Raw genomic sequence first — 57,671 nt, 5'->3', positions numbered from 1 at the left:
TATCTCGCGGTTGGACAACCCCTGTGCGGCCAGCTCGGCGATCTGGGTCTCCTGCGGCGAGAGCAGCTCACGCGGATTCGAGGTCGGCTGCCACCCGCGTTCGCCCGTGGCACGGAGTTCCTGGTCAGCCCGCTGCGCCCAGGTGCGGGCGCCGACGGAGTCGAAAGTGGCCCTGGCCGCCCGCAGCGGCTCGCGGGACTCCACGACGCGTCGTTGCCGGCGCAACCACGAGCCGTACGCCAGTTCGGCACGGGCTCGATGCCAGGGCAGCTGGCGGCTCGCGCCGTCCATGGCGGCCTGGAAGAGCGACTCGGCCGACGCGCGGTCTGCCAACACCGCTCTGGAGTACTCCAGAGCAATGATCGACCCCGTCGAGGGGGAAGCACCCGCGATCTGTTCCATCGAGGTCAACATGGTCCTCGCCTCCCCGCGGCGCCCGGTGCGGACGGCGGCGTCGGCCAGGTAGCCGAGGGTCCACAGCTGCTGCATCCGTTGGAAGGCTGGATCGGCGGGTAGGAACACGCGTCGGAGCTCCCCGTACGCCAGCTCGTGACGGTTCGCCCCCAACTCGGCGATGCCACGGGCGAGCTGTACGCCGGCGAGCAGAGACGACGCGGCGTTCGGGGTCCGCAGCGCCACACGTTCGGCCTCCGAGAGCAGGTCGTGGCGTGTGTCCCAGCCCCCGCGCACCGCGTCGATCAGGGCCACGGCGATGCGTGCGGTGGCGGCCCACAGGGACTGCCCCGTCTCGTCGGCGAGCCGCATGGCCTCGTCGGCCGAGCTCGCCACGTCGAAGACCCCCAGGTAGATCTCGGCCCACGCCCGGATCGCCAGCGCCTCGGCAAGCAGGCTCATCCGGCCCTGTGCGCGGAGCTCCTGGACGGGCGTGGACAGGAAGGCGACGGCGTGGCGGAAGTCGCCGGTGCAGAACGCCGCGATGCCCAACAGTCCCGCCAGGTCCGGCCGCCCATCCGCGTCCGCGGGCCACCGCGCGAGCTGCTCGATGACGACCGGCCCCTGCTCGTGCGACTCGGACAGTGCGTAGATGGCCAGCAGCCGCGGATCGCTGGCCGGCAGAGCCACCTGCTGGGCGGCCACCACGATCTCGTGCCTCACCGCCTCACCGGGGTCGCGCCACCACACCCTTCGGGCCGCGCCGACCAGCAGCTGCATGGAAAGGTCGAAGTCCTGGGTGCTCGCGGCGTGCCGTGCCAGGTCGACCAGGTGACGTACTTCGGCGGGCTCACCCGTCGAGCCGTCGTGGAAGACCCCCTCCAGCCACGCCAGCCTGGACCGGTCCCGGGCCCGGAGTGGCATCCCGGTGACCTGCGCCTTGATCTGCTCGACCTGGCCGAACCGACCCAACTGGTAGCCGAGTTCCGCGGCGCTGAGCAGCCGGGCGGCCTGCGACTGCGGGTCCGGACTCAGCGCGGCCGCCCGCTCCAGCCACGCGGCGGCGGAGGCGACCGCACCGCGGCGTTGGGCGTTGTCGGCCGCCTGTTCCAGCTCCGCCGCGATCTGCTCGTCCCGTCCCGACACCGAGGAGGCCCGGTGCCACACCGCGCGGTCGGGATGGGCGGCCAGGACACGCGCGAGCGCCGCGTGCGCCCGCTGGCGCGTGGCCAGCGGCATGGCCTGCCGGAGGGCCGAACCGACCAGCGGGTGAGCGATTCGGTACCGCTCGCCGACCAGGCTCAGGAGCCCGTGCTCGAACGCCGGTTGCGCCGCGACCCGGTCGAGGGGCGATCCGTGGAGGACCTCCGCGGCCGAGAGGACATCGTTGAGGTCGTCGCCGTCGTCGATCGCGGCAATGGTCAGGACCGCGCGTGCGGCCGGGTCGAGGTGTTCGGCACGTGCCGCGAACGCCTGTTCCAGGCGCGTGGTCATGGGCAGGTCCTCGTCCAACTCGGTCCACGCGTACCGCCCCGACTCCAGCGCCGCGCCGAACTCGAGCAGGGCGAGCGGGTTGCCCCGGGCCTCCCGCAGTACCCGATCGCGCATCGGCGAGGGCAGGTGCGGCGCCCGCGAGTCCAGCAACGCGGCCGACGCGGCCTCATCGATGCCGTCCAACTCCATCCGCTCAATCGTGTGGGCGTCGGCGAACGGCAGAGTCCCGGTTCGGGACGTACACAGCACGATCACCCGCTCACCGGCGATCCGGCGGGTGACGAAGGCCAGCGCGTCGATCGACGGCTGGTCCATCCAGTGAACGTCGTCGAGACACACCAGGACGGGCTTCAGACCCGCCGAGTCGACGATCAGCTCCAAGACCGCCAAGAAGGTGAAGAACGGGTTGACGTCGGCCGAGTCGCTCATGGCGAAGCAGGCGAGCAGGGCGTCGCGCTGCACGGCCGGCAACCGGTCGGCACGAGGCAACAACGGCCGCAGCACCTGGTGGAGGCCGGCGAAGGGCAGGTGCGTCTCGGACTGGCTGCCTCGGGCGGTGAGCACGGTGAACCCGACAGACCGCGCATACTCCGCAACCCCCACCAGCAGCGCGCTCTTGCCCACTCCAGGCTCTCCGACCAGCCAGATCGCGCGCCCCCGGGCGCCGACCAGGTCCAGGTGCCCGAACAGGGATCGCAGCTCGTCGTCGCGCCCGAGGAGACGCTGCCCGATGGTCATGTTCACGTTCACAGAGTCGAGCATTCAGCGGACGGCGCCTCGTGTCCACCGGGCCCAGGAACCGCGGAACAGTCAGGTGACCGAAGCGGGCATCGCCGCCGATTCGTCCCGCCCCGGCCCGGACGGGACGAACCGTGCGGAGTCAGCGTCGCGGCGTCAGGGTCCAGAAGTGGTCTGGGGTGCTGGCGTCACTGGTAGCGGCCCGCGGAGTGGTGACGATGGTCGCGTCACGCCCGTTACCCGAGGAATCCGCGGCGGTCGCTCCGGTCGCCTCGTCGAACGGGTAATGCAGCACGTCGCCCGCGCCCACCTGCCCGGAGGCGAGGGCGGCCACGTCGGCCGCGGTCAGCGCGCGGCCGTACACGGTGAAGTCGTCGACGGCGGCGGCCAGGTACGGGTCGCCCGGGTACTGCGACCGCCCGATCCAGTTCTGGTTGGTGTTGCCCAGGTCGGACGGGTGCAGCGTGACATTCGGGTTGGTACCCACGACCTGACCGTTGACGTAGAGCGTGCCGGTGGTGCCCGAGACGGTCACCGTCACGAGCGACCAGGTGTTGAGCGGCAGCGAGGTGGTGGAGCTGATCTGCTGCTCCGCACCGCCCCCGTTGGTGGTGATCGCGAATCTCAGCCCGGTGCCCTTGTTGAGCGTCAGGAACATGTAGTTCGACGTGCCGGTACCGAAGTCGAACAATCGCTGCCAGGTGGTGTCTTTCGTCGGGTCGACCCACGCCGAGACCGTGAAGTCGCCGGTCAGTCCGCTCACCGCGCCCTGCGGAACGGTCACGTACTCGTTGTCGCCGGACAGCTCGAGCGCGTTGCCGATCCTGCCGGTGCTCCAGACGACGGCGGTGTCGGACGTGACGCTGCCGTCGTCCCACTGGACGATCCGGGCGCCGGCGTCCTTGCTCGCGCCGTCGACAGCCAGCACCTGACCGCTGTCGTAGCTCACGAGCTTGTCGTGGCCCTTGCCGTCGGGTACGACCTGCCAGAGTTGGTCGTTGGCGCCGGTGGCTCTCTCCACGACCGCCGGGGCACCGTTGCCGGTCGAAGCGTCCTTCAGCCCGAGTACGAGGCCGTTCGCCCCGTTGACAACCTGGTACAGGCCGGAGCCGGCGGACACGAGCCTCCATCGCTGACTCGTACGACCCGAGACCGCGGCCTGATCGACCAGCATTCCCCTCGGCTGGGCGTCGAGGGCGAGCCCGCTGTTGAGGTTGGTGATCTGGTACGTGTTCTCCAGGTCGGTCGCCGTGCCGCCGCTGGTGATCACCAGGTGGTAGCCGTTCGCGGGGCTCATCGCGACCGGCACCGTGATCGAGCCGTTCTTGACCCGGTAGATGGTGTCGGAGATGGTGATCGGCGCGGCAACGGGATTGGTGCGGCCGAACGACTGGGTGTACTCGAGCTTGGCGTGCACCGTCCCGCCGAGGGCGAGCTTGTCCAGCCCGTCGACCCGCACAGCCGTTGAACCGCTGCCGCCGCCGAAGATGGCACTGACCTGCTTCTTGTTTCCGGTCACCGCTGCGGCGCCGTCGAGACCGGTCGGTGCCGGCGGGGTGGTGACGACCATGTTCCCGCTCATGTCGCCGTACCAGCGGTAGAGCCAGTACGCGCCGTTCGGCTGTGCACCCGTGTCGGTGAGGGTGTCGCCGAGAGTCCCGTAGTGGTTCCAGAACGCGAGTTCGGCGTCGTGGATCCCGTACCGCTCGAACTTGGAGATGTACCCGACCAGGGAACCCGGGACACCGACCTCGGCCGTGGTCGCGTACTCCTCGATGCTGATCGGCCGTGGGGCGATACCGAGGCTCGCCTCCAGGTTGCGTACCGTGGCGACGTCACCGGCGATCTTCCCGGAGCTCTCCAGTTCGTGCCAGCTGATGATGTCCGGGACGGTGCCGGTCGCCACCGCGTTCTGCAGGAAGCTCTGCATGCCGCCGATGTTGTCGGAGTAGCTCGGGCCCTGGATCGGCATCGTCGGGTCCAGCGAGCGGACCTCCCGGAACGTGCGCGTCCACCCGTCGTTGAAGCTGCCCGCCGCGGCGGTGTTCCAGGTCCAGTCGGGTTCGTTCCACAGCTCGTACGCGGCGATGTTGGTGGCATGGGACGCCTGGACCGCCTTGACCTGCGTGTCGACCGCGTTGAGCCAGTCGTCCCAGCTCACCCAGCGGTACGGGAAGTTCGGGTACCAGTCGGGCATGCGGACCACGACCTTGGCGCCGGCCCTCGCCGCCTCGGGAGCGACCACGAGCGCGTCGCCGGCGGGCGTGGGTTCGCCGTTGGGCAACTGCTTGCCGCCGGGTGCCATCTGGACGAACGTGTTCGGCTTGATGGCCTCGACCAGATCGTCGGACGGCACGGTGTCGGTGGCCAGCCCGTAGAGGCCGCCGGAGGCGACGTGCGTGACCGGGCGCAGTACCCGATCGGTGCTCACGACGAGCGTCGACGCCGGCGCGGCGTTTGCCGATGCGGCGTGCGGCGGTACCGCCTGTGCCGGCGCGGCCTGTGCCGGCGCGGAGACGAGAGTCGTGGCCAGGCCCGCGAGCATGAGCGACAAGGCTGCCGCTCCGCGCCGCGGCGATGCTGTTCGAGACATGGCTGTTCGAGACATGCGTGAGGCTCCTTTGCGCGACGACGCGACGGTCAGTCCTTGACGGCTCCGGCGGTCACGCCGGCGGACACGTACCGCTGGGCGAGGATCAGCAGCACCGTGGCCGGGATGGAGGCCACCACGGCGGTGGCCATGATGGCGTTCCACTGCTGGTTGTTGTTGCCGATGTAGTGGTAGATGCCCAGGGTGATGGGCTCACGGGTGCCGCCGCCGTCCAGCGTGCTGGCGAACACGAAGTCCGACCAGGCCCACAGGAACGCGAACAGGGAGACCGTGACGGTGGCGTTGCGGCTGACCGGCATGACGATCGACCAGAAGGTGCGCGCGGTGCCGGCGCCGTCGGTGCGGGCGGCCTGGACCAGTTCCTCGGGGATGGTGGACATGAACGCGGTGAAGATGAGCACCCCGAACGGGACCGCGATGGTGGAGTCCGCCACGATCAGGCCGGCCGCCGAGTCGAGGATGCCGAGGCTGAGGTAGATCGCGTAGAAGCCCATCGCCATGATGACCCCGGGGATCATCTGCGCGATCAGCAGGACGAAGCTCAGCACGCCGCCGCCCCTCGGGCGCAGCTTGGCCAGCGAGTACCCGGCCGGCGCGGAGAGCACCACGGTCAGCACGACGGTCCCGAGACCGACCAGCAGGCTGGTGCCCAGGTACGGCAGTTGCTGGTCGACCACGGCACGGTACCCCTCCAGCGTGCCGTGTACGGGGAACCAGTACGGCGGCGTCTTGCGCATGTCCCGGTCCCGGGTGAAGGACACGTTGACCATCCAGTACACCGGGAAGAGCATGAACGCGGTCAGCACAAGTCCGATCGCCGTCTTCCACCAGGTCGCCTTCGCTCTCATGCCGACTGCTGCCTCCGCTGTACCCGGATGTAGACCAGCCCGAATATCAGGGCCATCACGATGAGCAGGTTGCCGACCGCCGCTCCCGGGCCGAACTGCGGCAGCAGGTTGCCGAAGCCGAGCCGGTAGGACCAGGTGGCGAACGTGGTCGAGGAGTCCGTGGGGCCGCCCTTGGTCATGATCCAGATGATGTCGAAGACCTTCAGCGTGTAGATCAGACCCAGCAGCAGGGTGATCGCGGAGACCGGCCGCAGCAACGGAAACGTGACCCGCCAGAACTTCTGCCATCCGTTGGCGCCGTCCAGCGCGGCGGCCTCGTACAGGTTGGGCGAGATGGTCTGCAGGCCGCTGTAGAGCACCACGAGGTTGAACGGGATGCCGATCCAGATATTGGCGATGATCACCGAGACCAGCGCCCACCGCGGGGAGGTCAGCCAGTTGACCGGGGCGACGCCCACCCCGTGCAGCACCGAGTTCACCAGGCCGGAGTCGCTGTTGAGCAACCAGGACCAGGTCGAGGCCGACACGATCAGCGGCAGCAGCCAGGGCACCAGAAACAGCGCGCGCAGCGTGGCGGACAGCCGGAAGTACTGGGTGAAGAACACCGCGAGGGCCAGGCCGAGAGCGAACTGGACCGCGATGGACACCAGCGTGAACACCACGGTGTGCAGCAACGCCGGACCGAAGGTCGGATCGCCGAGCACCTTGCGATAGTTGGCCAGGCCGCTGAACGGGGCGCCGCCCTGCACGAACGAACGGACCGTGTAGTCGCGCAGGCTCAGGTCCAGGTTCCGGTACAGCGGATAGGCGTAGAAGACCACCAGGTAGACGGTGACCGGGGCGAGGAACGCCCAGGCCGCCCACTGCCCCGAGCGCGGCCGTCCGGCCCGGCCGCCGGTCCGCGGCGGGGCGGCCCGCGCCGCCTCACCGGAGACCCGCACGGGCCGCGCCACCGGCGCATGCGTCGTGTTGTTCATGCTGTCCTTCGATTCGGCGATTGGTCGTTCACGGCGATCGGGCGTCTACTTGGTGGCGCTCGCCGCGGTCGACTGCGCCGCCGACAGCGCCGCCTGCGGCGCCTTCGAGCCGCTCAGTGCCGCCTGCACCGCCGTCCACATCGGCTCGGAGATCTTCGGGTACTTGGTGCCGAGATTGTCACTCGTGCGTCCCTTGGCCGCGTGTACCGCGTCCACCCACACCCGCAGCTCGGGTGTCGCCGCGACCTGCTTGGCCTGTACCGGATCGGTCGGTGCGATGTAGGACAGTGTGGTGTCGGTGGTGTAGGAGTTGTCCGAGCTGGTCAGGCAGGCCACCAGCTTCTCCGAGGTGGAGTAGCGGGCGGTGTGCTTCTGCACCGGTACGGTGACGAACTCCCCACCCGTGGGTGCCGGCGCGGTGCCCCCGTTCTGGCCCGGGATCGGGATGATGCCGTAGTCGAAGCCGGTCTTCTTCGCGTTGGCCAGCTGCCAGGTGCCGTTCTCGGCGAACGCGTACTGGCCCGTGGCGAACTCCTGCCAGCTGGTCGTCTGCGTGTTGTTGATGACCGAGTTCGGCGCGTACCCCTTCCTCAGCCAGTCGGTCCACAGCGACAGCGCGGCGACGCCCTGCGCGGAGTCCAGCTTCGTCAGGTTCGCCCCGGCGCCCCAGAACCACGGCAGGAACTGGAAGCTGCCCTCCTCGGTGCCGATCGCCGAGAACGTGATGCCCTTCTTCCCCGCCGCGGTCGCCTTGGCCAGCGCCGCGGTCAGCGACGCCCAGTCCTTCACCGTGGTGGCGTCCACGCCCGCGGCCCGCAGGATGGATTTGTTGTAGTACAGGGCCAGCGTGTTCGCGCCAATCGGGATGCCGTACGTCTTGCCACCGATCTGGCCGGCCGCCAGCAGGTTGGGTTCGACCGCGGAGGTGTCGACCTTGGTGTCGCCGGTGGTGGTGAGCACGCCGGCGTCGGCCAGCGTGGAGATCACCGGATTGTCGACGATCAGCACGTCCGGCGAGTTGTTCTGCTGCGCCGCGAGCAGCGCCTTGTTCGTCAGGTCGGTGGTGTCGTACGCGGTGCGCTTGACGGTCACACCGGCGGCGCTGCCGCACTTGTCGAGCAACTGCACCCAGTCGGAGCTGTTGTCGAACTGCGGGTACGGGTCCCAGATCGTGTAGGGGCCGCTTGCCTCCGAGCCGGAGTCTCCGCCCGACGACGACGAACAGGCGACCAGACCACCGGCCAGCGCTACGGCGACGAGACTCGCTCCGAGAACGCGCCGCCTCCTCGTTACCACGTTCATCACAGGTTTCCCTTTCGACAGAGGTCTTCATCCGCGGTGCTGGGACTGGCCGGGATCCACACCCGCATCGGGCCGGATTCCCGGTTTCCCCAGAGGAAGTAGGGCACGGCGGTCACCGGCAGCGCCGCCGCTTCGGTGGCGTCGGCCGTTTCGTGGTCGCGGTACAGCGCCGGTGGTGCGACGCCGACGGTCGCCTGTGCGGTGAGGGTGACCGGGATCGGGGACGACCCGTCCCGCTCGTCGGCCCGTGGCGCGGTGGCGGTGTCCAGCCGGACGTCCTCCAGCGCCGTGTCCGGCGGCAGGTCCGCCTGTTCGAGGCAGTACACCAGCGGGCCGCGAGCCAGGGCTACACAGCCGCGTACCGCGTCCACGTGCGGGTGCGCGGCGAGCATCCGGGGCGGCATCCGCAGGTCGAGTACGACGGAAGTCCCCGGCGACCAGTGCCGGGTCAGCCGCAGGTACCCGTCCTCGGTGCCGGCGTCCACCCGTAGGCCGTCGATGTCCAGGCCGTACTCCGCGCACCAGTCGGGGATCCGCAGCGCGAGGGTCCAGGGTCCGGCCGGCGCGCGCCGTACGGTCAGCGTGATCCGGCCAGTCCACGGGTAACCGGTGTCCACCGACACCTCGGCGGATCCGCTCGGCCCGTCCGCCGTTGCCAGCGTCGCCGTCGAGTAGAGGTGCACCTGCATTCCGTTGGCGTCGACCGTGGCCACGTAACTGTGCAGCGAGGCCATCAGCCGGGACAGGTTCGGCGGGCAGCAGGAGCAGGAATACCACGGCAGCCGCCGCGACGGAGCGTCTTCATTCGATCCGTCGTGGCCGGCCCGCAGCTGCAACGGATTGGAGTAGAAAAAGTTCGTGCCGTCCAGCGCGGTGGCCGCCGCGATCCCGTTGTAGAGCACGCGTTCCATCTCGTCGGCGTACCGGTGCCTCCCGGTGGCCAGAAGCATCCGCCAGTTCCACTGGAAACTGGCGATGGCCGCGCAGGTCTCCCCGTAGGCGCGGTCGGGTGGCAACTCGTACGGGTCGCCGAACGCCTCGTCACGGTGCCGCGATCCGTGCGCCCCGGTGAGGTAGGTCTTGGTGTTGAACGCGGACTCCCAGAGCCGCTCGGTGGCGGCCAGCAGTTGCGTGTCGCCGGTCTCCACGGCAACGTCCACCGCGCCGGCCAGCAGGTAGAGCTGCCGCACCGCGTGGCCGGTGACCTCTTCGGCCTCCAGCACCGGCAGGCGATCCTGGTAGTACTGCCGGCCCATCTTGTCGGTCCCCAGCAGCCCGTGACCGCGCAGTGCCACGAACCGCCGCGCCAGGTCGAGGTACGGGCGGTGCCCGGTCACCCGGTACAGCTCCACCAGCGCGGTCTCGACGATCGGGTGGCCGCAGACCGCCTCGATCCCGTCGGGGCCGAAGCGCGCCACGATCAGGTCGGCGAAGCGTCGGGCCACCCGGACGAACCGCTCCCCCACGCCGACCCTCGCGGCGGCCACGGCCGCCTGGATCAGGTGTCCCGCGCAGTACAGTTCGTGGCTCCACCGCAGCTCCCGCCACTGCTGCACCCGGCGGTCCACCTGGAAGTACGAGTTGAGGTAGCCGTCGTCGTCCTGCGCCTCGGCCAGCAGCGCGGCCCACTCGTCCAGCACGCCGCCGAGGTGCTGCCGGGCCGCCCCGTCCGGCCGGCCCAGCTCCCAGGCCACCGCTTCCAGGGTCTTGTAGATGTCCGAGTCGGCGAACCACATGCCGGTGAAGTCGCGATCGCTGCGCCCCACCACCCGCCGCAGGTTGTCCAGGTTGCCGCTGACCTCCAGCTGCGCGATGCAGTGCGGCAGGGTGGCGGCGGCGTTGCGCTCCTGCCACCCGCCCAGCAGACCACCCGGGTCGAGGCGCACGCCGTCGGGGCGCAGCGGCCTCAGCGCGGCGACCGCGTCCGGGGTCGGGTTCGCGGGGCCGCCCTCGGTGGCCGTCGGTGAGACAACTTCTGTCATGGGCGATCTCTCATCGGTCGCGGTACACGGCGGCGGGAACGGTTGCGGCGTAACGGTTGCGGACGCGTGCCATCACCGGGCGACGGCGTGCGAAGAACCTGGGCTCTCGACGCCGTGCCCGGCGGTTAAGAAAACGGTTGCCCAACCGAGGCTAAGTGAATCCGGATCGACCCGTCAAGATGCGTCCGCGTTGCCTCAGAGGGCCTGGATCGATGGTTGAGGTACGCTCGGCACCGGCAACCTGGAACGGAGGAAACCGTGGGAAAACCAGAGCGGCCGGCAACGATCAGCGACGTGGCCTCCCTCGCCGGAGTCTCGGTCGGCACCGCTTCCAAGGCCCTCAACGGACGTGGCTCCATGCGGCCCGACACGCGCCGGCGGGTGCAGGAGGCCGCGCAGCGGTTGTCGTTCCACGCCAACGCCGCCGCCCGCACCCTCAACACGGGCCGCACGTACACGGTCGGGATGATCACCACCGACAGCATCGGGAGGTTCAGCATCCCGGTCATGCTCGGTGCCGAGGACTCGCTGGGCGCCGGGCAGATGTCGGTGTTCCTCTGCGACGGGCGCGACGACCCGATCCGCGAGCAGTACTACCTGAAGACCCTGCTCAGCCGTAACGTCGACGGGATCATCGTGACCGGCCGCCGCACCCAGGCCAGGCCGCCGATCGCCGCCGCCCTGCCGGTACCGGTGGTCTATGCGTTCATCAGCTCCACCGACCCCGAGGACTGCTCGGTGGTGCCCGACGAGGCGGGCGGCGCCCGCAAGGCCATCGAACACCTGCTCGCCACCGGCCGGCGCCGCATCGCCCACATCACCGGGCCCGAGCACCACCACTCCGCTCAGGTACGCGCGACCGGCGCGGCCGACACTCTCGCCGAGGCCGGACTGACCCTGGTGGCGCCGCCGATGTTCGGCGAGTGGAGCGAGCTGTGGGGCCGCCAGGCCGCCGGCATGCTGCTGGCCATGGGGCACGACGTGGACGCGGTGTTCTGCGGCAGCGACCAGATCGCCCGCGGGGTCGCGTCCACGCTGGGTGTGGCCGGCCGGCGCATCCCCGAGGACCTGGCACTGATCGGCTTCGACAACTGGGATGTCATGGCGCTGGCCTGCCAGCCGCCGCTGACCAGCCTGGACATGGATCTCGAGGGGCTCGGGCGGGCCGCCGCCGACCTGCTGCTCGACGCCATCAACGGGCGCCCCTCGCCGGGCCGGCACACGCGGCCGTGCCGCCTGGTGGTGCGCGAGTCCACGGCCATCGTGGTGAGCCAGCCGTCCACCGCGCCGGGTCCGCTGATCGCATCGGCCCGGCCCGAGTGACCGCGACCGACCCGGACCAACCGCGCGGCATCGACCCGCCCGGAGTCATCGCGACCGACCCGGACCAACGGCGCCGGATCGGCCCGGTGGCGCCCAGCGCCGGCGGCGCGGCCGTCCTGTGGCCGTTGCCGTTCCGTCTCGACGGCGGGTTCTGGGCGGCACGCCAGCGCGTCAACACCGCCCACAGCATCGGGCACGGAATGCGGCAGCTCCGCACCCATGGGCAGTGGGACGATTTCCGGTACGCCGCCGGCAGGCAGACCGGCGTGCACAGCGGCCGTCCGTACACCGATTCCGACATCTACAAGATGGCCGAGGCCATCGCCTGGGACACCGAGCGCGGCGGCCAGGACGGCACCGAGGCCATCGCCGAGATCGCCGCCCTGGTCGCCGACGCGCAGTTGCCCAGCGGGTACCTCAACACCTGGTTCCAGTGCACCGGAACCGACCACTTCTCCGACATGCGGATGGGCCACGAGCTGTACTGTGCCGGCCACCTGATCCAGGCCGCGGTGGCCGCGGCTCGGGCCGGGGCCGACAGCGGGCTCGTGGCGGTCGCGATCCGCTTCGCCGACCATCTGGTCGACACGTTCGGTACCGGAGCGGACCCGGGGCTGTGCGGGCACGCCGAAATCGAGACCGCGCTGGTCGAGCTCTACCGGCTCACCGGCCACCGGCCGTACCTGGCCCTCGCCGCGCGGATGATCGACCGGCGCGGGTACGGGCTGCTCGGACCCGGCCACTACGGTGCCGCCTACTACCAGGACGACGCGCCGATCCGCGAGGCGCGGGAGCTGGACGGCCACTGCGTACGGGCCCTGTACTTCGCCACCGGCGCCACCGACGTGTACCTGGAGACGGGCGACCCCACCCTGCTCGCCGCGCTCACCCGACTGTGGAGCCACACGCTGGCAACCAAGACCTACCTCACCGGCGGTGTGGGCTGCCGGCGCAAGACAGAGGCGTTCGGCGCGCCGTACGAGTTGCCGCCCGACCACGCGTTCAACGAGACCTGCGCGGGGGTCGCCAACCTGATGTGGAGCTGGCGGCTGTTGCTGGCCACCGGTGAGGCCGTCTACGCCGACCACATCGAACGGATCCTGTTCAACGTCATCGCGGCGGGTGTGTCCGAGCGCGGCGAACGGTTTTCCTACATCAACACCCTGCACCGGCGCGGAGCCGCGATGGAGACCGGGGACAAGGCGCCGTACCGCAAACCCTGGTTCGGCTGCGCGTGCTGCCCACCGAACCTGATGCGTACCCTCGCCAGCCTCGACCACTACATCGCGACGACCGACGCCGAGGGCATCCAGCTCCACCAGTACGCCGACGGCAGCGTACACACGGCGGCGCTGGGCCTGGACGTGCGCACCGACTATCCGTGGAGCGGACGGGTCGCCATCACGGTCACCGCCGCGGACGGACAGCGCACGCTGGCGCTGCGGGTACCGGCGTGGTGCCGCGACGCCACGGTGGAGGTCAACGGAAGCCCCGCCGACGTACCGGTTCGGGGCGGTTACCTGTCCGTGCGCCGGCGCTGGCGGACCGGCGACCGGGTCACGCTCGACCTGGCCATGCCGCCACGGCTGACCTGGCCGCACCCGCGCATCGACGCGGTCCGCGGCTGCGTCGCCATCGAACGCGGCCCGCTGGTCTACTGCGTCGAGGACACCGACCTGCCGGCCGGCGTCCACCTCGACGGACTGCGCCTGCGGCCGGACGAGCCGATGCGGGTCGACGTGCGGGACGACCTGTTGGGCGGGGTCATCAGCATCGCCGCGACGGCGCGGCGGCAGCCGGACACCGGCACGTCGACCTGGCCGTACGGCGCGTCCCGCCACCCGGTCGACGATCGGCCCGGGTCGTCGCGCGGCGCCGGTCGCGCCGAGCCGGGCGCGCCGGAAGGCCCGTCGGAAGGCCCGTCGGAAGGCTCATCGGTGGCGCTCACCGCGATCCCGTACTACGCCTGGGACAACCGCGACCGCGGCATGATGCGGGTCTGGTTGCCGGTCGGAGCCTGACCCCGCGACCAGCGCCCGCGACCTGACCCCGCAACCGCCGAACACGATCGCGGGGTGGAGACCGGGCCGCCCACCACAGCCGATCCAGACCGTCCCCGGCACGGGCCGCGCGAGTTTTCTCCCCGAACCGAGCTGTTTCCCTCGGCCAATCGGACGAAGCCACCCCGGTAGCCCCCGTGAGGCTCGCCCAGAACGGGAGTCGTTCACTGCCTTGGTGCTTCGAGGGCAGTGCTTGACGCATCACCCCCGCGACCCTACTCTCTCCATCGAAGGCAACCGATTTTCTAGAATTTCCGGAAGCCTCACGAGCGGTCCCGCGGAGCACGTCCTGCAACGGCGCACGTCCTGCAACGGCGCACGTCCCGCAACGGCGCACCTCGTCCACTTCCTCGGCCCGGCCTGATCCCCGCACGGGCTCCGGCGGCCGGGGCCAAGCGCCTCCCGTCAGAGGAGTAAACGTGTCAGCTCGAATCCTCAGAAGCCTTCGCACCTGCGTGGCGCTGGCCGTACTCGCGGCGGCGTGCCTCGCCGTCCAGCCGGTGCGGGCGGCCTACGCCGCCGCCGATGCGATGACCGTCGACATGGCACTGTACGGCGGTACCCCCACCTACCGGGCCTCCGGCTTCATCTACGGTCTGTCGCAGAACACCACTACCCCCTCGGTCTCGTTGCAGACCCAGATCAAGACCAGGGAGATGCGTGCCGGCGGATCACAGATCGGCTGCCCCAACGGTGGTTGGGTCAACGGCGCCTACACCGCGCGGTGGAACTTCGAGAAGTCCTACTACGCCCGGGCAAAGCAGTCCGGCGCGCACGTCGAGATGATCCTCGCCGCCCTCTGGGCATCCGACGGGGTCTGCAACGTACCGAGCTGGCCGGGTGACGGCGGGAACTGGACCGCGTACACCAACTTCATCAACCAGATCATCGGCGACGCCAGGGCGTCCGGGATGACCGGATCCGACGTGCGCTGGGACATGTGGAACGAGCCCAACATCTTCTTCTGGGGCCGCAGCCAGGCGCAGTACCTGGAGATGGTCAGGCGCGGCACCCTGCAGATCCGGGCCGCCCTGCCCGGCGCCGTGATCGAAGGACCCAGCTGCGCCTGCACCCCCAGCAACTCGTGGTTCATCACGTACCTCGACTACGTGAAGGCCAACGGCGTCGTCCCCAACATCCTCAGCTGGCACGACCTGCCCGGCGACCCGGCCGCCGACGCCGCCAGCCTCAACAGCGAGTTGGCCGCGCGGGGCATGAGCGTCTCCGGGTTCGATGTCAACGAGTACGGTGCCTTCGGTGCGGAGCAGCAGCCTGGCCCGTCGGCCTGGTACATCTCGCGGCTGGAGCGGTGCAACTGCGACGGGGCCAGGGCCAACTGGGGCATGGTCGGCCAGACCCCGTCGCTCTACGACACCATGGGTTGGCTGGTCACCTCCAATGCCAACCAGACGATGGGACAGTGGTGGGTGTACCAGCGCTACGCCAGCCAGACCGGCCTGCGCACGAACATCACCCCCGGATCCACCCATGACGGCATCGTGTTCCAGGACTCCGGTGCCCGCAGATCGGTGGCCGTACTGGGAGCCAAGGCCGGGGCGTCCACCGGTTCGATCACCCTCAGGTACGCCAACCTGCCGTCATATCTCGGCGGCAGCGGTTCGGTGAACGTTCTGGTGGAGCGCATGCCTTCCACGAACGCGTACGTCAGCGGCCCGACCACGGTCTCCAACAGCCGTGCGACGGTCAGCGGCAACTCCGTCACCGTCACCATCAACTGGACCAACGCTCTCGACGCCTACGCGGTGACCCTCACCCCCTGACAACCCCTCGACGTCACGGTGGCCCGTGGGCATCGCGCCCACGGGCATCCGGCCGGGCCGCTCTACGTCGCGCGGCGGGGAGGCGCCGTTCCTACGAGCCGGCCGGCTCGCTGTCACCCGCGATGAGCAGGCGGTAGCCGTAGTCCATGGACTCCCGGCTCAGCAGGTCCGCGTGGCGGCGCTGCCACGCCCCCGAGGCGAGGTCTGCGCGCAGTCTCTCGATCGCCGGCTCCGTCACGGACGGCGGGAGGTCGGCGAACGTCGAACTGGCCCGCCGGATGACCGGGTCGAGGTAGGACTCCGGGCGCCGCCAGTAGGCGATCTGGAAGCCGTCGGTGAAGTCGGCCGGGATGGGGAAGGGAACGACGGTGTGCGCGCCGAGCGCTTCCGCCACGACGGACAGGGGTGTGAAGCGGCCGTGTTCGAGCTGCCGGATCTCGGGAAGGTACTCCTCGATCAGCCACAGCTCAGGCAGGTGCTGAGGGTCCCAGGTGAACACGACCTGCCGACGGGAGACGCGCCGCAGTTCGCTGAGGCCGCGTCGCAGGTCGGCCCAGTGGTGCACGGTCAGCACCGCCATCGCCGCGTCGAACGCGCCGTCGTCGAAGGGCAGCTCCTCCGCGCCGGCCAGGATCTTCCGGTCGCCAGGATGCTGGTCGAGCATGACCTGTGACGGGTCCACCGCGGTGACGTCCGAGTCGGCCGGCTCGTAGGACCCGGCGCCCGCCCCGACGTTGACGACGGTGCGCGCCCCAGCCAGAGCATCAGCGATCAAACCGGCCAGACGCGGGTCCGGCCGGCGGATCTGGCGGTACCCGATGCCGATGCGGTCGTATGTCGCGGTCGCCGGAGTTCGCCCGGCAGCGGAAGCCGTCATTCCCTGGATCCGTCCTTCCGATCGTCACCATTGCCACAAGACGCCAGCGACCCGCCTCCTGTGACAGCGCGGCCCCGCGGCGTCCCGCGCGGCGCCCGCGCTGAGCAACGCCCGCGCGGACAGTCCACTGTGGAGTGGCGACGGGCGGCGGTGGCGGTTCGCCGGCAACGCCGCCCGCTCAGTCATGCGTGCAGCCCGGTCCGGTCGCCGGTTTCGGCACGTTGACGGCGGCGGCCATGGCCTTGTAGCCGGCGTCGTTCGGATGGAGGTCGCCGACGGTGTGGTAGCGGGGATCGATGACGAGCGGGTCGGTCCCGTCCCGCAGTGCCTTGTCGAAGTCGGCGACCCCGTCGAACTGCCCGCTGGTCCGGATCCACGCGTTGACCGCCTCACGGGTCTTCTCGTGTTCGTCGGTGTAGTAGACGGAGTTCTTGAACGGTGTGATCGTGCCTCCGATGATGCGCAGGCAGCGCGCGTGGGCCTGGTCGACGATCTGCGTCATGCCGTCGATGAGCTGCTGCGCGGTGGCGTTCGCGCCGATGTCGTTGACTCCCTCGAGGAAGATGACGTCGGTGACCCCGGGCTGCTCGAACGCGTCGCGCTGGATGCGGTGCAGGGCGGACGGACCGCCGCCCTGCGTGTCGGTCAGGATCTGGTTGCCGCCGATGCCTTCGTTGAGGACGGCGTAGTCGCCCAGCCTGCGGGCGAGCCAGTCGGGGTAGGTGCGGTCGGCGTCGATCGTCGAGTAGGCCCCGTCGGTGATGGAGTCGCCGAAGGCGACGATGGTGCGGGCGAGCGGGTGGGTCAGCACGTCCAGTCCGTCGAGGAAGAACCAGGACGGCGTGATGCTCTGGTACGGCGAGCCTCCGGGTTCGGTCGTCCAGTCGCCGGGCGAGGAGATGTAGCTGGTTGCCTGCGCCTTGTTGTGCCAGGTGGTCGGTCCGGTGGGTCCGGTCAGGTAGAGACTCACGAGGAGGTTCTTGCCCGCCCGGGTCGCGAACGGTACGGCGTCGCTCACGGTCTCGCCGCCGGCGGGGATCGTGGCCGAATCGCTGCCGTCGAAGGTGACGACTCGTTGCGTCTTCGCGACCGCCGTCGGACCGGTGTCCTGCGTGGCCACCGCGACCTTGGCCACCTGGAGTGGTGCCGTCCCGTAGAGGTTGGACAGCCTGACGCGTACCGCCTGCCCGCCCGCGGTGGGATGAATGACCATGCGAACGGTCTGGCCGGTGAACCCGTCGTGGCTCGGACCGGTGGCGATGGGCGGTTGCGGGGCGGTGCGCCAGGACGCCTGCCAGCCGGACCCCGGGCCGGCCGGTGCAGGGTCCTGGCCGGCCACCGCGTCGGTGGAGCCCGACCCGGCGATGGCCGCGGCGACGACCGCCACGACGGCCGCCACCCGCAACGAATGCCTGCCGTTCATGCCGTGCCTCCTCGTCGGGCGCTCATCGACGGCCGCCGCAGGGATGCTGCGTGTCCTTCATGATCCGGATCTGGTCCGTGGTGGCCGGGTCGATCTGGAAGTTGCCGCCGGCGGCGTCCGAGACACAGGTGCCGTTCAGGTCGACGTTGACGAAGCTGGCGTCGTACACCCTGTGGTCGGGGTCGATGCCGGCGACGACGCTGGGCATCGTGAACGGCGTCTCGGCGGTGATGTTACGGAATATCAGCGCGGAGATCTGACCGTAGCCCAACGAAGGGTCATACCACTTGTTGTTCTCGAGGATGATGTAGAACAGCCGCCAGTTGGCGTCCTCGACCCGGATGTTCTCGAACAGGTAGTCCTGCAGGTGCCCGGGCGAAGCGTGCCGCGACCGGAAGATCGCCTGCGGCGACAGCCAGTAGTGCTCGGCGTGGATGACGTCGTTGTCGTAGACGTGGAAGTTCGACTGGTCGGTCTTGACATTCCAGCTGATCATGAACGGTGCCCCGTTCTCGAGCTGCCACACGACGTTGTCGCGGATGACGCTCGGCCCGGTCATCGGTTTGAGCGAGTCGTCGTTCACCTTGCAGAAGTTGCCCTCGACCAGGCTGTCGGCGCCGGCCCAGATGCAGTCGGTGCTGTACCACCAGCTCATCACCTTGATGTTGTGCACCGTGATGTCGTTGCCCAGCACCCGGACGTTGAACCGTGGCCCGTCGACGAACGTCAACCCGTCGACCACGACGTTACTCGCGTCGGCCAGGTCGATCAGGCCGGGCTCGTTCTTGTTGGCGTCCTGGTCCCCGGTGTCGAGGAACAGCCCGTCGATGATGCCGCGGCCGCGGAACACAACGTTGTGTACGCCGGTCGCCTTGAACGCGGCCTTGACCCAGGCTCCGCCGGCGACGTACACGGTCTCGCCGTCGTGCAGCGGGACGTCGCGACCGAGGTCGTGCACGCCGGGTCCGAGGTAGAGCACGTTCGGGTCGGTGGCCGGCGGCACGTCGGTCTCGGGCGGGTTGGCGAACACCAGCATGGGGTGCGGCACCGGGTTGGTCGTGTTCGGCGTGAACTCCACGGAGACGTTCGCCGCGCCGGTGAGCGCGAAGTAGCAGGTGTTGCCGGCGAACACCGGGTGGATGCCGGCCGAGGAGGGCCGGACCAGACAGCCGGTGGCGGATCCGGTCAGCTTCCGCACCGCGACCAGCACCGGACCGGCGAACGAGAACGACGTCCACGACGTGTCCTGCTCGCGGTTGGTGTCGGTCTTGCGTGCGTTCACCTTGTAGACGAAGGAGTTCGTGGCGCGCAGGCCCTGGCGCACTGTCACCGCGTACTGGTCCGATGCCGTGGTGCCGGTCGGTGCCGGATAGGTGGTCAGCTGCGGCCTGGTGTGCGGGTCGGAGTCGATGCTCCCGTACGGCAGGGTGGCCCGTTGCCGGGCGACGTCGCGCAGCATCGCGTCGGTGGTGGCCGTGATCTGGTCGGCCTTGGCGTCGATGGCCGGCTGCTGGCCGCTGATCGGTTGCGACGTCCCGCCCTGGTCGTACTCGGTGCCGGTGTACGTGGTGCGGTGGCCCTGAGCCGCCGCGGGGGTCGCGGCGATCAGTACGGCGGCGGTGACGGCAGCGGCTGTGACAGCGGCCGTGGCGGCGGACAGGGCGCGGCGGAACTTCATGCATGGCCTCCGCATCGGGATGACTTCATGATCCGGATCTGGTCGGTGGCGTCGGGGTCGAGCTGGAGGTTCGCGCCGGGAGCGTCGGTGACACAGGTGTCACCGAGGCGCAGGTCCACCAGGTCGACGTCGGTGAAGCCGTGATCGGCGTCGATGCCGTTCATGACACTGGGCAGCGTGAAGGTTGCCGGCGCGGTGATGTTCCGGAAGATCAGCTCGGAGAACTTCCCGTACCCCAGCGCGGGGTCGTACCAGGTGTTGTGCTCGACGTTGAGGTAGAACAGCCGGTAGCTGGCGTCCTCGACGCGGATGTTCTCGAACAGGTACCGCTGCAGGTGGCCCTTGCCGGCGTGCCGTGAGTCGAACACTCCCTGGGTGGGCGCGTTGTACTGCTCGACATGGATCACGTCGTTGTCGTAGACGTGGAAGTTGGCCGAGTCTTGCTCGATGTTCCAGCTGAGCATGAACGGCGCGCCGTTCTCCAGTTGCCAGACGACGTTGTCGCGCACCACGCTGTCGCCCCAGAACAGCTTGAGCGAATCCTCGTTGTCCTTGACGAAGTTGTTCTCGACCAGGCTCTTGTCGCCGGCCACAATACCGTCGGTGTTGATCCACCAGCCGATGATCTTCACGTTGCGGATCACGGTGTACTCGCTCAGCGCCCGGACGTTGAAACGCGGCCCGTCGACGAGAGTCACGCCGTCGATCAGCACGTTGCGCGAGGTCGGGGACGTGGCACAGGTGCGGGCCGGGTCGCCGCCGTTGTCACAGCGGATGTCGATGAGGCCGGGCTGCTGCTTGTTCTCGGCCTGGTTGCCGGTGTCCATGAACAGCCCGTCGATGATGCCCCGCCCCTTGATGACCACGTTCTGTACGTCGATGCCGAGGAAGGCCCCCTCGACCCAGGCCCCGCCGGCCAGGTAGATGGTCTCGTTCGAGTGCAGGGTGACGTTCGGGCCGAGGTAGTGCACGCCGGGGCCGAAGTAGAGCACGTTCGGATCGTTCGGCGACGGCACGTCGCTTTCCGGCGGGTTGGCGAACACGAGCATCGGATGCAGTACCGGCGTCGTGGTGTTCGGCGCGAACTCGACGGAGAGGTTGGCCGGGCGGGTCAGCAGGAAGTAGCAGGTGTCGCCGACGAACCACGGACGGATGGCGTCGGCGGTCGGGCGGACCAGGCAGCCGGTCGCCGAGCCGGACAGCTTCCGCACGGCGACCATCACCGGACCGGTGAACGAGAACGACGTCCACGACGTGTCGAGCTCGCGGTTGCCGGGGCGGCGCGCCGCCACCGTATAGGTCACCGAGTCGTGGCGGCGGCCGAGCTGCCACACGCTGGTCGAGTACTGGTCGGAGGCCGCTTGGCTGTCCGGGCGGGGGTACGTCTCCACGCTGGGCGGGGCGCCCGGCCGGGCGGCATCCGGGCGGCTGTAGGGCAGCGTGGCCTGCTCCCGGGCCAGGTCGGCGAGGGTGGCGTCGGTAGACGCGGAGATCTGGCCGGCGAGCGCGTCAACGCCGGCCTGCGGGCCGTCGATCGGCCGGGTCGCGCCACCCAGGTCGTACTCGGTGCCGGTGTAGTGCCGCGCCGGGGCGGCGCCGGCGGGACCGGCCCCGGGGACGACGAGGGCCGCCACCGCCAGCGGTACGGCAAGCCGGATCAGCCAGCGCTTCGCCAACGCCCGCCGCGTGTCTCCCGCCTTCATCGACCACCTCCGTCGGTCCGATCGCCTGTCGGCGCACCAGACCCGCGCGCCCGGCCATCAACACGTGTTGCTCGATCGGGTTTCAAGGACTATCGGCCGGTTGATGGGGTTGCGCAAGGTGCGGCAGGGCCGTCGTTACTCGACCGCAACACGAGTTGATGAAGAGCGCGTCGGCCCGACCGCGGACGCGGCTACTCGGCGTCCTGCGGCCCTGTCCCGTAGATGTGGCGGCGTACGAGCTCGTCGTGTTCCAGGATCGTGTCCACCAACTGCCAGAACTCGGGAAGCCGGGGGTGGCTCATCCCCTCCTCCCGGCTGAGCTTGCGACCGAACATCGGGTCATCGGGCGCGACCGCGCCGCCGTTGACGAGCGTCGCCGCCGGAGCCGGCGAATCCACCACTGGCCCGACGCGACATCCGAAGGTGATGTGATCGTCGAACTGGTTCTGACCCCAGGTCCCCAGGATCGCGTCGATCCACGCCTCGTGAACGCCGTTGTGGTGGTAGCAGCTCGCGTAGTAGACAGCCAGGGCTGTTCCAGCGTCGTAGATGTTGGCCCAGGTCCGGTCGGCATGAGTGTCACAACACGGGCACACGAACTGCCGCACCTGCCGGCTGCTCTCATCGATCACGAGATCCATGGCTGGAAACAGTACCGGTGGCCCCGGCGGCCCCATTTTGATCATTGAGCCTCAGCGCCATACCCTGTCGACCGGCTTTCGTGGCGGGACGGGGTGAGTTGGATTGTTGACCGAGGCGATCAATGGCCGGGAGGTACTCGTCGCGGTCGCGGCCATCGGCGGGGGAATCGTCGGCGGGCTCATCTTGCGCATCGTGTTCGGGTGGGCGGCCCGGGGCCTGCGCCGGACCCGGTGGACCGGCGACGAGCTGGTCGCGGACCTGCTGCGGAACGTGACCTTTGTCGCGGCCGTCGCGGCCGGTCTGTGGGGCGCGGCGGTCAGCCTCCCGCTGACCGGGCAGGCCCGCGACGTGGCCGGCCGCGTGCTCATCATCGCGCTGGTGGCACTCAGCACGGCGTACCTGTCCCGGATGATCGGTGGGCTGATCCAGTCGGTCACCGAGGCACGGGTCGGCATCGCCTCGTCCGCCTCCATCTTCGTCAGCATCACCCGTCTGGCCATCCTCGTACTCGGGATGCTCGTCCTCCTCGAGACGCTGGGAGTGTCGATCACGCCGGTGTTGACCGCGCTCGGCGTCGGCGGGCTCGCGGTCGCCCTGGCGCTGCAAGAAACGCTCGCCAACCTCTTCGCGGGCATCCACGTGCTCGCGTCCAAGGAAGTGGAGCCCGGCGCCTACATCAGGCTGGACAGCGGGGAGGAGGGGTACATCGTCGACGTGAGCTGGCGTCAGACGACGGTGCGCCAGATCCGCAACAATCTGATCATGGTGCCGAACTCCAAGGTCGCCAACGCCATCGTCACGAACTTCAACCAGCCCGAGCGGGAGATGTCGGTGCCGGTGCAGGCACGGGTGGCCTACGACAGCGACCTGGACCAGGTCGAGAAGGAGACGATCGAGGTCGCCCGGCAGGTCATGCGCGAGGTGAACGGGGGCGTGCCGACGCACGAACCCACCGTCCGCTTCCACACCTTCGGCGAATCCTCGATCGACTTCTCGGTCACCCTCCGGGCCAGTGAGTTCGCTTCCCAATACCTGATCACTCACGAGTTCATCAAGCGGCTGCACACGCACTACCGGCAGGTCGGCATCCAGATCCCATTCCCGACGCGGACGCTGTTGACCGCCGAGCGCTCCGAACGCTGGGGCGACCCGGCACCGCTCTCGCGGCCCCACCCACGGCCGGCCTCGACTCATCCCACGGATAGCTAACTGTTCGTTGGTGGTGAAGGCGCACCCACGGCGTCACGGGGTCCATAGCTTCTTCCAGGTGACCTGAAATCTCTGCCGTGCTCCAGTCAACCTTCGGTGTGACGCCGTCGTCCTTGCTGGGGACGGAAGGAGAGAGCCTGTGCGGCGGAAGAAACGCTTCGAGGGGCTGGACGCCCTCGTCGCCGAACGCGGCAATGCTTTACTCGGAACCGCGGTGCTGCTGACCGGCAGTCGTACCGCTGGCGAGGACCTGCTGCAAGCGGCGCTGGAGCGGCTGATGCGCAGCTGGAACCGGGTGAACGGCGACAAGGAGGGGTACCTGCGCCGTACCCTCTACCACCTCGCGGTCGACCAGTGGCGACGCCGCGGGCGGCGGCCGGAGGTGCTGGCCGAGATCGAGCCACCGGGCCAGACGGACGGTACGGACGCGGTGCTCCTGCGGCAGATGCTGATCCAGGCACTGGCCATGCTGCCGCCACGGCAGCGGGCGGTGCTGGTGCTGCGGTACTGGGAGCAGCTCAGCGAGGCTGAGGCCGCGGAGATGCTCGGGTGCTCGGTCGGCACCGTCAAGTCGACCGCTTCACGGGGGCTGTCCCGGCTTCGTGAGTTGACGACCGCCGGGACGCTCAAGGACGCAATGGAAATGACGAGGAGCAAATAGATGAGCCCCGACATGGAGGAACAGCTGACCGCTGGGATGCGGGAGGCCGTCCACGGCCTGACGCTGACCCGCGATGTGCTGGCCGATGCCGGCCGGCGCCACCAGCGCCGTATCGTCGCGCACCGGACCGCGTACGCGGCCGGCGTCGTCGGTCTGGTCGGGGCGCTGGCGGCCGCGACCGTCGGTATTCGCGGCGCGACCGGTACGACCGGGTCGACTCCGCCGGACCGCGGCCACGGCCAGCCGGTGGCGGTCGGCCCCGACTCGCCCCGGCTGCGGCTGGACGCCGCCATCAAGGCCAGCACGGAGACCAGCTACCAGGTGAAGATCACGTCCGTCGACCCGAGCGTTCCGGCATGGACCACGACCGGCGCCTTCGACCCGGCGACGACCGCCGGCTATCTCGAGTCGCCGCGCACCGGGCTGCGTCCCTGGTACGTCGCCGGCTACGAGCACGAACGGCTCCTCGACGGTGTTCTGTACATCGGCTTTACCGACAGCCTGACCGGGAAGGTGAGCTGGGCCCGGTATGAGGGCGGCAGGCCGAAGAACCTCGACTACGACGACGCGCTGGGCGGCGCGCTCGCAGGCTCCGCCGACTCGAACGATCTGTTCCAGGTCCTACGGCAGACCGGGGCCACGGTCACGCAGACCTCCGCGAACGTCTACCACTTCGAGGTGTCGGTGAAGAACCCCGACGCCGCCGTCGGCATCGAGCCGGGGCTCATCTCCGACGCCTTCGCCGGCGACGTCACGCTCGGGGCTGACAAGCGGATCGCCACGGTGGCATACCGGCGCACGACGACGGGAACTCCGCTGCGCGGGAGCGAGCCTCACACCGATCACCTCCGGGTCACCATCGAGCTGTCCGGTTACGGAGCACCGGTGCGGGTCGAGAAGCCGACCGTGACGATGCCGCCGGTGACAGTGCGCTGATGACCTGATCCAGGACGCCCCGGCGGGGGCGCTGGGGTGCTCGGCCGGGCCAGACCGGCCGGGCCGCGCTCCCCCAGACATCCCCGCCGGGTGCCACGTGTGGCTCCCCGGCCGGTCCGGGTACCGGCGGGTCAGCGCGAGGGTCAGTGCGAGTGCCGCGGGACGATCCGTCCCGCGGAACGGTAGGCGGTGGCGAAGTCCAGGTACGCACCCTCGGACAGTTGAGTGACGTGCCGCCGGAACAGCTCCTGCCACGGCGTGTAGCTGGCGACGACCTCCGGCAGCGGCTCGGCCCGGCGCCGCTGGAGTTCGTCCTCGTCGACCAGCAGATCGATGCGGCGCCCCGGAAGGTCGACGCGCAGCCGGTCACCGGTGCGGATGAGCGCGATACCGCCGCCCACCGCCGCCTCGGGGCTGACGTTGAGCAGGGACGGGCTGTCCGAGGTACCGCTCTGCCGCCCGTCGCCCATGCACGGCAGCATCTCGATTCCCTGCCGTACCAGCGCGCCGGGCGGTGACATGTTCACCACCTCGGCAGAACCCGGGTACCCGACCGGGCCGGCGTTGCGCACGATGAGCATCGAGTCGGGACCCACGCCCAGCTCCGGGTCTTCGATGGTGGCCCGGTACTGCTCCGGCGAGTCGAAGACCACGGCGCGCACCTCGAAGCACGCGGTGGCCACGTCGCCACCCAGGTACCGGTCACGGTAGTCGTCACCGATGACCGAGGTCTTGAGGATCGCCGAGTCGGCCACGTTGCCGGACAGCACCATGAAGCCGGCGTCGTGCTTGACCGGGTCGCCGTACCGCCGGATGACCTCGGTATCGAGGCTGCGGCGCGCGGCGCAGTTGTCCGCGATGCTGCCGCCCGACACGGTCGCGGCCGTTCCGTCCAGCAGCCCGGCGGCGAGCAGTTCGCCGATGACCGCGGGGACGCCGCCGGCCCGGTGGAAGCTCTCCCCCAGGTGCCGGCCGGCCGGCTGCAGGTCGACCAGCAGCGGGATGTGGTACCCGATCCGGTCCCAGTCGCGCACGTCCAGCCGGATCCCGGCGTGGGCGGCGATCGCGGCCAGGTGCGGAGGGCAGTTCGTCGACGCGCCGATCGCCGAGGCGACCACGATCGCGTTGTCGAAGGCGGCACGGGTGAGGATCGCGCTGGGTCGCACGTCCTCGCGTACCAGCTCGACGGCCCGGTACCCGGTCCGGTACGCCATCGCGGCGCGCTCCGCATAGGGGGCGGGAATCGCGGCGCAGCCCGGCAACGACATGCCGAGCGCCTCGGCCAGGCTGTTCATGGACAGCGCGGTGCCCATGGTGTTGCAGTGCCCGGCGCTGGGCACGGTGCCGACCACCCGGTCGATGAGCTCGTCCGGGCCGATGCGTCCCGCTGCCAGATCGCGGCGGGCCTGCCACAACACCATGCCGCTGCCGGCCCGGTGCCCTTCCCAGGTGGCGTCCAGCATCGGCCCGCCGGACAGTACGATCGCGGGAATGTCCACGGTGGCGGCGGCCATCAGCGCCGCCGGGGTGGTCTTGTCGCAGCCGGTGGTCAGCACCACGCCGTCGAACGGGTACCCGGTGAGGATTTCCACCAGCGCCAGGTAGGCCAGGTTGCGGTCCAGGGCCGCGGTGGGCCGGCGCACCGACTCCTGGATGGGATGCGTCGGGAACTCGACCGGGATCCCGCCTGCGTCCCGGATGCCGTCCTTGACCCGCTGGACGAGCGAGACGTGGATGAAGTTGCACGGGGTCAGTTCGCTGCCGCTCTGCGCGATGCCGATGACCGGTCGACCCGCCCGCAGCTCTTGCCCGGTGATCCCGCGGTTGGCGAAGCGCTCCAGGTAGATCGCCGTCTCGCCCGGCTCCGCCGGGTTGTTGAACCACGCGTCGCTGCGCAACGGATGTGGGTCGTTCATCGCCGTACCCGCTCCTCGGTCAGCGCACCCAGATGCAGCAAGGCGTTTATCTCCTCGGTGGTCGGGATGGACGGGGCGGCGCCGGCCCGCGAGACCGACAGCGACGCGGCGAGTACCGCCCAGTCGACCGCGGTCTCCAGCCCGTCGCCGGCGGCCAGCCGGGCCACCAGGGCACCGACGAAGGTGTCTCCGGCGCCGGTGGTGTCCACGACCGCGACCGGTCGGGCCGGTCGCTGCCCGGCGATGGCGCCGTCGATCGCCCACACCACGCCGTCGCCGCCGAGGGTGGCGATCACGATCGGTACTGAGGCGCTGAGCCGGCACGCGGCGGCACGCGGATCCGCCGCGTCCGCGAGCTCACACACCTCCAGCTCGTTACCGACCAGGATGTCGACGCCGGGCGGCACCACGCCGCCGAGCACAGAGACCGGGGACGGGGTCAGCACCGTGACGATCCCCCGCTCGCGGGCCGCGGCGAGGGCCTCGGTCACCAGCGGCAGGGGCAGCTCGGCCTGGGTGACCAGGTAGGTCCCGTCGGTGACGGCCGCCCGCACGCCGTCGTCGAGCCGCAGGCGTTCGCCGTTGGCGCCGGCCACCAGGACGATGGCGTTCTCGCCGGCCGCGGTGACCGCGATGTGCGCGCTGCCGGTGGTCGCGGCGAGCACCGCCACGCCGGTGACGTCGATGCCCTCGCCCGCCACGAAGTCAACGAGCGAGCGGCCGAACGTGTCGTCGCCGACGGCGCCGACCAGCCGCACCGTCGCCCCGCTGCGGGCCGCCGCCACCGCCTGGTTCAGGCCCTTGCCGCCGGCCATCGTGGCGAATCCGTTGCCCTGGACGGTCTCGCCCGGCCTCGGGAAACGTGGCTGCGTCACGATGAAGTCGGTGTTGAGACTGCCGAGCACGGTCACGGATCCGGCCCGCAGCCGGCTGTACTCAGGCATACGCTTCGACCGCTCGGCGCAGCCGCGCGAGCACCGCCTCTGACGGCGGTTCGAGGGCCATCCGGCAGTGGCCCGCGTCGACGCCACGCATCCGCAGGGTGGCCTTCATCCGCGCCGGACTCGCGGCGATGAGCTCGACCACGTCGTCGACCTGTTGCTGCGCCGCCGCGACGGCCGGCTCGTCGCCGTCGGCCAGGGCCGCGGCCAGCCGGATGAACGGCTCCGGGAAGGCCGAGGCGACGCCCGAGATGACGCCCGCCCCGCCGTGCTCCGGAACCACCGCGAGGTCGCTGTCGGCGCCGGTGAGCAGTACGAAATCGTCCGGCACAACGGCACGGTAGCCGTCCAGGCGGATGATCGGCTCGCCGCTGACCTTGGCACCGTACAGGTTGGGCAGCCGGGAGATCCGGGCGAGCAGGTCGTCGCCGACGACGACACCGGTGGCTCTGGCGAAGATGTACGCGTAGACGTCCATCCCACCGGCCGCCCCGCTGATCCGCTCGAAGAAGGACAGCACGGCGGCGTCCGTGGTGGGCAGGTAGTACGGGGTGATGGCAGCGACCGACCGCACACCGCACGCGCGGGCGTCCTCGATCAGGCCCAGCACCTCGTGAGCGCTGGCCGCGCCGACGTGAACCACCATCGGCAGGTCGCCCAGTTCCTCGACGTACGCGTCGAGCAGCGCCCGCCGTTCGGCGCGGTCCAGCGACGGGAACTCGCCGGTGGTACCGAGGACGAACGCGCCGTCGACCCCGCTACCGGCGACAAAGCGCAGGATGCGCCGGGACGCCCGCAGGTCGACCGTGCCGTCGGCGGCGAAACCGACCGGCACCGCGGTGATGATCTTCCGACCCAGGTTCACGCCACACCCTCCCGTACCGGTTGGATCGCCAGTCCCCCGCGTTGCAACGCGCCGACCTCACCACCGAACTCGACGCCGTTGGTCAGCCCATACCGGGCCATGACCTGCTGTGCCGTCGTGACGTCGGCGCGCCCGGAGGCGAGGTCGGAGTGGGGCACGAACCCGTCCCGGAGCATCGCGACGAAGGACTCGAGCTGGATCTCGAACGCCTCCCGCACGCTGGAGGTCACCGTCTCGTGTACCCGGTCGCCGGCCAACGAGGTGACGGTCAGCCGGGTCGGCGCGTGCATCAGGTACGGCGACGGGAACACCAGCTCCAGCGAGCCGGTGCCGTGCACGATCCGCACCGTCTCGCGGTACAGCGGATAGTCCGGCAGGTAGTGCCAGGCCATCGTGGTGCGCACGCCGCCGGGAAGCCGTCCGGCGACCCGGATCGAGGGAGGCAGTGAACCCAACGCCTCCGCGTCCTTGCCGATGTCGCGCCGCTGGCCGGGAGTCGGTACCCGCCAGATGTCGGCGAGTTCGATCGACTCGGGCGCCCCGACGAACAGCCGCAGCAGCGAGAAGTCGTGCGACAGGCTGGACAGCAGGCATCCGGCGTACACGCGCCCGGTGTCCCGGTCCACATCGCCCAGTGCCTGCCGGCGCAGCCGGTCGTCCTCGGCCGCCAGCGTGCCGGCCACGGCAGCCGGCACGTCCGCGTGACCGGTGCGCACCCGGGCGATGTCCAGCTGGGAGGGCCCGGTCGGGTGCAGGACGGTCACCTCGATCTCGCGGATGTCGCCGAGCTCGGCCAGCAGTTCGGCCGCCGCGGTGACCGCCGGGTCGTACTGCTTCATGTAGCCGAGCAGGAGCGGGTGCGCCACGCCGGCCGGCAGGTGCGCCTCCAACTCGTCCAGTTCGGCGTGGGTGACCGCGAGCGGCTTCTCGCACAGCACCGGTACGCCCCGGTCGAACGCGGCGACCACCGCGCCGAGGTGCGAACCGCCGGAGGCGATCAGCAGCCCGTCGAGGTCCGCGCCGTCGAGCAGGTCCTCGACGGCGGTGAACCGCCGCGGCACGGCGAACCGGTCGGCCACCTCGGCCGTCAGCCCGGGCGACACGTCGGCCACCGCGACGAGGTCGAACAGGTCGCGCCGCTTGGTGATCAGCGGCAGGTGCACGGCTTGTGCCACGGCTCCGAGGCCGAGCACTCCCAGCCGGATGGGATTCATCGGCCCTCCGGTGAACGTCGACGGGACAGCGAATCGAGCAGCACGGCCAGCAGCAGCACGATGCCGGTGATGGTGAACTGCACGTTGGACTCCAGGCCCAGCAGTAGCAGGCCGTTGGTGATGGTCGCGATGACCAGGGTGCCCAGCAGCGCCGACCAGGACGAGCCGCGCCCGCCGAACAGCGACGTACCGCCGATGACCGCCGCGGCGATGGCGTCCAGCAGCAGGTCGCTGCCGCCGGACTGGGCGCCCGCGGAGTACAGCCGGCCCGCGCCGATCAGGCCGCCCAGCGCGGCCAGGCCCGAGCAAGTCGCGAAGACCGAGACGCGGATCGCGGAAACCTTGATTCCCGCCCGCAGCGCGGCCTGCGAGTCGCCGCCGATCGCGTAGATGTAGCGCCCGTAACGGCTGCGGCGGTAGATGAGGTCGAACACCACCACCAGCGCGACCATCAGGACGACGGCGTAGGACAGCCCACGGGCGCGGTTGAGCACGATGGCCACTGCGAACAGCGCCACGGCCAGCCCGATCGCGCGGGCCGCGATGCCCGCCGGACTCGTCCCGGTCAGGCCCGCGGCCGAGCGCCGGCGCGACGTGCGCACCGCCAGGGCGGCGTAGACCAGCACGGCCACGCCGGCCACGAGGTACGACCACAGCGGCGGCACGAAGCCGTACACCAGCCGGACCGCCAGGCTGTGATCGGGCAGGGTGATCGTCTTGATGCTGCCGAGGATGGTCAGCTGCACGCCCTGCCAGGACAGGAACCCGGCGAGCGTCACGATGAACGCCGGTACCCGCGCCTTGGTGATCAGCAGGCCGTGCAGCAGGCCGAGCGCGACACCGGTCGCGATCGCCAGCAGTATCGCGACCAGGTCGGGTACGCCGTGCCGTACCGCCTCCACAGCCATGATGCAGGCGGTGAAGCCGCTGACCGAACCGGCGGACAGGTCGATCTCGCCCAGCAACAGCACGCCGACGATGCCGATCGAGATGACGCCCATCTGCGCCATCTGCAGCGTCAGGTTCACCAGGTTGGCCGGACGCAGGAAGACCCCGGTGCGGTACTGGAAGTACACGACGATCAGCGCCAGGCCCAGCAGGACCATCACCGAGCCGGCTCGCCCCTCGCGGATCGCCCGTCCGGCGGCGGACACGACGCCGGCCGGGCCCCGGGTGGTCCGCAGGCGTACGTCCTGTTGGTCGAGCCGGGGCCGGCTGGCCGTCCGCACGGTCTCCTCAGACATGCTCCGCCTCCTCCGCCGGCAACCTCTCGTCGGCGCCCGTGATCGCGGCGACCAGCGCTTCGGTGGCGACCGTGGCGACGTCGAACTCCGCGGCGTTGCGGCCCAGTCGCAGTACTACCACGCGGTCGGCCACGGCCTGGACGTCGGCCAGGTTGTGGCTGATCAGGATCACCGCGAGGTCGCGCTGCCTCAGCCGGCGGATGAGGTCGAGCACCTCCGCCGTCTGGGCCACCCCGAGTGCGGCGGTCGGCTCGTCGAGCAGCACCACCCTGGGGTTACCCAGCAACGACCGCGCGATGGCCACCGTCTGCCGCTGGCCGCCGGACAGCAACTCCACCGGGGTGCGTACCGACGGGATCTTGGCTGAAAGCGAACGCAGCAGCGACCATGCCTCCCGTTCCATGGCGATCTCATTCAGCGGACGCAGCCTGCCCGGCAGTTCCCGGCCGAGGAACAGGTTCGCGACGACGTCGAGATTGCGGCACAGAGAGAGGTCCTGGAAGACCGTGGCGATGCCGAGCGCGGTCGCGTCCGCCGGTCGGGACAGCGTGACCGGCCGGCCGTCGAAGCGGATCTCGCCGGCATCGGGCTGGTACACCCCGGCGATGGTCTTGACGAGAGTTGACTTGCCCGCACCGTTGTCGCCCACCAGGGCCACGACCTCGCCGGCGTGAACGGAGAAGTCGACCCCGGCCAGCGCCTGAACGGCGCCGAACCGCTTGTCTATGCCGGTCAGGCTCAGGATCGGGTCAGTTGATGTCACCTCGTTACCTCCTCTCTCTGCCACTGGTGCGCTTGCCGCGCCACTACAGGCCCGCGGCCTTGCACGCCGGGGCGAACTGCGCCGTGCAGATCTCCTCGCGGGTGTAGTAGCCGGCCTGCACCACCGTCTGCGCGATGTTGCCGGAGTTGACGAGTACCGGCTTCAGAAGCACCGCCGGCACATTCTCGAACGTCGTGCTCGTCTCCGGCTTGCCACCGGTGAGCAGTGCGTTGGTCATCTGCGCCGCGCCCTGTGCCTCGGGCTTGGCCTCCTTGAAGATGGTCAGGGTCTGCTCGCCGGCCACGATGCGCTGTACGGCGGTCAGTTCGGCGTCCTGCCCGGTCAACGGCGGCATGGGGTTGACGCCCGCCGACTTGAGCGCGGCCACCGACGCCTCGGCGACACCGTCCGCCGCGGCGAGCACACCACCGATGTTCTTGGTGCCGTACCGCTGCAACGCCTGCTCCAGCGCGTTCTGGGCGTCGGTCGGGTCCCAGTTGGTGGTGTCGTGCGAGAAGACGATGTGTACCTTGCCGGTCAGCACCTTCATCGCGCCGGACTTGAAGTCGGCCGCGTTGGGGTCGGTCGGCGAACCGTTGATCATGAACACGTTGCCCTGCAGGGTGCCGCGCGCCGACATCGCGTCCAGCAGACCCTGGCCCTGCAGTTCACCGACCTTCTCGTTGTCGTACGAGATGTAGGCGTTGGCACCCGCGATGTACCGGTCGTAGGCCACGACCGGGACGCTCTGGCTCTTGGCCTCGGCCACCATGGCCTGGGCGCCCTTGCCGTCGACGGCGGAGATGACGACGGCCTTGGCGCCCTTGGACAGCGCCGACTCGAACTGCGCCTGCTGGGTCTGCGCGTCGTTGGAGGCGTTGTAGTAGTCGACCTGGCACTTGGAGCACAGCGCCTTGAGCGCCGCGGTGAACTGCGGCCGGTCGAACTTGTCGTACCTGGTGGCGGTCTGGTCGGGCATCATGAACGCGACGTGCTCGACGCCTGCCGAACCGGCCGCGGCGCCCGTCTTGCCGCACGCGGCCAGGGACATTAGAGCAGCGCAGATCGCGCCAATGGCGAGGATCTTGGAGCGCATGGGGGTGTGTCCTCTCTGACAAATGACGGCCCGGGACGAGGCCGTGGTCATTGAATCGACTTCAAGCTGTAAAGTCAACATCTGAAGTCGAGCCGCCCAGCGCTGGCACGGGGACCGCCCCGGTCTGGAATGCTGGGCGCTCAGATCGGAAGATTGACGCGAGGAGGGTGGAAAGCCTTGACCGACACAGCCGCGTCCCGGCTCGGGGACACCCCGGCCGGGGATCTCTCGGCGCTGCGCAAGGGCAACCGGATGCGGGTCCTCGCGGCGCTGCGCGACTACGGTCCCCAGTCGCAGAAGGATCTCGCGGCGCGCGTCAAGCTCTCCCAGGCGAGCATCTCGAACATGGTCGCCGAGCTGCTCGAACTCGACCAGGTCACCCTCACCGAACGGGTGGACCGGCGCCGATACAAGATCGTCTCGCTCTCCGGTCGGCTCGGCCTGGTCCTCGGCATCGGCGTCGACCACCAGAAGATCGATGTGGTGCTCGGCAACCTGGCCTGCGAGATCTATCAGAGCCGCTCGATGTCCACCTCCCCCGAACTCACCCCGATCGAGATGCTGAAGTCGGCGGTCACGCTGGCCGAGGAGTGCATCGCCGGCGCCGGCCGCAAGCCAGCGGACGTGGTCGCCGTCGGGCTGAGCCTGCCCTCACCGATCGCGGGTCCGGCCACGGCCGTGGAACCGGCCTTCCCCCAGTGGTGGTCGGTGCACCCGGTGCAGTGGCTGACCGCCCGGCTGGGCGCGCGGGTGGTGCTGGACAACGCCGCGTACGCGGCCACCATGGCCGAGTGGCGCTGGGGCGCCGGACGCGGTTGCTCCGACTTCCTGAACGTCACCGTCGCCGACGGCATCGGCGCCGGATTCGTGCTCGCCAACCGGATCTACCACGGCGGGCTGGGCGGCGGCGGTGAGATCGGGCACGTGGTGGTGGAGCCCGGTGGCGGGCAGCGGTGCCGCTGTGGCAACTCCGGCTGCCTGGAGACTTTCGCCAGCCTGCCGGCGATGCTGCGTACCGCCCAGGAGGCCGGCGCGCGGGTGACCACCCACGAGGAGTTCCTGGACGCGGCCGTGGCCGGCGACGCGGTGTGCCTGGACATCGTGACCCGCGAGTCGCATCGCATCGGATCGGTGCTGGGCTCCGTGGCGAGCCTGCTGAGTCCCACCAGAATCATCATCGGCGGGACCCTCGCCCGGGCGAGCAGTGTCGCCCTGCCGGCACTGCGTCGCGGGTTCGCCGACGCGGTCATCCCGACCATGCCGGTGCAGCCCGCCGTGATCGAGGCGGAGCTGAACGAGGCGTCCATCGCGGTCGGCGCCATGGCCATCGCCACCGCGTCGCTGCCGGACGAAGACCTGTTGCAACTGAGCCAGCGCGGCGGCTGAAGCGGCGGTGGTTGAAGGGCGGCGATCGAAGCGCGGCGGCTGAAGGCGGAGACTGCTCGGCGAGGCCGATCAGATCAGTTGACCGGCGGTGGCGCGGATCCGGTGTACCGGTGCGGCACGACCACTGGTCGGCTGGCGGCGAAGTAGTAGTAAGCCTTGGTAGAGATGGTCAGGCCGGCGGTGTCCGCCAGGTTGGCGAAGGTACCGGGTCGGAAGGTCAGCGTGACGCTCGTGGGCTCCACGTCGATCGCCTCGATCCTGCTGGCCGGGATGGTGCGGGTACCCTTCCTCACCACCAGGTCGTCGGCGGTGAGCCGGGATTCCTCCCGTACATAGGTGTAGTCGCCGTTGTTGATGCTGTTCGAGTCGGTGATCCGGCGCTGCAGCTCGGTACTCGTGTCGAAGGTGATCTCGTTTGGCGTCTCGGCCCGGGCGTTGCTCAGCGCCACCGGGTGGTCCAGGGCGGAGTCGCCGGCCTTCCGCACGGTGAGCGTGGCGACGTCGTCGGCGGTGTAGGGGCTGCTGGCCGGATCGGTCGCCAGGTAGTCGCTGATGTCGCCGAAGTCGATGCGTACGCCCGTCGCCGGGTCCTCGAAGACGTCACCCGGCTGCCAGAGCGCACCCTCGCTGTCCAGCCCCGCCAGCGACGTGGTGATGGGCCGCCACACGCCGGTCAGGTTCTGCGGCCCGCCGACCGCGGGATCGTTGTAGTACTGCTTGGAAATGACCTGCACGTCGGCGTTGACGTCCCGCTGCTCCCACCTCGACGCGTCGATCCGGTACAGCAGCATGCCCTGGTACCGTCCGCGGCCGTCGAGCCCGTTGACGCCGAGCTTGGTCCGGAACTCGACGACATACGCGGTCGAGACACCGGTGCGGATGACGACGGTCTTGCTGCCGCCGGGAGTCTCGATCGGGCTGATGCGATGCGTGGTGGTGCCGGCCCGGCTCACCACGTCCACCTGATCGTCGCGCAGCCAGCCCACTTTCCACTTCTGGAAGCCGAGATAGTCGTTGGAGTGGCCGCCGATGTTGCCCATGATGTCCCAGCCGCCGACCCAGAAGAACTGGTTGACGTTGACGCCGGCCACCTTGGTCGGGGAGTACAGGTACAGGTCGGGGAACCCGATGGTGTGGCCCGCTTCGTGGTTCAGCCAGCGGTACCCCCAGGAGAACATGTCGTTGCCGGCGGTGAGCACCGTGCTGACGTAGTGCGGCTTGCCGTCGTGGTCGACGTAGGCGACCTGGTTGGTGTTGGTCTGCTCGCCGTCGGTGGGGTCCCGGTTGATGTTGCCCGGGCCGTTGAACAGACCGGAACTCCCGCGGGCCGGCATGATGAGCGCCATGTCGTAGTCGTCCGCCTGGATGCCCCAGTTGTCGTAGGCGTGCTGGAACGCCTCGCGGGCGTAGGCGAACATGTTGTGCGTCTGGGCGTCCCAGGTGTAGGCGCTCGCGTTCTGGTCCATCATGATCCAGCCCAGCCCGTCGGCGATCTGCGGGTCGGCGAAGCTGAGCTGGAACTGGCCGTACGACGCGGTGTCGAAGAACTGCGCGGACGGTGCGATGAAGTCCTGGTACGGCTGCATGGTCTGGTACGGCGCCGGCGAGTTCGCGGCGAGCCGGTCCGGGAACTGTACGAACAGCACCAGCATGCGCATCGACTTGTGTGCCGGCCTCTTCACGTCGCCGTTGTTCCAGGCGATCGGCCTGCCCTGGGCGTCCCGGTCCGGGTGGATGTTCTCGAACCGGTAGAGCCCGGCCTGCCCGGTCACCGGATCGTAGAACGCCGGATCGGTGAAGCTCGTGCTCCAGCCGTTGTCGGTCCACTGACTGGACCCGAGGATGTGACCGTTGCCGGCCGGTTCGCCGGTCCGCAGCACCGGGACCGGCCGCGAGTGCCCGTGCGAGCCGGCGGCCCGGAGGGCGATCGTGGTGCCGGTCGACGCGACCCGGGCGAACTGGTCGGCGGCGAGGTCCACCGTCAGGCTGCCCGAGCCCGACGCGACGTGCGTGATCTTCGTCCGCGGGACAACCGTGCCGTCCGGCTTGGTCACGACCACCTCGCCGGCATCGATGCCGGCGAGGTCGCCGCTCGCGCCGGCGACGATCCGCGTCAGGCCGGCGAAGCGGGCGTGAGTCAGCATCACCGGCCGGTGCGCCCAGGCGGGAGCCGGCGCCGCGAGGAAGGCGAGGACAACGACTGCGGCCAGGCCAGCCGCCGAGCGGATGAGGTGACGGTAGCGGCTCATCGGGTCCTTCCGATCGGGTACGACGTCAGCAGCTGAGTTCGGCCTTCAGGCGCGGGGTCCGCGCGTCGAGCGTCGCGCGTTGCTGCGCGGTCAGCCGATCGTGGGCGATCGTCTGGACGAGCCCGTCGAGCCGGCCGCAGACCGCCGGCGACCCACCGGCCACCTGCTCGGCCACGCTCCAGGCGAGGTTGGTCAGGCTGTCGGCGACCCCCGGAGCGAGCCCGAATCCCTCGATCGTCTCGGCGAGTTCGATCAGGTCGGTCTCGGCCGCGGCCGGCGTGGCGGTCAGATAGGTCTCGTCCGCCAGGTAGACCGTCGTGCCGCCCGGATCCGAGCACCCCAGCTGCGTCCCGACCTGGCTGGCCGACATCAGCCGTTCCGCCTGGTCCATCGTCACCGTCGGGTGCGGACCGCCGGCCAGGTCGAACACCTGGCGCAGGAAGTCGTCCAGCCGGGTGCAGGCGGCCGGCGTGCCGATCTTCCGCGACGCGTCGATCAACGTGATCCGCAACTGGTTGGCCACCGCGGCCGGCAGGCCCATCCGGTCGACGGACACGCGCACCGCGTCGAGCTGCTCGGCGGGCGACCCGGCGCCGGTGGCGGCGGCGAGGGCCGCGGCGCCACCCACGATCGGCAGCTGCACGCTGCTGCGCGCGAGATCCATCGTCAGCTGCGTCCCGGGGGCCGGACGGATCGTGTGCTCGTAGTCGCTGGAAATGATCATCACGCCGATCCGGTGCCCGGCGACGACCACCAAGTCCTTGGGCTGCAGGTCGAAGTGCATCCTGTTGTACTGGCCGGGAGTGACCGCCTCGGTCTTCGCCGGCGAGTCACGGTTCTCCGGGTCGAGCCAGCCACGGGACAGGATCGTCGCGTTGCCCGTAGGCGGGTAGTCGACCAGTACACCGGTCAGGTTCGCCTTGGGCTTGCTGAACGACATCCACAACGACAGCCACGGCGTACCGCTGATGCGCACATCCTGCGTCAGCGGCGGCGTCCGGTAGAGCAGCCGCACGGTCGACGACGCGGCGTTGGCCGAGGTGGTGGCGGTGACCGACGCGTCGTCGACCAGCGTCTCGGTCGTGGCACTGCCGGGCGCGAACGTCAGCCCGCCGATGGCCGGGGCGCCCGCGGCGAAGTCGAGCGTCGCGGGGGCCGCGGCCGGATCGGGCCATTCGGCGTACGGCGTCGGATTGGCGCTGCCGCAGGCCAGGCTGACCGAGGCGCCGTCGGCGACCCGCTGCCCGGCACCGGTGGCCACCGCCGAGGCGAGCACGATGTGCCCCGGGTCGGGGATTTTGCTGATGAGCCTGGTCGTGGTGCTCACCGTGCCGTCCGGCGCGGTGATGGGGATCGTCGCGGTGAAGCCCAGCGTCAGCTGCCCCGAGTCGGCCACGCTCAGCGTCGCGGTGTTCGACTGGTCGCCGGTCGCCGGGGTCTGCCGCGGCGGGCATGCGTTGGCCTCCCGTACCACCCAGGCGTGGGGCAGGTCCTCCACGCCGTTGCGCACCCCGTACAGGTAGCGGGTGAACCAGCGGTTGACCATGACGTCCGGCGGCGACCCGCCGTGCCCGCCGCGGTGGAAGTAGAACTGGTGTGGCACGCCCAGCCGCCGCAGCGCCTCGTAGAACTCGGCCGCCTGCCTGGTCATCACGTTCTCGTCGTTGTTGCCGTGCGCGAGCAGTACGGCGGCATGGATCTTGGACACGTCGTTCATCAGGTTGCGGTCGTTCCAGAACGCCGTGTAGTCCCCCGACGCGCGGTCGATGTTCGCGGTGATGTCCTGGATCACCGGACGGCAGAACGAGGCGTCCGGCTGCCAGCCGGTCGCCGCCGACCGGCGGGTATTGACGACGTCGGCCAGCACATCGGAGTCCTCGCCCTGCCACCCGCCCGGTCCCCGGACCATGCCGTTGGTCCGGTAGTAGTCGTAGTAGCTGACCACCGGGGAGATCGGGACGATCGCGTCCAGACCCTGGACACCCGTGGTGGCCGCGGCGATCGGCAGGGTGCCGTTGTACGACGTCCCCATCATGCCGACCTTCCCGGAGGTCCAGTCCGGGGCGGGAAGGGTGGCGTCGCCGTCCACGCTCGTGTAGGCGGTGGCCCGGCCGTTCAGCCAGTCGACCACCGCCTTCACGCCCAGCGTCTCGTTGCTCGCGCCGTCGGTCGCGCAGCCGGTCGACCAGCCGGTGCCTAGCGAGTCGGCGTGCACCACGGCGAACCCTCGGGGCAGCCAGGTGGTGTTGAAGTCGTTGCTGGCGATCGGGCTGGTGTTGCGGATGGTGAACGGCGTCTGCGCCGGACGGGTGGCGGGCGGGAAGCCGATCTCGTGGTCGACGCTCCAGTTCGCGTTCGGTCCGAGATTGGCGAAGTACGGGCTGGCCTCGAAGATGACCGGTGCCTTGTAGTGGCAGGCCGGGTCGGCCGTCTCCGCCGGACGGGTGATGTCGAGGTGGACGCGGTCGGGCACGCCGTCCCGGTCGCTGTCGACGCCCGGAACCTCCACCCACGCCTCGCCGCGCACCCAGGTCGCGGAGTTCGAGGAGAAGACGCTCTGCGCCAACCCGTCGGCGAATGTCGGCACCGCGCACGAAGCGAGCGGATCCACCGGGGCGGCTTGGGCCACCCGCGCCGGGCTGAGCACGGCCAGGACCGCCGCCACGAGCGCGATCAGCGCCCGTGCCGGCTTCCAGGTTCGCCGAATCCAGTAGCCTCGCGCCGCGTGCATCGACCACACCCCCACTCGATGGGTGACGACTCGCGCACATTCTGTCGGCTTCCGGGTCGCGGCCGGAACCGACGGCTGTCGAGTCTCGCGAGCGGTACGTGCGACAGCCTCACCAACTCACGGTCAGGACAGTAGGGCCCGGGCGTACCAGTCCTGAGGCGAGACCACTCCGGGGAGGGCGTAGAAGTAGCCGCCGCCGAAGGGGCGGATGTAGTCGTTCAGGGGATCGTCGGCGAGCCTGTTCTGGACCGTCTCGAACTGGCGGCGGATGTCCTGCTGGTAGCAGCAGAAGATGAGGCCGGCGTCGAGGTTGCCGTTGGCCAGCAGTCCGCCGTCGTAGTTGTAGCCGCGGCGCAGGATGCGGTTGGGCGCGCTCGCGGTGGTTCGCGGGTTGGCCAGCCGGATGTGGGCGTCGAGCGGGATGAGCGCGCCGGCCGGGTCGCGCTCGTAGTCGGGGACGTCGGTCTCCGCGGTACCGTCCAGGGGCGCGCCGCTGTCCCGGCGCCGACCGATGATGGCCTCCTGTTCGGAGAGCGTGATGCGGTCCCAGAACTCGGTGAGCATGCGGATGAGGCGTACCACCTGATAGGTGCCGCCGGTGGCCCAGTCGGGCTCGCCCCGGCCCGCGCCCACCCAGACGAGGTCGGTCGCGTCGGCGGCGGTGGGGTTCGCGATGCCGTCCTTGAACCCCATCAGGTTGCGTGCCGCGCCGGACGGTCGCGGCGGGCTGATGAAGCCGGCCAGACGGTACCGCGGTTGCAGCGCACCCCTGGTGTGGCGGGTGATGTCGCGCAGCGCGTGGTGGACGGTGTCCGCGTTGTCCGCGCAGAGCTGCAGCATGAGATCGCCGTGGCACCAGTCCGGTTCCAGCGCGTCGTTGGCGAACGTGGGCATCGTCGCCAGCCGGACCGGCTTGCGGGCGGCCAGGCCGAACCGCTCGTCGAACAGGGACGCGCCGACCGACACGGTGACAGTGAGCCGGTCGGTCGGCACGTCCGGGCCGAGGACGCCGCTGTCGGGCGGCGGGCTGCCGGCAGGCGACTGGTCTGGGTCGTCGCGCGGCGCCAGACGCGCCGAGCCGGACTGGTCGGGCCCGGCACCGTATTGCCCGCCGGAGGCCAGCTCGCGGGTCCGGGCGGTGAGCGCGCGGAACACGTCCCGCAGCGCGCCGGGCGAGGTCGCCGCGACATCGAACGCGGCGAACGCCGCGTTGCGCTGCGCGGGCGTGAGGACTCCGGCCTGGTGCGGCCCGTGGAAGGGTGCGACATCGCCCGCCGCATCGCCCGCGACGGCGGCGCGCGGCGCGAGATGCCTCGGCTCGCCGCCGATTCCAGCGACCGCGGCCGCGCCGACCGCGCCCGCGGTCAGTCGCTTGATGGCGTCCCTGCGACTCACGCTCATGCGACGTGACTCCGATCCCTGATTGTCATGCGAAGCTCACCTCGCTCATCCGTCGTCCGGTCACGAGCCGGCCACCTCCAGCAGGCCCGGCACCCCGGCCAGGGTTTCCAGTGCGCCGCCCAGTGCGGCGTCGATGCGCAGGCGCCGTGCCGGGCTCAGCGCCACGGGCGCCGACCAGCCGCCACCGGTACGGGCGGCCGACAGCGCTTGTCGCAGCGCGTCCAGGCCGGCGTGGGCGGCCGGCAGCAGATCGGGCCGGCGAGCGTCGACCAGCGGGGCGAGAACGTCCAGCAGGGCCTCGGTGGCGTCCACGTCGGCCGAGGTCTCGGCCAGGCCGGCACCGCCGCCGAAGTCGGTCAGCCCGGTCAGGTGGTCGCGCTGGGCGTCCTCCAGGATCTCGTGCGCGCGCAGCGGCAGGTCGGTCGGAGGCGGCGTCTCCTGCGGCAGCGTGCCGCGCAGCCGGGCGAGGTCGGCGGCCAGCGCGTCGACGATGGGCAGCAGGCGCGCGGCCGGCTCGCCGTGCCACAGGCCGTACTCGACGCGGTGCAGGCCGGTGAACCGGGCATCGGCCGTTCCACGAGGCAACCCCTGCGGCAGGCCGTCGATGGCGTCGGCGAACTCGCCGAAGCTGCCGTACGCGGCACCGACGTGTTCCCAGGTCAGTTGCGCGGTCAGCCACGCCGCGCGGGCCCGGGCCAACGCGCCGCCGCCGACCGCGGTGCGCAGGGCCGCGACTTCGCGGGCGAGTTGGGTGAGCTGCCCGGCCACGTACCGCTGGTACGCCTCCCGGGCGGTCGCCAGGTCCTGCGAGAGCACCAGGGCCACCGGGGGTGCGGCCGGTACCAGGCACGGTGAGGTGATGGCGAGCCGGACGTACCGCGCGGTGCGCTGGCTGACGCTGATGCGGAACCCGTCGCCCGGGTTCTCCACGAGCAACTGGGAGTTCTGGCCCGGAGTGTCGTTGACGATCCGGTACCCGAGGTGCCGCCAGTACCCGCGCACGGCGGCAAGGGCGATGGGTGCGGCCGAGTCCGGAGACAGGTCGTACCGCGACGAGAGCGTGTACCTGCCCGGCTCGGCGGGACAGGCGACGAGGCTGCGGAAGCTGTCGGTGTAGCGCAGCCCGGGTATCCGGGCGACCGTGTCGCGCCGGTACCCGTCGGTCAGCTCCTGTGCCCGGGACTCGTTCAGCATGGGGTGCGGATGCCGTGGCGCGTGGTGCGGCAGCAGGAAGGCACCCAGTGCCGCCGCGACGGCCAGGACGGCGGTCGCGGCGGCGAACATGGTGCGGCGGGTGGGCACCGACATCAGTAGGTGAAGGCGTATCCGGCCGAGGAGACGCCGCAGGCGGACACGTAGAGGGTGTAGCTGCCATGGGCCAGGCTGGACGGGAGGGTGAAGTCGGTCGTCTGCGTCTCACCCGGCTTGCTGGTGATCATCGAGCTGAAGTTGGCGGTACGGGCGAAGTACACGTGCCCGGCGCTGTCCTTCAGGTACACGATGGGGTAGTTCTGCGGGTTCTGGTAGTCGTCTTCGCCGAGGCTCACCAGTCCGGACAGTTGGGTGCCGGTGAGGTGGTAGGTGCCGCTGCCGGTGACCGAGGTGACCGTGGGGCGCCACGCGGCCTTGGGCGAGCCGACCGGGGTGTATACCCAGTTACGGCTGCCGGCGGCGGCCAGAACCTGGCCGTTGGGCAGGTTGATGAAGTTGACCGGTGCGCCCCGGGAGTCGTTCGGCTGGCTGATCGTGGCCATCGTGTTGGTGGCCGGGTCGAACTCGTTGATCAGCGCGCCCGACGCGGAGCCACACTCGTTGGTGAGCCAGGAGCAGCGCACCGAGTCGTAGATGACCTTGCCGTTGCCCTCCGGGGTGGCGTACACATCGTCCACAAAGGACCCCTGCGGGATGGCCGGGCCCTGCGCCCAACTGCCCGGGTCGGACGGCTTGGCGCCGGGCGTGTAGATGACCGAGGTGTTGTGCCCCATGGCCAGGATCCGCCCGTCGTACATCAGGGTCACCGTCGAGGTGTCTGTGCTGCCGCTCGCGTACGAGGACGGTGGCCGGGCCACCGTGTACCAGGCGTTGGCGGCTGGATCGTACCGGTAGGCGCCGCCGTTGCTGATCGACACGATGCTGCCGTCGGGCAGCGGTACCCAACCGTCCTCGGCCGCCGAGGCCGGGCGGTTCGGGCCGGCGGTCCAGGAGTTGGTGGACGGGTTGAAGATCTGGGTCCGTGCGCTGCGCTGGTCGCTGGCGACGATCCGGCCGTCCTTGAGGTGCGCGGTGCCGGTGTCCCACAGGTTGCCGTAGAGCCCGGACTGGCCCAGCGTCCAGGTGTTGGTGACGGGATTGTAGAGCTGGACTCCATTGTGGTCGTTCGACGAACTGCCCGACGGCCACTGGTACACGTATTCGCCGCCGGCCTGATAGAACCGCCCGTCCGGCAGGATCTGCTCCTGCGCCGCGCCCACCCCGTACGGTGAGGTGGCCAGCTGCACCCAGGTGCCCTTGGTGTAGTCACCGAACTGGTCGGGCACCAGCTTGACCCACTGGTGCAGGTCCGAGCCGTTGGACAGTATGCTGCCGTCGGTCATCAGCCACATGAAGGTTCCCGCGCCGCCGTTGTACGGGTTCACCGGCACCGCGGTCCAGCTGCCCGGGGTTCCCGGTACGGGCGGCGGTGAACTCGTGCCGCCACCCGACGTCGGCGTGGGCGACGGCGAGACCGTCCTCGACGGGGTGGGCGACGGCGAGACCGTCCTGGACGGCGTGGGGCTCGGCGACCTCGTTCCCGTGGGTGTGGCGGTCGGGCTGGACACCCCGCCGGTGCAGGAGACGCCATTGAGGGCGAAGGCGGTCGGCGACGGGTTGGTGGATCCGTTCCAGGTCCCGTTGAACCCGAAGCTTGCCGTGGCGTTGGTGGCGATCGCCGCGTTGTAGCCGGCGTCGGTGACGGTCACCGCGCTGCCGCTCTGCGTCGCCGACGCGTTCCACGCCTGCGTCACCGTCTGCCCGGCGGAAAACGACCAGGTCAGTCGCCAGCCGTTGATCGGGTCGCCCAGGTTGGTGACGTTTACGTTCGCGGTGAATCCCGAACTCCACTGTGTACTTACTGTGTAGCTCACCTGGCAACCTGCCGCGGCGGCATCCGCCGCGACGGCGGTGATCACCGTGGCGGCGATGGTTGTGGCTGAGGCCGCGGCCAGTAGCACGCGGCGTCGTCTCGTGTGCATCGCAGACTCCAGAGGCAGGGGTTGGTGTGCGCCCGGTCCGCGAAGCTTGGCTCCCGCCGTCGAGGGTAGAGAAACGAACCCGTCGGGACAAGCGGTATGCCGTACTCACTTCGATATATCGAATGCGCAAGCGCTTCCGTCGGATCTTCGCGCGGCCTTTCCGCTGGCCTGCCGGGTGCCGTCTGGGATACCGTTCACTCACCTGTATCGATGGATTGACCTGCGCGGGAGCGACGCCGGTCCCGCGCGGCCCGACCGGGGTGGTCCCGGCACCCAGGGAATGCCCGGCGTCGCTACGCTGAACGTTCCGGGCCTCACGCTCCCGACGTCCGATCTCCCCCGACTTCTCCCCGGATCTCCCCGACTTCTCACTGGAGTGGCACGATGAGGAAGGTGCCTCGATGAGTGTCCTCACGACGGTCTCCGCCGACGGCACCGAGGTGCGGGCCGTCGATCAGGGCCAGGGCAGGCCGATCCTCATCGTCCATCCCGGACTCGACGACGGCTCGTCGTGGCACTGGGTGGCGAAGCGGCTGAGCGAGCGCTTCCGAGTGCTGCGGCTGCACCGCCGCCAGTACCGGCTCGATCTGGCGGCGAGCCTGCCGTGCACGATCGAGCAGGAGGTCGACGACCTGCTGGCCCTCACGTCCGCCATCGGCGAGCCCGTCCTGGTCGTCGGCCACTCCTCCGGCGCGGTCGTCGCGCTGGAGGCTCTGGTGAGGTCGGCCGGGCCGTTCCGACCAGTCGCGCCCGGCGGGCCTGGCGCCGCGCCACGACCCAGACCAGTCGTCGCCGGGGCGGTCCTGTACGAGCCCCCGATCCACCTCCGCGCCGGCGAGTGGAGCGAGACAATCGACCGTGCCAGGACCGCGCTGGCCACCCGCGGACCCGGCGCGGCGTTGACCATCTTCAACCGCGACATCGTGGGCATGCCCCGCCGGACCGCCGGGCTGGTCCGGCTGCTTCTCGCCGTGCTCCCCCGGCTGCGTGCGCTCACTCCGCACCAGCTCGACGACGCCACGGCCATCGACCAACTCGCGGTCCGGCTCGACGAGTACGCCCGGATCGAGGTCCCCACCGTGCTGCTGGGCGGCGACCGCAGCCCCGCCCATCTCGGCGACCGCCTCGACGCGCTGGCCGGTGCACTGCCCGACGCCCAGAAGGTCGTGCTGCCCGGCCAGGGCCACCTCGCCCAGCAGAGAGCGCCCGAGGCTGTGGCCCGCGTCGTCGCGGCGCACGCCGACAAGACGCTGGGCTGAACAACCCTTCCCGGCGACGAACAGCGTGGCGAGGTGCCCGCCCGGGCACCTCGCCGTGCGACTAGCTAGTTGCCGTCGAGTCCCCAGAAGTTGGCCCCGAAGGCCAGGAAGTTGACGGCCACCGTGACCGGAACCTGGAAGAAGTTGTCCGTGTGAAACACCGCTGTTCCGAAGGAGGCCCCGTCCAGGAGACTGAAGACGCAGCTGTCGGCTCCCCCGCCCCCGATGCACGATGCGATGTCCTTGCGGAAGGCCACCAGGTTCACCACGATAGCCAGCGGTCCGCAGACGACATCGACGACGGGAATCAGGGCACAGACGGACAGCGCCGGCCCGATCAGACCGAGGTTGTTCCAGACCCACGTCGCCCCGACGGCGATCGCGTGCCCGGTCATGTCCGCGGCCTCGCCCACGGCGTTGCGCACGTCCTCGTAAAGCGTCCGCTCGTGATGGAGTTCCCGGCCGTGGATGACGGTCAGTTCCGGCGGGGCGTTGTAGCCGCCGACCCGGCCCCGTGGTCCGTCCGCGGCGTCCCAGTCGTGCTGCGCCGCCCGTTTGACCGCCGCCTCCCGTTGCGCGCGACGCTCGGCCTCGTCGACCAGCTTGCGGCAGTAGTTCTCGTCACCACGCTGGCAGCTCGCACCGAAGTCCTTCTGGCCCGCGTGCGACACGGGTGGTGACGAGGACTTAGGCGTCGCCGGCGTCGGCGGCTTCGGCGAGTTGCCGCTCGCGGCGGGCGGATGCGGGTAGTAATGACCGGCATCGGCCCAGCCGTAGTCGCCCTCGCTGATGGCCCGGCCGTCGGGGTCGCTCATCGTGGTCGGGTTGTTGCCGGCGTACGCGTAGGCGTTGAACTGTTGCGGGTCCCGTGGGTCAAGGACCGGATCGACGGACAGGAACCTGCCGGTCGCCGAGTCGTACTCCCGGGCGCCGAGGTGGGTCAGGCCGGCGGGCTGCTCGATCCCGCCGACGAAGCCGTGCGATCCGGGCCAGGGCGGTGGGGTGCTGTCACGGGTGTTGCCAAATGGGTCGGTGCGGCGTTCGGTGAGCTTGGCGGTACTCGCGTTGATGGAGAGGTCGTCCGTGCCGTGCTGGTCGTGCGCCATCCAGTTGAGCCCGGCCACTCCTCCGGCCGTACGCACCGCCACCGTGGCGCCGCCGAAGGTGTAGTAACGGGTGCTGCTGCTCTGCTTGGTACCGGCGTTGTAGCGCAGCTCCGCACCGTCCAGGTACACGACGACGGTGCCGCCGCTGTCCTTGCTGGCGATCAGGTTGGTGTCGGCGTCGTACTGGTTGGTGGTGACCGTGGTGCCGTCGGTGACGGTGCCGACCTTGCCGTACGGGGTCCAGGTCAGCGTCTGGGTACCGTCGGGTGTGGGCCGGCTGGTCGTGTTGCCCGCCGCGTCGTAGCCGTAGCCGCCGGTGGCCGCCGCGGACACGCCCGCACCGCCGACCGAGGCGATCGCGTGCGGCCGGGGCCGGCCGCCGTTGGGGTACGTGTAGGTGCGGGTGACCGCAGCGAGTGCGGTACCGGCGGTTGCGGCGACCGGGTGGACGGTGTCGGTGTGCCGGTTGCCGACCGCGTCGTAGGTGTAGGACGTCCAGTACGGCGCCGGGCCGCCGATGCCCGTGCCGGGCGCCCCGCAGCCGGTGGCCGTGGTGGTCCACGCCTCGATGAGCTGGCGCATCGGGTCGTAGGCGAAACACTGCCGGTCGGTGTCGCCGATGAACGGCGTGTCCGCGACACTGGTGACGTTGCCCGCCGGGTCGTAGCCGGTGTTCACGTCCTGTACCGACCGGGGTGCCTGGCCACTCACCTGGTCGCGCTGGCGGTCGACGGTGGTGCGGATCAGCCGCCGGGTACCCGGGTCGAAGTAGAAGGTCTGCAGCGCCTGCTCGGGGTCGTCGCCGAGCTGGACCTGTGCCAGCTCCCCGAATTCGGTGTAGGCGGCGTCGTGTACGTAGTGGTTCGCGCCGCTCATCGCGTACGGGTTACCGAAGCTGTCGTACGAATAGCTGAGCGTCTCCGCCGCGATGCCCGGCATGCTGGGCAGGCTCACGGTCGCCGGGCTGCCGTCCGGCTTGTAGGTCATGCTCGTGGTGAAGCTCGTGCCCCAGCTGCCGGCGGGGTCGACCTGACCGGGCGGCAGGGTCAGCCGTTTTCCGGTGGGCCGGTAGGCAGCGTCGTAGCCGGTGATCGCGCTGGTGTATTCGTCCGCCCCGACCTTCCGGGTGGACGAGGTGAGCTGTCCCTTGAGGATCGTGTCGTAGGTCCACGAAGCCAGCAGCGCACCGCTCGGCGAACCCTGCCGCTCCTCGACCTTGCGGCCGAGTTCGTCGTACCGGTAGGCAGTGGTGACTCCCCGAGCATCGGTGGTGCCGATCACCTGGCCGGCGTCGCCGTAACTGGTGGTCGAGTCGCCCTTGTCCGGGTCGCTGCTGGCGGTCCGGTGGCCGAGCAGGTCGTAGCCGTACCGCCAGGTGTTACCGCCGACGTCGGTCATGGTGGCCAGTTCGTCGCCGTCGGTCCAGGTGTAGCCGGTGACGTCGTGCTGCCCGCTCAGCGCGCCGCCGGCCGCCGGCCGCTGCTGGTAGCGCCACACCGCCGTGGCCCGGCCGCGGGCGTCGGTGTACGTGGCCGTCGGCGTCCCCCCGACCGGCGGGGTGACCTCGGTGTGGTCGCCGAAGTACCGGGTACTGGTGCGGAACAGCTCGGCGCCCAGCGACCTGGTCACCGACTCGGTGGCCCGTTCGGCGGCGTCGAAGGTGGTTCGGGTCATCCGGGGAACCGCGGCGTCGGCGACGCCGACCAGTGCGGTGCCGGGTGTGCCGCCGTCGGAGTACGGCCCGTTGGTCTGCACCGCCAGGCCGCGCGAGTCGTAGAGGGTGTCGCTGAGCACCCGCAGTGCGCCGGCGCCGGTCGGGTTCGGCCCGGGCTGCTGGGTCTGCCGCGGCCGCAGGAACCCGTCCAGAAGTTGGTAGCCGGTCAGCGTGTTGTTGTTGGCCTTCAGAGTGGTGGTGCTGGTCCAGCTCGGACCGTCGGGGCGTACCTGATAGGCGTAGCTGGTGTTCGGCCCGTCGCCGCCCGCCCTGCTGCGGCCGGGCTGCCACACCCCGGTCAGCCGGCCGAGCGCGTCGTAGGTCTGGTCGGTGCGTCGTAGGTTGGCGTCGACGGTGCCGGTCGGCGCGCCGACCGTCGGGTTCAGTTCGCTGGTGGTGCTGTGGCCCAACGGGTTGGTCACGGTGGTGCGGGTCGGCAACCCGGTGGCCGGGGTGTAGCTGGTGGTCGTCTTGTGGTCCAGAGCGTCGAACGCGTCCAGCGGGCGGCCGTAGTCGTCGTAGCTGCCGCGGGCGGTCGTGATCCAGGTGGCCGCGTCCTTGAGCTTTTCGGTCCGGGTGACGTTTCCGGCGGTGGGTGCCGCGGCCAGCGCGCCGCCGTCGTAGTAGGTGCGGGTGCCGGAGACCGCGTCGCCCGGCCCGGCCGTGGTCCCACACGCCACCGCGTCCGTTCTGACCTCGACCGGCAGTTCGATCAGCCAGCTGGTCTCGTTGCGGGCGTAGGTCGTCGTGGTGCACCGGTCGTCGTCGGGCGTGCCGGTGTCGCCCAGGTCGCTGTTCTCGACCGGCAGACCCTGGTCGTTGTAGCCGGTGTCCGTCTGGGTGGTGCGCCAGCCGCGGGTGCTCCCGTCGGGATTCTGCAGGGCGGTACGCGTGACGGTCCTCCCGGTCCGTACCACGTAGGACTGCGAGGTGCCCTGGGTCGCGGTCGGCCCGTGTTGCCAGGGATCGTTGATCGTGCTGGACAGTACCGGGCCGTCGACGCCGTCGTAGGTGATCTGTTCGCGCAGGAACCCGGCCAACTGCTCGTCGTCGTTCCACTCCACGCCCTGCGAGTCCTTGACCGTACCGGGCCGGGTGCCGCCGGGCAGGTGGTCGCCGCGCATGCCCCGGAAGTACGTGTACCGGGTGGCCGACGGGGTGAGCTTGTCCGGGTCGCCGTGGGTGACCACGACTTCCTGGTAGCCGCGATACTGCGACCAGGTACGGAAGTCCGGCGGCACGAGCGGGTTGTCGTTGTAGTGCCAAGCGGCACCGCCGTTGTACCGGTAGCTGGTCACCTCGGTCGGTTGCCCGCCGACCCGGTCCTCCAGGGACACCGAGGACACCACGTACTTGTTCATCCAGTCGTGGCGCAACTGGTCGCCGTCGGGGGTCCAGGTGGCCGGGAAGCAGCGGCTGGTGTTGGTTTCCGGCGCCGGCAGCGCCGTGGGCGAGCAGTCGGTGTCCGCGTAGTCGACCCAGGTCCATCCCCCGGACTCGTTGTTGATCCGGTGGATGCGCCACTTGTTCAGCGGCAACAGCCCGTCGGTGTCGGAGTTGACCCGGTTGGCCCTCGGCACCCCGTCGAACACGACCTCCGGCAGGGTGACGTTGCCACCCGTCACGTTCTCGCCGGCGGCCAGTCCGGTGTGGACGATGCCGTGCAACCACAGCGACGCCGTGGTGCCGTCGGTGTTCTCCGGGTACAGGTGGTTCAGCGTCCACCGGTCGACGCCGCGCCACGCGCTCCCGTCCCATACCCGCGTGGTGACTGTGGCGAGCCGCTTGGTGGACCAGAACGTCGGCGAGTAGTGGATGCCGCAGTTCTGCCCGTCCGCGCACGCCTGGTCGGCCGGCACGTCCGGGGCCGGGTTGCCCCGTTCGGCCGACTCGAAGACCACCTGAGCCGACGGGTGCTGTCCACTGCGCGCGCCGTACTCGATGTGCTCCAGCACCCCGCCGCGGACGTAGGGGGTGGGTTTGCGCGCGTCGACGTCACGGCTGTAGTTGTTGGTCTCCGGGGTGTAGAAGTAGTCGATCACGTTGCCGCGCGCGTCGACGACCTGGTCGAGGTTCCAGCGGTACGCCTGCTGGCACCAGGAGGCGTCGAAAGTGGACTGGTGGCACGGTTCACCCGGGTCGTTGCCGAAGACCGGCTCGGTCCACGCCGCACCGTTGCCGCGGCCGAAGAAGTACTGGGTTCCGTCGGTGGTGGTCACCTTCCAGTACTCGCCCTGGTTGGCGCCGTTGCCGGCGCCGGTCAGATGCTCGACCCGGGAGCCGTCGTCGTTCTTCGGCCGCCAGAGGTTGCCACCCGCGGGTACCAGAACCGAGGAGTGTCCCTCGAACGTGAGGGTGGCGTTGTCGGTCGCCCAGCACAGGTCCCCGGTCCTCTTCGACGGATCGGTGATGTCGTCGAAGCATGCCTTGTAGCCACGGTCGATCGAGCCCGGCCACAGAGACCACCCCTCGCCCACCCACGACGGCTGGTTGTTGGTCGCGGCCGTGTGCCCGTCCACGGCTGCCGACGAGTACGACAGCGCCAGGTCGGGCTGCAACCCACCGGGCACCGCCGGTACCCGCAGCGGGTAGGCGTAGTCGAAGTCGCCCGACTGGGTCGACACCGACCAGGTCCCGGACGGTGCCAGCGAGGTGGCCTTGTAGCTGCCGGTCTGCCCGTCCGGTGCCGCGGTCAGCGCGTACGTCTCGGCGCTGCCGGCGAGCGCCACGTCGGCGGTGATCCGCCCGGTCTTCAGGTCGTTGCCGGTCGGCAGAACCGTGGCCGGGCCGGTACCGTCCGGCAGCCGCACCAGCCGCAGTCGCGCCGCCCAGTCGCCGCCGTACGCGTGGCGGAAGGCCGCATAGTCGAGGTGCAGCGGCACCGTGGTGGCGTCGGCCTTGCCGTCCGCGCGCTGCAGCCGCAGGATCAACCCGTCCACGCCCTGCGCCGACGTCGCCGAACGGTCTGCCACCTCGACCCGGACGGCCGGCGCGGACGAGTCGGTCCAGACCGGCAGCCCGCCCGGCCGGGCGGGATTGTTCGGGCCGGCCGCCGCGTCCACATTGGCCGTGCCGGCGCCGGGCCAGGACACCACCGGGGCGGTGGGCGCGACCGCGGCCGAGGTCGCGTCGTCCGGCAGTTTCTTCACCGGTACGCCGGATCCGTCGATCAGGTGCGCCGCGTCGGGTTTGCGGGGCGGCCAGGTCGCCCCGGCCGCCTGTGCCGGGATCGGGGCCTGCATCAGGCCCACCACGACGGCCACGGCCATGATGGCGGCGAGAATGCGACGCATCATTGGTTGCCTCCGAATTCGGTGATCACATAGCCGAGCGGTTGACCGGTCTCCGGGGCGCCCTCGCAGAACCGGTCCAGCGACTCGAACCGGTCGCCGTCCACGTCCCGGCAACCAAACAGGGGCGCCGTCGTCGCGGCGCCGGGGGGCAGGTCGTCGGTGGGCCACACCCAGCCGGTGGTACCGAGTTTCTGGCCGCCCTCGCAGGCGGCGGCGGTGGACAGGTACTCGTCGGCACCGTCCAGGCAGACGTACAACGTCTGCCCCACATCGGTCATCGAGACGTACCCCAGGCGGGCCTGCGCGGTGTAGATGCCCGGCTGGTGCCCGCCGGTGGCGCTGGTCCACCGGGTCCCGCCCAGTTCGCTGAAGCGGATCAGCGGCGCGTACAGCCGGGTGTAGCCGAGGGTTCCCTCGTTGCGGATGTGGTCCGAGGTGCTCTCGCAACCGGCGTCGTTGGAGATGAAGTGGTCGCCGTTGGCCAGCACCACGCAGCGGTACACGGCCTGGGTCGGCACTCCCGGCGGCGGCGTGCTGTACATCAGCCCGGCCGGCCCCAGCACCTCGTGGTCGGCGCAGGTGTCGGACAGGTCGAGGAAAAAGCCGCCGGAATAGCGGCAGGAGTACACCATCTGGGTATTGGCCGCGGCCACCGGAGCGGCATACCCGAGCACCCCCTCCAGGTGGTAGCCCGGCGGCACCGGGCCCGGCCCGGCGTAGTGGCGCCCGTCGTCGCCGGCGAACCGCTCGAACGCCCCGCTGTACAGCGACGGCGGGCTCGGGTCGGTCTGTCCGCTCAGCGCGGCGAGCTGCGGATCGGACGGCACACCGGTGTAGGCGTGCACCTCGTCGATGGCGCCGGCCCACCATTCGCTGCCGGCGCCCCGCCCCAGTACCAACGGGCCGGTCGTGTCCGGCGTGCCCGAGGCGACGGACGCGCTGCCTTCCAGCGCGGCATCGACATAGATGCGCAGCGCACCGGCCCCGGCGTCGTACACGCCGGCCAGGTGGGCCCACTGGTTGGCAACCGGTGCCTTCTTCGCGGTCACCGTGGTGCCGTCCGGCAGCCGGAACGCCCACTTGCCGGTGTCGCCACGGTACTGCAGGGCGAAGCCGTCCTGGCTCACAGCGGTGTGGGTGCCGCCGTCCACCGTCTCGAGCTTCACCACGGCAGTCAGCGTGAAGCTGGAACTGGTGCGCACCGCCGGTCCGGCCGTGGCGGCCGCGCCGGCACCGGCGACGTGGAACGCGCCGCCACCCACCCGGCCCGGTACCCAGGACGCGTCGCCGCTGAGCACGACCGTGCGATAGTTGCCGGAGATATCACCGGGATCCCGGTCGAGCGGGTAATCCGCCTCCTCGACCGGCGGAGTGGCCAGCCGATCGATCTCGCTGCGCGGCACGGAGCCGTTGGGGTCCGCGGGATCCGCCGGATCCGCCGGTTCCAGCGAGGGGACGTCGGTCAGCACCCGGTCGTAGACGCGCACCTCGTCGAGCGCGCCGACCCAGCCGCCGGTGTAGCCGCCGCCGGACTTGCTCCGTCCGATCTGGACTCCGCCGGTGGCGTTCCACGACACGGTCACCGGAGCGGTGCCCTGCAGCACCCCGTCGACGTACAGGCGCGTTTCGTGGGCGGGTGCGTCATACACCCCGATCAGGTGCGTCCACGCGCCGACCCGGGGAGCGGCGGTGGCCGGTACCGCCACCGCAGACCCGACGGCGTCGGTCGGGTTCAGCTGGAAGGCGAAGCGCTGGCTCCCGGCCAGGTAGCCGAGCAGGAAACCGGGCACGGTACCGCCGTCCTGGCTGACCGCCGCGTGCGTGACGCCGTCCGACCGGTCCAGCCTCACCCACGCCGCGACCGAGAAACTCTGATCGGTACGCACCGCCGGGCCGCCGCCGGGAGCCACATAGGAGTCGGCGCTCCCGTCGAACCTGAGCGCGTCGCCGAGCCGACCCAGCACCCACTGGTAGGGTCCGGCCGCGACCGTCCCGTTGTGCGCGTGCGCGGCCGACGAGTCCGGTACGGCCGTGTCGTCCCGGCCGCCGTCCAGCCGCCACTGCGCCACCGGGCCGCGCCCGCGCAGCACGCTGAATCGCAGATTGCGGCAGGCACCCACGTTGTCGGCCCGGTCGACCGCGGCCACCCAGAGATCCCAGGTCGCCGCCTTCAACGGGGTCACCGCGATCGAGGCCGACTCGGTCCGCTGGCCGCCGGGGAAGGACACCACCTGCTGGCTGTCCACACTCGACGGCGTCGTGCAGGTTCCGCCGCCTTGCGTCAGCCCGTACCGGAAGCTGACCACCCCGGGGTCGCCGCTCGTCGCGATGAAAGTGACCGGCGAACCGGCCGTCGACGGCGGCTGGGACGCGCTCAGCTGAACCTCCGGAACGGCCGGCGCGGTGTTGTCGATGTCGACCTGGCACCACCCGGAACCGGTCTGCGGCCCCCAGGGCCCGTTCACCCGGCCGTCGCCGGAGCGTGCGTGCCAGGAGAGCTGCCGGCCGTCGGCGAACGTCGCGGCCGGAATCTGCGCGGTGAACTCCGAGCCGTTGCCCAGCGGGCCCGGATTCGCGCCGCCGACCCTGCCGCCGCCGCGGTCCGCCCACTCGAATTCGGTCCACAGGCTGTCGGCCGGGTCCGGGTCGGTGGCGACGGTGCGCAGCGTCAGCGGGCTCGCCGCGTTGTTGACGTAGTTCGGGTTCGTCGGATCCGTGCTGCACGCCACCGTCTTCGTGCCCGCCGAGATGAACGGGCTCGACGGCGCGTTCGGCGGCCAGTCGTAGTGCACCAGCAGGGTGAAGCCGTCGAGCTTCTTCCACGCCAGCTGCTCACCCTCGTTGTTCGCGTGCAGCATGAACGCCACGTAGTCGGTCCGGGTGACGTCGTTGGAGTAGCGGACCTGGTCACCCACTCCCCAGCCGATCCAGGCCGGCCCGCAACTGGCGTTGTAGCCGTGCATCTCCGCCCGCGGCCCACCGATGGCGCCGGGAAACGAGCTCTGCTGGTTCCTCCAGGTCAGTCCCTCCCCGAACGGCAGCACGTGCTCCAGATCGACCGCGATGTCACGCCCACCCCCGTTGCAGCTGGGCGCGTACACCTCGTGCGCGTTGAACTCGGCACCGCTCGTCTGGCCCGGGATGTTCAGAATGGTTGCACCGTGCAGCGCCCTGATGTCGAACTGCACGTAGGTCCGGGCGATCCCGATGCCGTTGCAGGTGCCGTCGTTGTAGCACTGGCCCACCTTGGCCACCGGACCGTCGGGGCCACCGTTCCAGTACGCCTGATCCGGCTTGCCGGAGAACACCTTTGCCCAGCCTGCCCCCGGCGGTGGGAAGTCCCCGCCGGAAGCCGCCGCCGCGTGCCGTGTCTCGCCGGCCCGCGCAGGCCCAACGGCGTGCAACCGCGCGGTGAAGGTGCCGTCCGGCTCGGCGAACACCTCCTGCGCCGCCGTTCGCTGGGACAGCACCTCCACCCGGCGCCCGGACGCGTGCGCCGCGGCCACCGCACGGGCCACCTCGCTCACCGCCGCCGCTGGTCCCGCGTCCGGCGGCGATATCGCCGCTTGCCCGACGCCGGGCGGCACACCCAGCACCACCACAACGACCAGGCCGGCCCAGAGAATCCTGCGCATTGTGCCCCTTCCCCCGACTCATGAACCCGCGGCAGGGGCACCGCCGTCGGGTGAACAACGGTCCGGTTTCCTTGCCCACGGAGCGAACGCCGGCGCCCGGTGCTGGCGAGCCGCCACGTGAGCCCGGGCGTTCAGTCAGCGAGAGCGTCGATGCGGTCGAGCGAGATGCCCGGCCAGCTCAGGCAGGGCGCGAGTTCGACGTAGCTGTGCACTGGCGGAACCGTATTCGCCGCCCACCCCGTGAGGACAGGTCCGGCGGCCATCATGTCCGAGATTCTGGAAAACGTGTCCGGCGAACGGCCTGGCGCGCTTCTACGATGGCGACATGCACGAACGGCGCGTGGTCGTCGTCGGCTATGACGGCATCGAGCTGGTGGACGTTGCGAGCGTCACCAGCTGTCTCGACATGGCCAACCGGCTCGGTGCGACACCCGCCTACACCTGCCGGTTCGCCACCTTGTCCGGCGGCGCGGCGCGTTGTGACTCCGGGTTGGAGCTGCCCAGCCAGATAGCGTTGCGGGACGTGCTCCGCCCGGTACACACCCTTGTCGTCTCCGGCGGTCTCGGGCACGCCGCAGCCGCCGCGGACCGCGACCTTCTCGCCCAGGTGCAGAGGCTGGCCCGAGGCGCAAGCCGCGTGGCGTCGGTGTGCACCGGTGCGAGCGTGCTCGCCGCGGCCGGGCTGCTGGACGGTCGGCGGGCGACCACGCACTGGAACTACGCCGCCGAGGTGGCCGCCGCGTATCCGGCAGTGCGATTCGACCCCGCGCCGATCTTCGTACGGGACGATCGCGTGTGGACGTCCGGCGGCGTCACCTCGGCGCTGGACCTCACCCTGGCGTTCGTGGAGGCCGACCACGGCGCCGAATTGGCCCGCTGGGTAGCCATGGGCATGGTCACGTACCTGCAGCGACCGGGCAACCAGGCGCAGATGAGCATGTTCGTGCGTGCCCGGCGCCCCGAGCACGCCGTGGTGCGGCGCGTCCTCGACCACGTCACGGCCAATCCCGACACGGACCTCTCCACCGTCCGGCTCGCCACGGTGGCCGGTGTGAGCGAGCGGCACCTCACCCGGCTGCTGGTCACGCACGCTGGGCAGACCCCGGCCCGGCTCGTCCGCCAAGTGAGGCTGGAGGCGGCGGCCACCGCACTGGTCACCACCGACCAGGCCGTCTCGGCCATCGCCAAGGCGACCGGGTTCCGCTCCGGCGAAACCCTGCGCCAGGCGTTCAGCGCGTGGTTCGGCATCTCGCCGACGCAGTACCGAACGGTCCACCGTCGGCGCGCCGAGAAGTCCTGACAATCTCCGAGCTGGATGTCCATCTTCTGGCTCCGTGGTCGCCTTCTGGTTCCAGCGATCGGTCTTCTGGCTCCGGCGATCGGCCTTGTGGTTCCAGCGATCGGCCTTTTGCCTGGACATCGGCCTTCTGGCTCCGGCGATCGGCACAGGACACGGCCGAGAGTCGACCTCGACGGCGGCTACGCCCTACGGTGGCGGAATGACCCCGGAGGAGATGGTGGCCGCAGCGATCGAGGTCGCGGAGGCCGGGATGGCCGCGGGCGAGATGCCGATCGGTGCGATCGTGGTGATGGGCGACGAGGTTGTCGGTAGCGCGTACGCCTCAGAACACACGCTGCGGCGGCACCTCGTGCATGCCGACCTGCTCGCCATGATTCAGGCGGACGCCAAGCTCGCGTTCGCCAAACGACCGCAGCCACTGCGCCTGGCCGTCAATCTCGAGCCGTGCGTGATGTGCCTGGGCGCCGCCATGGTGCTGGGCGTCACCGATATCTACTACGCACTCGAGTCGCCAGGCGACGGCGGCGCCGGGATCGCCGCGTCCTGGAAGAACAGCCCGGACACGCCGTTCTTCGTCGCGCCCCGCGTGGTGGGCGGGATCCGACGCGCGGAGAGCCGGGACCTGTTCCGCCGGTACTGCGAGGATAGGCCGGACAACACAGCGACCCGCTGGGCCCGCACCCTGATGGAACCGCAGCAGTGATCCCGCGTCATCGACGGCCCCGGGCCCTATGCGCAAGGTGGACAGGACGGCGGTGAGCCGATGATCAGATGGTGAAGCCCCCGTCGACGTTGACCGTAGCCCCGGTGATGTAGCGTCCGTCCGGGCTGCTGAGGAACGCCACCACGTTCGCCACGTCGGCTGGCGCCGCATAGTGGCCGAGGGCTGTGTACCCGTTGATCGTGTCGGCATTAGGACCGTCAGCCGGGTTCAGTTCGGTATCCGTCGGCCCCGGATTCACCAGGTTCACAGTGATCGCCCTGCCGCCGAGTTCGCGTCCGAACGCCTTGGTCAGGCCGACCAACGCGGTCTTGCTCATCGCGTACAGGGAAAAGCCCGGAAACACCGCCCGCTCCGCCATGTTGCTGCCAATGTTGATGATCCGCCCACCGGCCGACATGTGGCGTACCGCAGCCTGGGAGGCGACGAACGGCGCCCGGACGTTGACCGCGACCGTCTGTTCGAACTCTCCCAGGCTCAGTTGCTCCAGTGGTCCGAGCAGGAACGCGCCGGCGTTGTTGACCAGGATGTCCAACCGGCCCAGCTCGCCGGCGGCCCGGTCAACCGCGGCGACGACAGCCGCTGGGTCGGCACTGTCCGCCTGCACGGCGATCGCCCGCCGTCCCGCGGCCTTGATCTGATCCACCACGTCGTCGGCGCGTTGTTGATTCTGTTGAAACGTCAGCGCCACATCGGCGCCTTCCTCGGCCAGGCGCAGCGCCACGGCAGCGCCAATGCCACGACCGCCACCCGTAACCAGTGCTACCTTGCCGTCAAGCGCGTTCTTCATAGCGGAAAGTCTCGTCGACTAAAACGCTGGCGTCTGGCGGTGATCGGACGTCGCGTTCGTATCACCCCGATAGCAACCAGCGACCCTGGATTCAGTCCTCGGACGTCGGGAGCGACAACGCCCGTCAGGGTTATCCACAGCCCCTTCTATGTAGGTCGAAAGTGTCGTAGCCCGTC

Annotated in this window: 36 protein-coding genes (1 of these 36 running past the window's edge); 10 read left to right on the top strand and 26 right to left on the bottom strand. The window is 70.2% G+C overall.

What is annotated here, in order from left to right:
* From Raf01_RS50540 to Raf01_RS15265, 6 genes are all read right to left on the bottom strand, one after another.
* Positions 1-2,649, bottom strand: the 5' portion of a protein-coding gene (locus Raf01_RS50540) for an ATP-binding protein (RefSeq protein WP_203918540.1). It extends 147 nt beyond the left edge of the window; 2,649 of the gene's 2,796 nt are visible here — the first part of the coding sequence; its start codon is at positions 2,647-2,649; its stop codon lies beyond the left edge, outside the window.
* Between the two features lie 118 nt (positions 2,650-2,767).
* A complete protein-coding gene (locus Raf01_RS15285; protein WP_203918539.1) occupies positions 2,768-5,170 on the bottom strand; it encodes a LamG-like jellyroll fold domain-containing protein in 2,403 nt (800 codons plus the stop codon).
* 95 nt (positions 5,171-5,265) lie between these two features.
* Positions 5,266-6,084, bottom strand: coding sequence for a carbohydrate ABC transporter permease (locus Raf01_RS15280; protein ID WP_203918538.1), 819 nt, complete (start codon positions 6,082-6,084; stop codon positions 5,266-5,268).
* On the bottom strand, positions 6,081-7,061 hold the full coding sequence (locus Raf01_RS15275) for a carbohydrate ABC transporter permease (RefSeq protein ID WP_203918537.1): 981 nt from the start codon (positions 7,059-7,061) through the stop codon (positions 6,081-6,083). Before Raf01_RS15275 ends, Raf01_RS15280 begins: the two co-directional genes overlap by 4 nt.
* Positions 7,062-7,106: 45 nt before the next feature.
* Positions 7,107-8,363: a sugar ABC transporter substrate-binding protein gene (locus Raf01_RS15270; RefSeq protein WP_203918536.1), complete on the bottom strand. Its 1,257-nt coding sequence runs from the start codon at positions 8,361-8,363 to the stop codon at positions 7,107-7,109.
* Positions 8,363-10,345: a glycoside hydrolase family 127 protein gene (locus Raf01_RS15265; protein ID WP_203918535.1), complete on the bottom strand. Its 1,983-nt coding sequence runs from the start codon at positions 10,343-10,345 to the stop codon at positions 8,363-8,365. The genes Raf01_RS15270 and Raf01_RS15265 overlap by 1 nt, the downstream gene beginning before the upstream one ends.
* Before the next feature lie 258 nt (positions 10,346-10,603).
* On the opposite strand from Raf01_RS15265, the gene Raf01_RS15260 reads away from it, so the two are divergent.
* The 3 genes from Raf01_RS15260 to Raf01_RS15250 all read left to right on the top strand — a co-directional run bounded on the left by Raf01_RS15260 (position 10,604) and on the right by Raf01_RS15250 (position 15,509).
* Complete coding sequence (locus Raf01_RS15260) at positions 10,604-11,668, top strand: LacI family DNA-binding transcriptional regulator (RefSeq protein WP_203918534.1); 1,065 nt, start codon at positions 10,604-10,606, stop codon at positions 11,666-11,668.
* Entirely contained in the window at positions 11,665-13,689 is a 2,025-nt protein-coding gene (locus Raf01_RS15255; RefSeq protein WP_203918533.1) for a glycoside hydrolase family 127 protein, read from the top strand. The genes Raf01_RS15260 and Raf01_RS15255 overlap by 4 nt, the downstream gene beginning before the upstream one ends.
* Positions 13,690-14,147: 458 nt before the next feature.
* On the top strand, positions 14,148-15,509 hold the full coding sequence (locus Raf01_RS15250) for a beta-xylosidase (RefSeq protein ID WP_203918532.1): 1,362 nt from the start codon (positions 14,148-14,150) through the stop codon (positions 15,507-15,509).
* A 91-nt stretch (positions 15,510-15,600) separates the two neighbouring features.
* On the opposite strand, the gene Raf01_RS15245 is transcribed toward Raf01_RS15250, so the two are convergent.
* The 5 genes from Raf01_RS15245 to Raf01_RS15225 form a co-directional block, all read right to left on the bottom strand.
* A complete protein-coding gene (locus Raf01_RS15245; RefSeq protein WP_203918531.1) occupies positions 15,601-16,386 on the bottom strand; it encodes a class I SAM-dependent methyltransferase in 786 nt (261 codons plus the stop codon).
* 178 nt (positions 16,387-16,564) lie between these two features.
* Positions 16,565-17,809, bottom strand: a complete 1,245-nt coding sequence (locus Raf01_RS15240) for an SGNH/GDSL hydrolase family protein (protein WP_203918530.1) — start codon at positions 17,807-17,809, stop codon at positions 16,565-16,567.
* A gap of 22 nt (positions 17,810-17,831) precedes the next feature.
* Positions 17,832-19,487, bottom strand: a complete 1,656-nt coding sequence (locus tag Raf01_RS15235; RefSeq protein ID WP_203918529.1) for a glycoside hydrolase family protein — start codon at positions 19,485-19,487, stop codon at positions 17,832-17,834.
* A complete protein-coding gene (locus tag Raf01_RS15230; protein ID WP_203918528.1) occupies positions 19,484-21,190 on the bottom strand; it encodes a glycoside hydrolase family protein in 1,707 nt (568 codons plus the stop codon). Before Raf01_RS15230 ends, Raf01_RS15235 begins: the two co-directional genes overlap by 4 nt.
* 191 nt (positions 21,191-21,381) lie before the next feature.
* Positions 21,382-21,831, bottom strand: coding sequence for a hypothetical protein (locus tag Raf01_RS15225; protein ID WP_203918527.1), 450 nt, complete (start codon positions 21,829-21,831; stop codon positions 21,382-21,384).
* A 106-nt stretch (positions 21,832-21,937) separates the two neighbouring features.
* Between Raf01_RS15225 and Raf01_RS15220 the strand changes: the two genes are divergently transcribed.
* The 3 genes from Raf01_RS15220 (at position 21,938) to Raf01_RS15210 (ending at position 24,638) form a co-directional block, all read left to right on the top strand.
* Positions 21,938-23,041: a mechanosensitive ion channel family protein gene (locus Raf01_RS15220; protein WP_203918526.1), complete on the top strand. Its 1,104-nt coding sequence runs from the start codon at positions 21,938-21,940 to the stop codon at positions 23,039-23,041.
* A 139-nt stretch (positions 23,042-23,180) separates the two neighbouring features.
* Positions 23,181-23,702: a SigE family RNA polymerase sigma factor gene (locus tag Raf01_RS15215; protein ID WP_239133629.1), complete on the top strand. Its 522-nt coding sequence runs from the start codon at positions 23,181-23,183 to the stop codon at positions 23,700-23,702.
* The gene (locus Raf01_RS15210) at positions 23,703-24,638 is read left to right on the top strand and encodes a hypothetical protein (RefSeq protein ID WP_203918525.1); all 936 of its coding nucleotides are present in this window, start codon (positions 23,703-23,705) and stop codon (positions 24,636-24,638) included.
* A 143-nt stretch (positions 24,639-24,781) separates the two neighbouring features.
* Here Raf01_RS15210 and Raf01_RS15205 read toward each other — a convergent pair whose 3' ends face one another.
* The 7 genes from Raf01_RS15205 to Raf01_RS15175 are packed head-to-tail and all read right to left on the bottom strand — an operon-like array spanning position 24,782 to position 32,677.
* On the bottom strand, positions 24,782-26,554 hold the full coding sequence (locus Raf01_RS15205; protein WP_203918524.1) for an IlvD/Edd family dehydratase: 1,773 nt from the start codon (positions 26,552-26,554) through the stop codon (positions 24,782-24,784).
* Positions 26,551-27,498 carry a ribokinase gene (locus Raf01_RS15200; RefSeq protein ID WP_203918523.1) on the bottom strand — a complete coding sequence of 316 codons (948 nt, stop codon included), beginning with the start codon at positions 27,496-27,498 and terminating at the stop codon, positions 26,551-26,553. Before Raf01_RS15200 ends, Raf01_RS15205 begins: the two co-directional genes overlap by 4 nt.
* The gene (locus Raf01_RS15195) at positions 27,491-28,360 is read right to left on the bottom strand and encodes a dihydrodipicolinate synthase family protein (protein ID WP_203918522.1); all 870 of its coding nucleotides are present in this window, start codon (positions 28,358-28,360) and stop codon (positions 27,491-27,493) included. Before Raf01_RS15195 ends, Raf01_RS15200 begins: the two co-directional genes overlap by 8 nt.
* Entirely contained in the window at positions 28,357-29,574 is a 1,218-nt protein-coding gene (locus tag Raf01_RS15190; protein WP_203918521.1) for a Gfo/Idh/MocA family protein, read from the bottom strand. Before Raf01_RS15190 ends, Raf01_RS15195 begins: the two co-directional genes overlap by 4 nt.
* Positions 29,571-30,818 (bottom strand): sugar ABC transporter permease, encoded by a 1,248-nt coding sequence (locus Raf01_RS15185; RefSeq protein WP_203918520.1) that lies wholly within the window; start codon positions 30,816-30,818, stop codon positions 29,571-29,573. Before Raf01_RS15185 ends, Raf01_RS15190 begins: the two co-directional genes overlap by 4 nt.
* Positions 30,811-31,581 carry an ATP-binding cassette domain-containing protein gene (locus tag Raf01_RS15180; protein WP_203918519.1) on the bottom strand — a complete coding sequence of 257 codons (771 nt, stop codon included), beginning with the start codon at positions 31,579-31,581 and terminating at the stop codon, positions 30,811-30,813. The genes Raf01_RS15185 and Raf01_RS15180 overlap by 8 nt, the downstream gene beginning before the upstream one ends.
* Before the next feature lie 43 nt (positions 31,582-31,624).
* Positions 31,625-32,677 carry a sugar ABC transporter substrate-binding protein gene (locus Raf01_RS15175; RefSeq protein ID WP_203918518.1) on the bottom strand — a complete coding sequence of 351 codons (1,053 nt, stop codon included), beginning with the start codon at positions 32,675-32,677 and terminating at the stop codon, positions 31,625-31,627.
* 177 nt (positions 32,678-32,854) lie between these two features.
* On the opposite strand from Raf01_RS15175, the gene Raf01_RS15170 reads away from it, so the two are divergent.
* Complete coding sequence (locus tag Raf01_RS15170) at positions 32,855-34,063, top strand: ROK family transcriptional regulator (RefSeq protein WP_203918517.1); 1,209 nt, start codon at positions 32,855-32,857, stop codon at positions 34,061-34,063.
* Between the two features lie 74 nt (positions 34,064-34,137).
* Here the strand turns inward: Raf01_RS15170 and Raf01_RS15165 are convergent, their stop codons facing one another.
* The 5 genes from Raf01_RS15165 to Raf01_RS15145 form a co-directional block, all read right to left on the bottom strand.
* Positions 34,138-36,312: a metallopeptidase domain-containing protein gene (locus tag Raf01_RS15165; protein ID WP_203918516.1), complete on the bottom strand. Its 2,175-nt coding sequence runs from the start codon at positions 36,310-36,312 to the stop codon at positions 34,138-34,140.
* Positions 36,313-36,337: 25 nt separating this feature from the next.
* Positions 36,338-39,043: a Xaa-Pro dipeptidyl-peptidase gene (locus Raf01_RS15160; RefSeq protein ID WP_203918515.1), complete on the bottom strand. Its 2,706-nt coding sequence runs from the start codon at positions 39,041-39,043 to the stop codon at positions 36,338-36,340.
* 123 nt (positions 39,044-39,166) lie between these two features.
* Positions 39,167-40,444: an iron uptake transporter deferrochelatase/peroxidase subunit gene (efeB, locus tag Raf01_RS15155; RefSeq protein ID WP_203918514.1), complete on the bottom strand. Its 1,278-nt coding sequence runs from the start codon at positions 40,442-40,444 to the stop codon at positions 39,167-39,169.
* A 60-nt stretch (positions 40,445-40,504) separates the two neighbouring features.
* The gene (locus Raf01_RS15150; protein ID WP_203918513.1) at positions 40,505-41,752 is read right to left on the bottom strand and encodes an EfeM/EfeO family lipoprotein; all 1,248 of its coding nucleotides are present in this window, start codon (positions 41,750-41,752) and stop codon (positions 40,505-40,507) included.
* Positions 41,752-43,569 carry a cellulose binding domain-containing protein gene (locus Raf01_RS15145; RefSeq protein WP_239133628.1) on the bottom strand — a complete coding sequence of 606 codons (1,818 nt, stop codon included), beginning with the start codon at positions 43,567-43,569 and terminating at the stop codon, positions 41,752-41,754. The genes Raf01_RS15150 and Raf01_RS15145 overlap by 1 nt, the downstream gene beginning before the upstream one ends.
* Positions 43,570-44,078: 509 nt before the next feature.
* Here Raf01_RS15145 and Raf01_RS15140 point away from each other — a divergent pair.
* Complete coding sequence (locus Raf01_RS15140; RefSeq protein ID WP_203918511.1) at positions 44,079-44,936, top strand: alpha/beta fold hydrolase; 858 nt, start codon at positions 44,079-44,081, stop codon at positions 44,934-44,936.
* 65 nt (positions 44,937-45,001) lie between these two features.
* Here Raf01_RS15140 and Raf01_RS15135 read toward each other — a convergent pair whose 3' ends face one another.
* The gene (locus Raf01_RS15135; protein WP_203918510.1) at positions 45,002-51,052 is read right to left on the bottom strand and encodes an RHS repeat-associated core domain-containing protein; all 6,051 of its coding nucleotides are present in this window, start codon (positions 51,050-51,052) and stop codon (positions 45,002-45,004) included.
* Positions 51,049-54,684, bottom strand: coding sequence for a LamG-like jellyroll fold domain-containing protein (locus tag Raf01_RS15130; protein WP_203918509.1), 3,636 nt, complete (start codon positions 54,682-54,684; stop codon positions 51,049-51,051). The genes Raf01_RS15135 and Raf01_RS15130 overlap by 4 nt, the downstream gene beginning before the upstream one ends.
* Positions 54,685-55,009: 325 nt before the next feature.
* Here Raf01_RS15130 and Raf01_RS15125 point away from each other — a divergent pair, with 325 nt between their 5' ends.
* Both Raf01_RS15125 and Raf01_RS15120 read left to right on the top strand, forming a co-directional pair.
* Positions 55,010-55,984 (top strand): GlxA family transcriptional regulator, encoded by a 975-nt coding sequence (locus Raf01_RS15125; protein ID WP_203918508.1) that lies wholly within the window; start codon positions 55,010-55,012, stop codon positions 55,982-55,984.
* Between the two features lie 199 nt (positions 55,985-56,183).
* Complete coding sequence (locus tag Raf01_RS15120; protein WP_203918507.1) at positions 56,184-56,687, top strand: deaminase; 504 nt, start codon at positions 56,184-56,186, stop codon at positions 56,685-56,687.
* A gap of 64 nt (positions 56,688-56,751) precedes the next feature.
* Here Raf01_RS15120 and Raf01_RS15115 read toward each other — a convergent pair whose 3' ends face one another.
* Positions 56,752-57,495, bottom strand: a complete 744-nt coding sequence (locus tag Raf01_RS15115; RefSeq protein WP_203918506.1) for an SDR family NAD(P)-dependent oxidoreductase — start codon at positions 57,493-57,495, stop codon at positions 56,752-56,754.
* Between the last annotated feature and the right edge of the window lie 176 nt (positions 57,496-57,671).

Source organism: Rugosimonospora africana (genome assembly GCF_016862975.1).
Taxonomy (GTDB): domain Bacteria; phylum Actinomycetota; class Actinomycetes; order Mycobacteriales; family Micromonosporaceae; genus Rugosimonospora; species Rugosimonospora africana.
This window is presented reverse-complemented; position numbering and strand designations above follow the sequence as displayed.

Bases quoted from the DNA above. Each gene is read 5' to 3' on its own strand.
- Raf01_RS15225 (WP_203918527.1), bottom strand. From the start codon at position 21,831: ATGGATCTCGTGATCGATGAGAGCAGCCGGCAGGTGCGGCAGTTCGTG.
- Raf01_RS15185 (WP_203918520.1), bottom strand. From the start codon at position 30,818: ATGTCTGAGGAGACCGTGCGGACGGCCAGCCGGCCCCGGCTCGACCAA.
- Raf01_RS15115 (WP_203918506.1), bottom strand. From the start codon at position 57,495: ATGAAGAACGCGCTTGACGGCAAGGTAGCACTGGTTACGGGTGGCGGT.
- Raf01_RS15160 (WP_203918515.1), bottom strand. From the start codon at position 39,043: ATGCACGCGGCGCGAGGCTACTGGATTCGGCGAACCTGGAAGCCGGCA.
- Raf01_RS15200 (WP_203918523.1), bottom strand. From the start codon at position 27,498: ATGCCTGAGTACAGCCGGCTGCGGGCCGGATCCGTGACCGTGCTCGGC.
- Raf01_RS15275 (WP_203918537.1), bottom strand. From the start codon at position 7,061: ATGAACAACACGACGCATGCGCCGGTGGCGCGGCCCGTGCGGGTCTCC.
- Raf01_RS15240 (WP_203918530.1), bottom strand. From the start codon at position 17,809: ATGAACGGCAGGCATTCGTTGCGGGTGGCGGCCGTCGTGGCGGTCGTC.
- Raf01_RS15230 (WP_203918528.1), bottom strand. From the start codon at position 21,190: ATGAAGGCGGGAGACACGCGGCGGGCGTTGGCGAAGCGCTGGCTGATC.
- Raf01_RS15120 (WP_203918507.1), top strand. From the start codon at position 56,184: ATGACCCCGGAGGAGATGGTGGCCGCAGCGATCGAGGTCGCGGAGGCC.
- Raf01_RS15165 (WP_203918516.1), bottom strand. From the start codon at position 36,312: ATGAGCCGCTACCGTCACCTCATCCGCTCGGCGGCTGGCCTGGCCGCA.
- Raf01_RS15150 (WP_203918513.1), bottom strand. From the start codon at position 41,752: ATGTCGGTGCCCACCCGCCGCACCATGTTCGCCGCCGCGACCGCCGTC.
- Raf01_RS15130 (WP_203918509.1), bottom strand. From the start codon at position 54,684: ATGCGCAGGATTCTCTGGGCCGGCCTGGTCGTTGTGGTGGTGCTGGGT.
- Raf01_RS15280 (WP_203918538.1), bottom strand. From the start codon at position 6,084: ATGAGAGCGAAGGCGACCTGGTGGAAGACGGCGATCGGACTTGTGCTG.
- Raf01_RS15140 (WP_203918511.1), top strand. From the start codon at position 44,079: ATGAGTGTCCTCACGACGGTCTCCGCCGACGGCACCGAGGTGCGGGCC.
- Raf01_RS15210 (WP_203918525.1), top strand. From the start codon at position 23,703: ATGAGCCCCGACATGGAGGAACAGCTGACCGCTGGGATGCGGGAGGCC.
- Raf01_RS15205 (WP_203918524.1), bottom strand. From the start codon at position 26,554: ATGAACGACCCACATCCGTTGCGCAGCGACGCGTGGTTCAACAACCCG.
- efeB (WP_203918514.1), bottom strand. From the start codon at position 40,444: ATGAGCGTGAGTCGCAGGGACGCCATCAAGCGACTGACCGCGGGCGCG.
- Raf01_RS15265 (WP_203918535.1), bottom strand. From the start codon at position 10,345: ATGACAGAAGTTGTCTCACCGACGGCCACCGAGGGCGGCCCCGCGAAC.
- Raf01_RS15190 (WP_203918521.1), bottom strand. From the start codon at position 29,574: ATGAATCCCATCCGGCTGGGAGTGCTCGGCCTCGGAGCCGTGGCACAA.
- Raf01_RS15285 (WP_203918539.1), bottom strand. From the start codon at position 5,170: ATGCTCGCGGGCCTGGCCACGACTCTCGTCTCCGCGCCGGCACAGGCC.
- Raf01_RS15175 (WP_203918518.1), bottom strand. From the start codon at position 32,677: ATGCGCTCCAAGATCCTCGCCATTGGCGCGATCTGCGCTGCTCTAATG.
- Raf01_RS15245 (WP_203918531.1), bottom strand. From the start codon at position 16,386: ATGACGGCTTCCGCTGCCGGGCGAACTCCGGCGACCGCGACATACGAC.
- Raf01_RS15125 (WP_203918508.1), top strand. From the start codon at position 55,010: ATGCACGAACGGCGCGTGGTCGTCGTCGGCTATGACGGCATCGAGCTG.
- Raf01_RS15270 (WP_203918536.1), bottom strand. From the start codon at position 8,363: ATGAACGTGGTAACGAGGAGGCGGCGCGTTCTCGGAGCGAGTCTCGTC.
- Raf01_RS15235 (WP_203918529.1), bottom strand. From the start codon at position 19,487: ATGAAGTTCCGCCGCGCCCTGTCCGCCGCCACGGCCGCTGTCACAGCC.
- Raf01_RS15135 (WP_203918510.1), bottom strand. From the start codon at position 51,052: ATGATGCGTCGCATTCTCGCCGCCATCATGGCCGTGGCCGTCGTGGTG.